Here is a 50,761-nt window from a genome sequence, read left to right as displayed (position 1 = left end):
GCAGCCCATCGCTCACGTCCAGGGCGCTGCTGGCAATGCCGCGCAGCGCCTGGCCCAGGGCCACGCGCGGGGTGGGCGCTTCCAGGCGCTGGCGGGCCTGGGCCAAGACGGGGGGCGGCAGCATGTGCTGGCGCTGCAGGGCATCCAGCGCCAAGCGGGCATCGCCCAGGGTGCCGCTGACCCAGATATCGTCGCCCACCTGGGCACCGCTGCGCAAAATGGCTTGGCCGCTGGGCACTTCCCCAAACACGGTGATGCAGATGGTGAGCGGGCCTTGCGTGGTGTCGCCGCCGATGAGTTCGCAGTCGTGGGCTTCGGCCAGGGCGAACAGCCCTTCGCTGAAGGCTTGGCACCAGGCCTCGTCGCTGTGCGGCAGGGCCAGGGCCAGGGTAAAGGCCAGGGGTTGGGCCCCGCAGGCGGCCAAGTCCGACAAATTGACGGCCAGCGCCTTGTGGCCCAGCAGGCGGGGGGCCACGTCGGGCAAAAAGTGGCGGCCTTGCACCAGCATGTCGCTGGAGACGGCCAGCTGCATGCCGGGGCGCGGGGCCAGCAGGGCGCAGTCGTCGCCCACGCCCAAGGGGCTGCGGTGGGCTGGGCGCTGAAAGAAGCGCTGAATGAGGTCAAATTCGCCCAAGGGTTGCTTCATAAAGGGGAGCTTTCAACGCTTTAAATATAAGCGTTAGAGGCCAAAATCATATAAAAAATCAGCCGTTTTGTCACGGTTGCATGGGCGGGACTTGGCGAAAGCGCAGCGCCGCTTGGCGCGAGACTTCGCCCAGCAGCGGCGTGTGCGCCTGGCATTCGCGCAGCCAGTGGGCATCGTTGTGGCGCTGCTCGACGCTGGTGCGCAGCAGGGAAAAATCGCTGTGCGCGTAGGGGGCGATGGTGTCCATGGTGCGCAAAATATGCTCGGCCAACGACAGGTGCGCCCCGTTGGCAGGATCGACGTACACCCCCTCCAGCCCAAAGCGGCAGGCCTGAAAGCGGTTGAAGGTGTAAACGAGGTAATCATCCTCGCAGGGCGTAAAGGGCTGGGTGTCTAAAAGCCACGCCCCCAGCGCCTGCACGTAGGCGGCCAGGGCGGCCGCGCGTTCGATGGAGAGTGGGGTGTCAAAGACGCGGATTTCGATGGTGCCAAATTCGGGCTTGGGGCGGATGTCCCAGTAAAAATCCTTCATGCCCTGCACCACGCCGGTGGCCGTCATTTTGTTGAAATACTGGCCAAACTCGGCCCAGGTCAGCACGCACGGGGCGCGGCCCGACAGGGGAAAGGCGAACACCGAGTTGAGCCGCGCCGAATCAAACGCTGTGTCCTGCCCCTGCACAAAGGGGCTGGAGGCCGACAGCGCAATGCAGTGCGGGATGTAGCGGCTCATGCGGTGCAGCATGAGCAAGGCGGCATCGGCATCGGGGCAGCCAATGTGGACGTGCTGGCCAAAAATGGTGAACTGCTTGGTCAGGTAACCGTACAGTTTGGAGAGCTGGTGAAACCGCTCTTTTTCATAAATGCGCCGCTCGTGCCACTGCTGAAAGGGGTGGGTGCCGCCCCCGGCAATGGCGATGTTGAGCTTGTCGGCGCAGGCCACCAGGGCATTGCGAATTTGCGTCAGCTGCGCCAGCGCATCGGCCCCGTCCTGGCAGATGCCGGTGGAGATTTCGATCATGCTGCGCGTCATCTCCGGCACCACGGTGCCGGGCAAATCGGGGTGGTGCTGGCGCATCAGGCGCAGCATGTCGGCCGCGTAGGGGGTCAGGTCGTAGTCGTGGGTGCTCAGCAGTTGCAGCTCCAGCTCCACGCCCAGGGTCAGCGGTTGTGAAGGGGCAAAGGCTTCAAGCGTCATGGCGCACTCCCAAGGTATCGCGGGCCTCGCCAGCGCGGCGCAGCGCCCAGGTGGCGGCCATGGCCCCGAGCAATTCCATTAAAAGAATAGTTGGTAGCGCAATGCCAGCAATGGTTTCACCGCCACTAATGGTTGTAAATGGCACCGTCATTGCGAGTGCTACTGCAGATAAAGGAGCCATGGTGCAGGCCGTCCACAGCGTTTGCCGCCAATGGGTGTGGCTGCCCCAGTGCCCCAGGCCAATGCCCACGGTTTTGGCCACCAGGCGCAAGCCCACCAAGGCCAGCACGGCCAACGGGATGCTGCCCGTCCACGGCGCATGGGCGGCCACGGCGGCCACCAGCACAAACACCACCATGCCCAGCAAAGCGCTGATGCTGCCCAGCGCCTGCGTCCACGGCAGCGGCTGGGGGCGGAAAAACTTCAGCACCATGCCCGCCAGCAGCGCCGCCAAGGGGGCCGAGCCGCCCAGGCCACTGGCGCTGGCCGCCGTCGCCGCAATCAGCGCCAGCAGCACAATGGCGGTGTTTTGGCTCAAGGGGCTCATCCAGCGCAGCACGGCATGAATCAGGGCAAACAACACGCCCGCCACCACGGCCGACACCAGCAGCACCTGCAGCACCGGGGTGATGTCGTGCCACAGCGACTCTTGCGGATTGGCAAAAATCTGCGCCTTGGCCGCACTGAGCACCAGGGCGTACAGGGTGGATAAGGTGGACAGGGTCAACGCCCGGTCGGTCACCGCCCCGGCGGCGCGGGTATCGGCAATCACGCGGCTGAGCAGCACCGGGGAGGCGGCCATGGCAATCAGGCCCAGCGGCCCGGCACTGCGGGCCTCCACCCCCACCGCCTGCAGGCCGTAAAACACGGCCGCGTAGGTCAGGCTGGCCTCCAGCACGCTTTGCACCAGCACCATGGGGTTGTGTACAAACCAGCGCACATTGATGCGCGCACCGCACTCAAACAGCACCACGGCAATGCCCAGCTCAAGCAGCAACAGCACCGGCCCGTGCAAGGGCCACAGCGCGGCCCCCAAACCAAAAAATCCGGCAATGCTGCCCACTGCGGCATAGCCCAGCACCCTGGGCAGGCCCAGCTGGCGCTGGCAGGCATAGCCCACCAGCGCGGCCAGCGCCAGCACCAACGACCACTGGATGGCGGGCAGGTGGCTGGCAGCAAGGGGTTCGGTCATGGCGCAAATCCTTTCGTTGTCGGCTCCGCCATGGGCTTCTGGGGCCTTAGGGCAAGAAGAAGCTGCTTGGCTTGGAGCGCAAGCGTTGGCGGATGGCGGCGTAAATGCGCGAGCGCTCTACGCCGTTAATGTTGTGGGCCCGCAAGGCCATGCGAAACGCCAGATAAAAACTGACGATCACGTTCAGCGCCCCATTCAGCGGCAGCAGGGCCAAGGCCCACCAAAACGCCGGCAGGGCAAGCACGCCCAGGCCAAACGTGGCGCTGGCCACCCCCAGCTGGCCCGACGAGAGGGTGACGTGGCGCACCTCCAGCCCCAGGCCAAAAAACGCCGCAATCGCCGGGGTCAGCCCCAGCATCATGCCCAAAGAGATATTGGCGGCAAAGCCCGAGATATTGGCCCGCCAAAAATCCCCCCAGCGCTTGGCACGGCCCTTGCCCAGCCAGCGGGTGAAACCGGGGTTATACCGTATCGCTGAATCCAGGCGGCGCAAAACAAACCAGTTTTCCACCCAGCCGGCGATCAAACTGCTGGCAAACAACAGCACCCCGGTGTAGGCGGCAAACAGGGCCGAAGGGCCCAAGACGTGCAAAGAATCCAGAGTCGATTGCGCATGGGCCGCATCCAGCGGGGTCGCGCCAAACATCTGCCACCACAGCAAGGACAAAACCAGCGCGGCCGGAAAGACCACCAGCACGTTGCCCAAAATGGCCGCCACCTGGGTGCGCACCAGGTTGGCAACCTCATCGACAAACGCCTCTAAGGTGTGGGCGGCATCCTCACTGGACTGCATGTCTTTGAGCTTGGCCGCCATGGCCGGGGCCGTCATCGCGGGCTGTTTGGTGGCCACCGTCCAGTGCAGCAGCTGAATCAGCACAAAGCTGATGGAGTAGTTCACCCCGGCCCAAAACCCGCCCCAAAAGGCCGAAAACGCCAGCGCCGCCAAGCCAAATTTCAGCAGCGTGGTGACCGACATCAACAGCCCGCCCCCGGCGGCACGGCGCACCATTTGCAGGTATTCGCTGCGGTTGTGGCTGATGTAGTGTTCGCCGGTTTCTGCGCTGCGCTCGGTCACCTTGGCCGCCAGCAGGGACGAGTTGGTGGCCAACAGGTGGCGCAGGCTGCGCCGGTCGCGCCCCACGCTGACAAAACCGGCCAGCAGCCGCGCCGCCTCTTGCTCTGGGTGCGCGCTGGTCAGGCAGGCCAGTAATTGGCGCACGCGCACGATGCGGGTGCGCACCTGGCGTACACGAAACACCAGCCCCACCGAAATCCCCTCTGCGGCAAAGTGTTGGTACACCGTGCCAATGGCCGCGCGGCAGGCATCCAGGCGTTCGCGCAGGCGCTGCTCAGCCTGCTCCAAGCGTTCGGGCGTGCGCACGCCGTGGACAAATTCGATCCGAAAACTCTCCACATCGTGAATCAGCGCGTGAAAGGGCTGCTCCTCGCGGGCCTCTTCGCTCATGCGCAAGCGCAGTTCGGGCGAAAAGCCATTGGCCAAAATTTGTCCGGCGCAGTAGGTAATCGCCCCCAACAGGGCGTGGCGCCAAAAGCCAATGCCCTGCTGGGCCTCCTCGGGCACCAGCAGCGCCGTCAAGCGCTGCAGCAGCGGCTCGGGCAAAGCGGTAAGCCAGCGGGCATCGAACTCGTGCGTCAGCGCAATCGAGAACAACTCAGCCGCGTCAATCGTCTCCGGGGTGCCCGGCAGCAATTTCAAGCGCAGGCGCTCGGTCAGCTCCGTCACCATCGCCGTGCGGGGCGCAAAACCAAAATCGGCCAGCAAGGTGGTGATGTCCACCGTGTCGCTAAAGCGCTGCCACCACAGTTGCAAACGCAGGCGCAAAGCCTCATCGGCTTCAAACGCCGCAACAAAAGATTCTGCCTTGGCCATCGCCACCTCAATCGAGGGCGCGGCCGAGCGCATCCAGTGCAGCACATGAATCAGCCACAGGTGACGTTCTGCCAACTCGGCATGGGGATCGAGTTCCGCCAGCAGGGCGGAGAGGTCGTAAGAAGAGCGCATAAGGCGCTAATGTAAATGAGGCATCAGCCCAAGCCTGCGACAATTGCGCCCTATGAGCCGCATGAATACTCCCTCCCCCACCGCCCCGACCTACCGCATTGCCCCATCCATTTTGTCCGCCGACTTTGCCCGCCTGGGCGATGAGGTGCGCAACGTGATTGCCGCCGGTGCCGACTGGATTCACTTTGACGTGATGGACAACCACTATGTGCCCAATCTGACCTTCGGCCCCATGGTCTGCCAGGCGCTCAAACCCCATGCCGTCACCCCCAGCGGCCAGCCCGTGCCCATTGACGTGCACCTGATGGTGCAACCCGTCGATGCGCTGGCCCAAGCCTTTGCCCAGGCCGGGGCCGACCTGATCAGCTTTCACCCCGATGCCAGCGCCCATGTGCACCGCAGCATCCAGGCCATCAAAGCGGCCGGCTGCCAGCCGGGCCTGGTCTTCAACCCCGCTTTGCCGCTGGATGTGCTCGATTGGGTGATTGAAGACATCGACCTGATTTTGCTGATGAGCGTGAACCCCGGCTTTGGCGGGCAAAGCTTTATTGATAGCACCTTGCGCAAGGTGGAAGCCGCTCGCAAGCGCATTGAAGCCTGCGGCAAAGACATTCGCCTCGAGGTCGATGGCGGCATCAAAGCCAGCAACATCCGCGCCGTGGCCGACGCTGGTGCCGACACCTTCGTAGCGGGCAGCGCCATCTTTGGCAAACCCGACTACCAGGCCGAGATCAACGCCATGCGGGCAGCACTGGCCCGATAAGCACCACCAGATCGGCTGAGTACCCTGGCGAGAAAATCCTGCCGCATGCCTTGCGGCGGGGCATTGCGAGAGTATTAAGGGCTACTTAGGAAACAAAAAACCCGCTTACTTAGGGAAGTAGCGGGTTTTGGGGCTTCTTGAATGCTCAAGAAACAGTGTTTTGGTGGCCTGGGACGGGATCGAACCGCCGACACGCGGATTTTCAATCCGCTGCTCTACCAACTGAGCTACCGGGCCAAACAAGTGCAGTGTGCTAACTTGTGTGAAGCCGTGATTATAGGCACACTTTTTTCTACTTTTTCGAAAAACGTAGAATTTTTTAATTTTTCCGACTGCGGCCCAAATCAACGCCCAATTGGCGCAATTTACGGTACAGGTGGGTGCGCTCTAAGCCGGTTTTTTCCGCCACCCGGGTCATGGAGCCGCCTTCGCGGGCCAGGTGAAACTCGAAATAGGCCCGCTCAAAGCCGTCGCGGGCTTCGCGCAAAGGGCGGTCAAGGTCAAAGCCCTGGTGGGCATGGGCCTCAGCGCTGGCCAGACTGACAGAAAAATCTTCCCCTACGCCTTTGAGCAACGCATGGGTGCCCGTCGTGTCGCCGGGCCGACTGGCGGCGGGGGTGCGACTGGCCAAGCCCTGCTCGACCGCTTTCAGCAGTTTTTGCAAGGTAATGGGTTTTTCCAAAAAGGAATGCGCCCCAATGCGGGTGGCTTCGACGGCGGTTTCGATGGTGGCATGGCCACTCATCATGATGACGGGCATGGAGAGCAAACCGGCCGTGCTCCACTCCTTGAGCAGCGAGACACCATCGGTGTCTGGCATCCAGATGTCCAGCAGCACCAAATCGTAGGCAGCAGAGGCCCGCGCGGTGCGGGCTTGGGTGGCGTTCTCGGCGAGGTCGACGTTGTGCCCCTCGTCGTTCAAGATTTCCTGCAACAAGTCTCGGATGCCGAGCTCATCATCTACTACCAGTATGTTTGCCATGTCTCTCAAAGTTGATTGCTGTACCCAGACTGCTGCCCTTGCACGGCTAGCTTCCACTCTCTGCAGGGGCAAATGATAGCGACACTTGTGCGCCTTTTACGACACCCCCTTCGAGGCGGTTGGACAAATCAACGCGGGCACCATGCTCATCGGCAATTTTTTTCACCACGGCCAGGCCCAATCCGGTGCCTTTGGGCTTGGTGGTGACATAGGGCTCAAAGGCCCGTTGCAAGAGCGCTTCGGGAAAGCCGCAGCCGCTGTCCGTCACGGTGATGCGCACCCGGCCGGTGGTGGCATTCCACTGGGTGCTGAGGCACACGGGCTGCACTGCCACGCCCTCGGCCTGGGCCCGCTGCAGACTGGCATCCTGGGCGTTTTGCACCAAATTGTGTAGCACCTGGCGCAGTTGGCCAGGGTCGGCGGCGATGCGGGGGCAGTGTGTGTCCAAGTCCATGTGCACCGGCACCAGCACGCCTTCTTCGGTGTAGAGCTGCAACACGTCTTGCACCAAAAGATTGACGTCCACCGGCTGCAAAACGGCCGGTGGCAGGCGGGCGTAGTCGCGAAACTCATTGACCAGGCGCAGCATGGCCGCCACCTGCTCGACGATGGTTTTTACAGACTTTTGCAATAACGCCTCTTCCGCAGGCGGGAGCTTGCCACTGAGTTTGAAGGCCAGGCGCTCGGCAGACAGCTGGATGGGGGTGAGTGGGTTCTTGATTTCATGGGCCACCCGCCGCGCCACTTCGGCCCAGGCTTTGGAGCGCTGGCCCGAGACGATTTCTGAAATATCGTCAAACACCACCAGCCGCTGATCGTGGGGCAATACGGCACCGCGCACGACCAGGGTGATTTTGTCCTGGGGCACTTCGCCGGCCGTTTCAGCTTCTGGGAGCTGGGGCAAAAATTCAAAGACATTTTGCCAGCGCGGCGTTACCACACCTGCGCTGCGTGCTTCAAAAAACTGAGCAAACTGAGCATCCACCATGGCGGCCAAGCTGCCCAGCGTGGGCAGGCTGGCCAAGGTTTGGCCACTCAGGGCGGCGACATCGCTGCGCAAAATATGGGCCGCGCCGGGATTGGCGATTACCACCCGCCATTGGGCATCGAGCACCAGCACCCCGGCGGTGAGGTTGTCCAAAATGGTTTGCAAATTGGTGCGGGCCGCCTGCACCTCTTGCACCCCTTGGTTTACGGCCGTGCGTGCTTCCAGCAATTGCTGGGTCATCAGGGCAAACGAGCGGGTCAGGCCGCCCACCTCGTCCCGGGTGAGTGAGACGGCCTTAGGGGTTAAATCGCCCCGGGCCACATCGCGCACGCCTTGGGCCAGGAGCAGCAGTGGCTGGGCCAAATGATTACCAAACAGCACCGCCAGCAGTACCGCCCCAAATACGGCCAAAAACAGACTCAACGTAAGGGTGCCGATGTACATGCGCCGCAGCCCCTGGCGGGCAATGGAGCGCTCTTGGTACTCGCGGTGCGCTTCTTGCACGGCCAGGGCATTGCTCACCAGCGTGGCGGGCAAGGCAATGGTGGCCTGCAAAAAGCGGTTGCCGGTGAGCAGCCCCAGCTGGGCATTGGGCACAGCGACCAACACGCGCACACGCACGGCGGACAAATCGACGGTGCCGCTGACCCCCAGGTCATCGTCCAGCCCCTCGATGCTGGTCAGGGGGCGCTGGCTACCACGCAGGCTGCGCAGCACTTGGGCGCTGGGGCGCTCGGGGCTCAAATCCAGCAAGGACTCGCCGGCGGAGGCCACGGCCACGCCGGCGCTGTTCCACAGCACCACATCGATGGCCCCGAGCTGATCGCGGATGCGCTCCAGCACCAACCCCGCCCCGGCATCGGACACCTCGCCCAGCTGGGTGCTGGCATTGCGGGTGTTGTTGGCCATGTCATTGGCCATGGCATCCAGGGTGACGCTGGCCAAATTCACCCCGGCGGTCAGCGCCCCTTCGACCTTGACATCAAACCAGCTTTCAATCGAGCGCGAGACAAATTGGTAGGACACCGTATAGATCAGCGCCCCCGGCAGCACGCCGACCAGGGCAAAAATCGTCGCCAGTTTGAGCAGCAAGCGGCTGCCAAACTTGCGCTGGTGCCAGCGCTGCAACAAGCGCCCGCCCATCCACAGCAACACCAACAACAGCAAGCCGGCGACCAGCACATTCAGGCCAAACAGCCAGACGTAGTAATCCTCGTACAGCTGGCGGTTGTTGGTGGCCACCGTCAGCAAAAACAGCAGCACCAGGCCCAGGGCCATCATCACCGCGGTGCCAACGCCCAAAATCCACCGGGCCGTTTTGCGCAGCCGCTGGGCGCGTTGTTGTTCGTGCTGGGCGCTGGGCTCGTCGTACACACTGGCTGGCATTACAACTGCTCCAGCATCAAGGGCTGCGTTTGCTGCACCAATAAATTCCAGTCCGAACGGCCAAAAGCGCCAATTTGCAAAGGCTTGGGCAGTTGCGACAAATCAATGCGAAAGCGCAGCTGCAGCAGCGCCGGCCCGTCGGCGGGCAGGCTATCGCGTGCGCCAATGCGCCAGCGCACCCAGTGCTGCAGGGCCTGCAAGGCATCGGCCAGATCGGTGTAGGAGTTGCCCAAGGCCGTGCCCAAGCCTAAGCCGTTGAACGGCTGACTGCCCGTGTGCAAACGCCAGCGGTGGGTGAGGGCCTGGTAACTTAAGCGGTAATAGCGCGTAGCCGTCAGCAGGCGTTGGTTGCTCCAATACCAGCGTTGGCGCAGCAGCTGCACCTCGGCCACAAAATGCACGGCCACGCCTTTGCGCAGGGCTTGCTCAACGGCGCTGGGCAATTGCCAGGGCACATCGGAGCTCAGAAACAGCTCCCCCTCTTCCTGCTGCAAGAGCACGCCGTTGTCCAGGCGCAAGGTGTGCGCTTGGGCCAGGGCCGGTGCCACCAGGGGCACGCCGCCCCAGGGGGCCGCCAACAGCCCAACACCGCCCAGCAGCAGGCGGCGGCGTTGCGCCTGAAAGCGGGCAGACTCAAGCAGTTTTAACGAGCAGGGCGTAGAAAAATCCATCATGGTTACCGGCCTGATTGTCAGCCACTGCGCCACGGCCGGGCAGCAAATACCCGGGTGAAGGCTGCCAATCGGCGCATTTGTGGCGTGCAACAAACGCCTCAATTTGGTCTACCCCCTCCTCCCGAAACACCGAGCAAGTGCAGTACAGCAGGCGGCCACCGGGTTTCACCAGCGGCCACAGCACTTCCAAGAGCTGCGTTTGGAGGGCGGCCAGCTGGGCGATATCGCTGGGCCGGCGCAGCCAGCGTACGTCCGGGTGGCGGCGCACGATGCCCGAGGCCGAGCACGGGGCATCGAGCAAGATGGCATCAAACTGCATACCGGGCGCGGGCAGCCATTGGCGGGGTTGGGTGGCATCGGCCACCACCACCTGGGCGGACAGCCCCAGCCGCGCCAAGGTGTCGTGAATGCGCTGGCTGCGCTGGCCATCGACCTCCAGCGCCAAAACCTGGGCCTGGGGCAGCAGATCGAGCAAGTGCGCCGTTTTTCCGCCCGGTGCGGCGCAGGCATCCAAAATGTGTGCGTTGGCGGGCACCACCGGGGCCGGGGCCGCACCCGGCTGCGGCGCAGCGCACAGCAGCAGCGGGGCGGCCCATTGCGCGGCCCCGTCTTGCACGGTGAACCAGCCTTCCTCAAAGCCGGGCAAGGCCTGCACGGCCACGGGCTGGGCCAGCTCCACCCCCTGCAGTCCAAAAGGCTGGGCCGCGATACCCGCCTGGGCGAGCGCGGCCAGGTACTGCGCCTGGCTTATTTTTTGTAGCTGCACCCGCAATGCCATTGGGGCATGTTGGTTGTTAGCATGCAAAATTTGTTGCCAATCTTGCGGGAACTGCTTTTGTAATTTATCAATCCACCAGCGTGGGTGGTTGAACAGGGCTTCCAAATCCGCATCGGTGGCCGCCACCAAGGCGGGTTGCTCACGCAAAAAGCGGCGCAGGCAGGCGTTGATAAAGCCAGCCTGGCGCTCCAACCCACAGGCCCGGGCCGCTTGCACGGTTTGATTGACCAGGGTGAAGGCGGTGTAGGGGGCTTGCGCCGCATCCCAGACCAAGGCCAGGGCGGTACACAGCAGCGCATCGACTTTGTCCGCCGGTTTTTTGGGGGCCAGCAGGGCCCGCAGCGCCTGCGCCCGCCCCAGGTTGCGCAGCACTTGAAACAGCAGCGCTTGCACGCCAGGGCGCAGGGGGGGCACGACGGCCTCCAGCACCGTGGTGGTTGATTGCCCCGCCCGCACCTGCTGCAAGCCCTGGGCAACGCACATCAATTGCTGGTGCAAGGCGGGATGTTTCACACTGGCCGAGTGCGCAGGACTGGCTGGCTTAGAGGAGGAAGAGGTCATACACAGGGCGCAGCGGGCGCTGTCAAAAATCAGGGAACCGCATTGTGAGCGGTAAAAAAATACCCCCAGCAAGTGGGCCCTGCTGGGGGTGGGGGCGATCAACTGCACGCAGCCGTTGAGGCCAAGCAGCAGGCGCAAGCGCCGTGCTTATGCCGCCACGGATTACGCCGCTTATTCAGCTGCGTCTTGCACATCGTCCGCCGAGGCGATGGCGGCCAACTCGGCCTCTTCGGCTTCGGCAATGGCGCGGCGCTCGGCCTCGTCCATTTGGTCCTTGGCTTTGCGGGCCTGGTGGTAAGCCAAGCCCGTACCGGCAGGAATCAGGCGACCGACGATGACGTTCTCTTTCAAGCCACGCAGCTCGTCGCGCTTGCCCATGATGGCGGCCTCGGTGAGCACGCGGGTGGTTTCCTGGAAGGAGGCGGCCGAGATGAAGCTGTCGGTGGACAGCGACGCCTTGGTAATACCCAGCAGGATGTTGGAGTAGGTCGCGGGGATCTTGCCTTCGCGCTGAATGGCCTCGTTGGTGTTGAGGATCTCCGAGCGCTCGACCTGCTCGCCCTGGATGTAGGTGGTCTCGCCCGGGTTCTCCACCACCACGCGGCGCAGCATCTGGCGCACGATCACTTCAATGTGCTTGTCGTTGATCTTCACACCCTGCAGGCGGTACACATCCTGCACTTCATCAACGATGTAGCGGGCCAGCTCTTCGATGCCCAGCAGGCGCAAGATGTCTTGCGGATCGGCCGGGCCGTCCACAATGTGCTCGCCCTTGTTCACCACCTGGCCTTCGTGCACCAGCACGTTTTTCTCTTTGGGGATCAGCTCTTCCCAGACGTGGCCATCGGGGTCGGTGATCTGCAGGCGCACTTTGCCTTTGGTCTCCTTACCGAACGACACCGTACCGGTTTGCTCAGCCAGCGTGCCTTTGTCCTTGGGCGTACGCGCCTCGAACAGCTCGGCCACGCGGGGCAGACCGCCGGTAATGTCGCGGGTTTTTTGCCCTTCGACCGGGATGCGGGCCAGCACTTCGCCGGGGCCCACTTCCTGGCCGTCGCGCACCTGGATCAGCGCACCGATCTGGAAGCCAATGGCCACCGGCAGCTCGGTGCCGGGGATTTTCACTTCCTGGCCATCGGCATCGATCAGGCGCACCAGCGGGCGCACCACCTTGGTCGAGCCACGGCGTTTGGGGTCGATCACCACCAGGGTCGAAAGACCGGTCACATCGTCCACCTGCTTGGCCACCGTGAGGCCTTCTTCGATGTTCTCGAACTTGGCCGTACCAGCGTACTCGGTGATGATGGGGCGGGTCAGCGGGTCCCAGTGCGCCAGGATGGCACCGGCCTTGATGGCTTCGTCGGGCTTGATGTTCAGCACCGCGCCATAGGGCACCTTGTGGCGCTCGCGCTCGCGGCCGTTGTCGGTAATGATGATTTCGCCAGAGCGCGAAATCACCACCAGCTCGCCCTTGTTGTTGGTCACATAGCGCATGGTGGCGTTGAAACCAATCGTGCCGTTGGACTTGGCTTCCACGCTGGAGGCCACCGCCGCACGCGAGGCCGCACCCCCAATGTGGAAGGTGCGCATGGTCAGCTGGGTGCCGGGCTCGCCGATCGACTGGGCGGCAATCACGCCCACGGCCTCGCCCAGGTTCACCAGACCGCCACGGCCCAGGTCACGGCCATAGCACTTGGCGCACAGCCCGTAACGGGTTTCGCAGGTCAATGCCGTGCGAACCTTGATTTCATCAACGCCGACTGCTTCCAATTCATCGAGTGTGAACTCGTTGAGCAAGGTGCCCGCCGGCAGCAGCAGGCTGTGGGTTTCCGGGTGCAGCAGGTCTTCGGCGGTGGTGCGGCCCAGCACGCGGTCGCGCAGGGATTCGATCACCTCGCCGCCCTCGACGATGGCGCGCATCACGGTGCCCTCGGAGGTGCCGCAATCGTTTTCGGTCACGACCAAGTCCTGCGTCACGTCCACCAGACGGCGCGTCAGGTAACCGGAGTTGGCGGTTTTCAGCGCCGTGTCGGCCAGACCTTTACGCGCACCGTGGGTGGAGATGAAGTACTGCAGCACGTTCAACCCCTCGCGGAAGTTGGCCGTAATGGGGGTCTCGATGATCGAGCCATCGGGCTTGGCCATCAGGCCACGCATACCGGCCAGCTGGCGAATCTGCGCAGCCGAACCGCGCGCGCCCGAGTCGGCCATCATGTAGATGGCGTTGAACGACTCCTGATCGACTTCGTTGCCGTGGCGGTCGATGACTTTTTCAACCTTGAGCTGGTCCATCATCACCTTGGACACGTCGTCACCGGCCTTGCCCCAGATGTCCACCACCTTGTTGTAGCGCTCACCCGAGGTCACCAGACCCGAGACGTACTGCTGCTCAATCTCTTTGACCTCGGACTCGGCGCGGGCCAGGATGTCGGCCTTTTGCGGCGGCACCAGCATGTCGTCAATCGCCACCGAGAAACCGGCGCGGGTCGCCAGACGGAAGCCGTTTTGCAGCAGCTTGTCGGCAAACACCACGGTGTCTTTCAGGCCGCACTGGCGGAAGCTGGCGTTGATCAGCTTGGAGATTTCTTTCTTCTTCAGCGCCTTGTTCAGGTTGCTAAAGGCCAAGCCCTTGGGCAGGATTTCCGACAGCAGGGCACGGCCCACGGTGGTTTCCACCAAGGCCGTGGTGGCGACAAATTCGCGGGTCACTTTGTCTTTGACCCACTCGGTCAAGCGCACGGAGATCTTGGTGTGCAGCTCCACCTGCGCGGCATCCAAAGCGCGTTGCACCTCGGCGATATCGGCAAACACCATGCCCTCGCCCTTGCCATTGATCTTGTCGCGGGTGGCGTGGTACAGGCCCAGCACCACGTCCTGCGACGGCACGATGGAGGGTTCGCCCGAAGCGGGGAACAGCACGTTGTTGGAGGCCAGCATCAAGGTGCGCGCTTCCATCTGCGCTTCCACCGACAGGGGCACGTGCACAGCCATCTGGTCACCGTCAAAGTCGGCGTTGAACGCCGCGCACACCAGCGGGTGCAGCTGGATGGCCTTGCCTTCGATCAGGATGGGCTCAAACGCCTGGATGCCCAAGCGGTGCAGCGTGGGCGCACGGTTGAGCATCACCGGGTGTTCTTTGATGACCTCTTCCAAAATGTCCCACACCACCGGCGTGCCGGTTTCCACTTCTTTCTTGGCCGCCTTGATGGTGGTGGCAATGCCGCGCTGCTCCAGCTGGGCAAAGATGAAGGGCTTGAACAGCTCCAGCGCCATCAGCTTGGGCAGACCGCACTGGTGCAGCTTCAGGTACGGGCCCACGGTAATCACCGAGCGGCCCGAGTAGTCCACGCGCTTGCCCAGCAAGTTCTGGCGGAAGCGACCGCCCTTGCCCTTGATCATGTCGGCCAGCGACTTCAGGGCGCGCTTGTTCGCGCCCGTCATGGCCTTGCCACGGCGGCCGTTGTCCAGCAGCGAATCAACCGCCTCTTGCAGCATGCGCTTTTCGTTGCGCGCAATGATTTCCGGGGCGTTCAGCTCCAGCAGGCGGCGCAAACGGCTGTTGCGGTTGATGACGCGGCGGTACAGGTCGTTCAAGTCGGAAGTGGCAAAGCGGCCACCGTCCAGCGGCACCAGCGGGCGCAGGTCCGGCGGCAGCACGGGCAGCACATCCAGCACCATCCACTGGGGCTTGATGCCCGATTTTTTGAAGGCTTCCAGCACCTTGAGGCGCTTGGCGTTTTTCTTGACCTTGGTTTCCGAGCCGGTCAGGTCGCCGCGCAGGCGCTCGATTTCGGCGTCCAGGTCGATGCTTTCCAGCAGCTCTTGAATGCCTTCGGCACCCATCTTGGCGACAAATTCGTCGTAGCCAAATTCTTCGCATTTCGCGTCGTAATCGTCCTCGGTCATGATGCTGAATTTCTTCAGCGGGGTCATGCCGGGGTCGGTGACCACGTAGGCTTCAAAGTACAGCACGCGCTCGATGTCGCGCAGCGTCATGTCCAGCACCAGGCCCAGGCGCGAGGGCAGCGATTTCAAAAACCAGATGTGGGCACAGGGCGCGGCCAGGTCAATGTGGCCCATGCGGTCGCGGCGCACCTTGGTTTGCGTGACTTCAACGCCGCACTTTTCGCAGATCACACCGCGGTGCTTAAGGCGCTTGTACTTGCCGCACAGGCATTCGTAGTCCTTGATCGGGCCAAAAATCTTGGCGCAGAACAGACCATCGCGCTCGGGCTTGAAGGTGCGGTAGTTGATGGTCTCGGGCTTTTTCACCTCACCAAAAGACCAGGAACGGATTTTCTCGGGCGAAGCCAGGCCGATCTTGATGGCATCGAAATGCTCATCGGGCGTGAATTGCTTGAACAGGTCGAGTAGCGATTTCATAGAACTCTTTCCCTCTTTCAAAAACTATAGTTGCTGCCGCTTTATTTATAACGATTTGCAGCAGATATCTACTGCAAATCGTTTGTTTATCAGCGGAAAACGCTCATTTATTTAAGAACACCTTAGGAGCGCTCAAGCTCAATGTCCAGGCCCAGGGAGCGAATCTCCTTGACCAGCACGTTGAACGACTCGGGCATCCCGGCTTCGATGGCGTGTTCGCCCTTGACGATGCTCTCGTACACCTTGGTACGGCCTTGCACGTCGTCGGACTTGACGGTGAGCATTTCCTGCAGCACGTAGGCCGCGCCATAGGCTTCCAGTGCCCACACCTCCATCTCACCGAAACGCTGGCCACCGAACTGGGCCTTACCGCCCAGGGGCTGCTGCGTGACCAGCGAGTACGGGCCGGTGGAGCGCGCGTGCATCTTGTCATCGACCAAGTGGTGCAGCTTCAGGTAGTGCATGTAGCCAATGGTGGTCGGGCGCTCAAACTGCTCGCCGGTGCGGCCATCAATCAGGTAGGCCTGGGTGCGGGTGTCGGTCAAGCCTTTGCGCTCTTTCAGATCGTCCGGATAGGCCAGCTTGAGCATGTCCTTGATCTCGGCTTCCGAAGCGCCGTCGAACACCGGCGAAGCAAAGGGCACGCCCTCTTTCAGGTTGTGCGCCATGGCCAGCACTTCGTCGTCGGTCAGATCGGCAAAGTCCTGGGCGCGGCCGCGGGCTTTGTAAATCTCTTCCAGGAAGGAGCGCACTTCCGTCGCTTTGGCTTCCTGCTGCAGCATGTCGCCAATGCGCTGGCCCAGGCCCTTGCCGGCCCAGCCCAGGTGAACCTCCAGCACCTGACCAATGTTCATCCGCGAAGGCACGCCCAGCGGGTTCAGCACGATATCGACAGGGGTGCCGTCGGCCATGTGTGGCATGTCTTCCACGGGCGTGATCTTGGAGACCACGCCCTTGTTACCGTGGCGGCCGGCCATCTTATCGCCGGGCTGCAGGTGGCGTTTCACGGCCAGATAGACCTTGACCATCTTCAGCACGCCCGCGGGCAGCTCGTCGCCTTGCGTCAATTTCTTGCGCTTTTCTTCAAACGCCAGGTCAAAGCTGTGGCGCGTTTGCTCCATGGCGTTCTTCATGGATTCGAGCTGGGCAGCCACCACCTCATCGGCCGGGCGAATGTCAAACCAGTGGAATTTCTCCACCCCGGCCAGGTATTCCGCCGTGATGACCGCGCCTTTGGCCAGCTTTTGCGGGCCGCCATTGGCTTTTTTGCCCACCAGCAGCTTCTCGATACGGTCAAACGCGTCGGCTTCCACGATGCGCAGCTGGTCGTTCAGGTCCAGACGGAAGCGCTTGAGCTCATCGTCAATGATCTGCTGGGCGCGCTTGTCGCGCTGGATGCCTTCGCGGGTGAAGACTTGCACGTCAATCACCGTGCCCGAGCTGCCTTGGTCCACGCGCAGGGACGTGTCTTTCACGTCCGAGGCCTTCTCACCGAAGATGGCGCGCAGCAGTTTTTCTTCGGGCGTGAGCGTGGTTTCGCCTTTGGGCGTGACCTTGCCGACCAGCACATCGCCGGGCTGCACTTCCGCGCCCACGTAGATGATGCCGGACTCGTCCAGGCGGTTGAGCTGGGTTTCGCTCAGGTTGGGAATATCCCGGGTGATTTCCTCGGAGCCCAGCTTGGTGTCCCGCGCCATGACCACCAGCTCTTCGATGTGGATCGAGGTGTAGCGGTCTTCGGCCACAACCTTCTCGGAGATCAAAATCGAGTCCTCGAAGTTGTAACCGTTCCAGGGCATGAAGGCGATCAGCATGTTCTGGCCGATGGCGATTTCGCCCAGGTCGGTCGAAGCGCCGTCGGCAATCACATCGCCCTTGGCCAGCACATCGCCTTTTTTAACGATGGGGCGCTGGTGGATGTTGGTGTTCTGGTTGGAACGCTGGTACTTGATCAGGTTGTAGATGTCCACACCCACTTCACCGGCCTGCGCCTCGGCATCGTGTACGCGCACCACAATGCGGGTGGCATCCACGTAGTCCACCACGCCGCCCCGGTTGGCCGTCACCACCGTGCCCGAGTCGATCGCGGCCACGCGCTCAATGCCGGTACCAACCATGGGTTTTTCCGGACGCAGCACCGGCACCGCCTGGCGCGACATGTTGGCACCCATCAAGGCGCGGTTGGCATCGTCGTGCTCCAGGAAGGGAATCAGCGAAGCGGCCACCGACACGATCTGCGCCGGCGACACGTCCATGTACTGCACGCGCTCGGGCGACAGCAGGGTGGATTCACCTTCTTCACGGGCCGACACCAAATCGCCCACCAGGCGGCCTTCGGCATCCAGCTCGGCGTTGGCCTGGGCGATGATGTACTTGCCTTCTTCAATCGCAGACAGGTAGTCGATCTCATTGGTCACCTTGCCATCGACCACGCGGCGGTAAGGGGTTTCAATAAAACCGTACTCGTTCAAACGCGCGTACAGCGACAGCGAGTTGATCAGGCCAATGTTCGGACCTTCCGGCGTTTCGATGGGGCAGACGCGGCCATAGTGGGTCACGTGCACGTCGCGCACCTCAAAGCCGGCACGCTCGCGCGTCAAACCGCCCGGGCCCAGGGCCGAGACACGGCGCTTGTGGGTGATTTCGGCCAGCGGGTTGGTCTGGTCCATGAACTGCGACAGCTGCGATGCGCCGAAGAACTCTTTCAGCGCCGCGGAAATCGGCTTGGAGTTGATCAGGTCGTGCGGCATCAGCGGCTCTTGCTCGGCCTGGCCCAGACGCTCTTTCACGGCTTTTTCAATGCGTGCCAAACCGGTGCGGTACTGGTTTTCAGCCAGCTCGCCCACACAACGCACGCGACGGTTGCCCAGGTGGTCGATGTCGTCCACTTGGCCTTTGCCGTTGCGCAAATCGACCAGGATTTTCACCACGGCCAGGATGTCTTCGTTGGACAGCACCATGGGGCCAGTGGATTCATCGCGGCCCACGCGGGCGTTGAACTTCATGCGGCCCACGCGCGATAGGTCGTAGGTGTCCGGGTTGTAGAACAGGCGCTGGAACAAGGCCTGCACCGCATCCTCGGTGGGTGGCTCGCCGGGGCGCATCATGCGGTAGATGGCCACGCGGGCCGCCATTTCGTCCACGGTTTCATCCGTGCGCAGGGTTTGCGAGATGTAAGCGCCCTGGTCCAACTCATTGGTGTGAATGCACTGCACGTCCACGATGTGGGCAGAGCGCATTTTTTTCAGCAGGGTTTCGGTTAGCTCTTCGTTGGCCTTGGCCAGGATTTCGCCGGTATCGGCATCGACCACGTTTTTGGCCAGCACACGGCCCAGCAGGAAGTCTTCCGGCACGCTGATGAACTTGGTGCCCGACTGCTCCAGCTCGCGCGTGTGGCGGGCGGTAATGCGCTTGTCCTTGGCAACGATGACTTTGCCGGCCTTGTCGGCGATGTCGAAACGGGCCACTTCGCCTTTCAGGCGATCGGCGACAAACTCCATCTGCGCGCCCGAATCCATCAGGCGGAAGTTGTCATTCACGAAGAAGTGCGCCAGGATTTGCTCGGGGGTCATGCCAATGGCTTTGAGCAAAATCGACACCGGCATCTTGCGGCGACGGTCCACGCGGAAGTACAGCAGGTCTTTGGGGTCGAACTCAAAGTCCAGCCAAGAACCACGGTAAGGAATGATGCGGGCGCTGAACAGCAGCTTGCCCGAGCTGTGGGTTTTGCCCTTGTCGTGCTCGAAGAACACGCCAGGCGAACGGTGCAGCTGCGAGACGATCACGCGCTCGGTGCCGTTCACAATGAAAGAGCCTTTGTCGGTCATCAGGGGCACTTCGCCCATGTAGACTTCTTGCTCCTTGACCTCTTTGACCACCTTGTTCTGGTTGGTCGAAGACTCACGGTCATAAATGATGAGCTGCACTTTGGCACGCACGGCCGACGAAAAAGTCAGTCCACGCGTTTGGCACTCGCGCACGTCGAAAGCAGGTTTGGCAAGGTTGTACTCGACAAATTTCATCTCGACAAAACCATTGTGCGAGACGATCGGGAAGGCGGCGTTGAAGGCGGCTTGCAGGCCTTCGTCAGCACGTTTTTTAGGCGCTACGTCCTTTTGCAAGAATGCGGTGTATGCATCTTTTTGCATTTGTAGCAGATAGGGCACTGCGAGCACGCTATCGCGGCTGCCGAAGCTTTTGCGAATCCGCTTGCGTTCGGTGTAAGAATAGGCCATGAGATCTCCGGGCAAAGACATGAGTCCTGTGGGGCAAGGGCTGGGCGACACGGCCCGGCAAATGAAAACCATGAAAGTCTTATTTACCGGCTTGGCGGTTGGCCACTACCAACCAATGGCGGACGGCGATGCATTGCACATCGCCCGAACCAAGGCATCTTCTGTTGTCGGAATGGTCAGAAGACACAAGAAAAATCAGCCACCTGATTTTTCTGATGTGTTCTAACACCTACGCCTGCGCTGGCTGCACAGGCACCAAAGGCTGGAGGCCCTTGCGGACTCTCCAGCCTCAGGAAAGCGGACTCAATTACTTGAGTTCAGCCTTGGCACCAGCTTCGACCAGCTTCTTCACAGCAGCTTCAGCGTCGGCTTTGGCAACTGCTTCTTTCACAGTCTTGGGAGCGCCATCGACCAGGTCTTTGGCTTCTTTCAGGCCCAGACCGGTGATTTCGCGCACAGCTTTAATCACGGACACTTTGTTGGCGCCGGCTTCTTGCAGCACGACGTCAAACTCGGTCTTCTCTTCAGCGGCAGCAGCACCGGCGCCAGCGCCAGCAGCAGCAGGAGCGGCCATAGCAGCAGCGCTCACGCCAAATTTTTCTTCAATTGCTTTGACCAGCTCGTTCAGTTCCAGGACGGTCATGCTGTCCAGAGCGGTCAAGAATGCGTCTTTATCGAATGCCATTTTGATTTCCTAACAATATTGTTGGTGTAAGTTGCACTGCGCTTGGTTAAGCAGCAGCCGTTTCGCCTTCGCCCTTTTTGGCCGCCAAAGCGCCCAGCACCACTGCGGTACGGGAGATGGGGGACATGAGCAGGCCGCACAATTGCGCCAGCAGCACGTCTTTGGAGGGGATGCTTGCCAGCTCTTTAACGCCATTGACGTCCAGGGCTTTACCTGCAAACGCACCACCGCGAATCACCAGCTTGTCGTTGGTTTTTGCGAAGTCCGCCACTACTTTGGCAGCGGCAATTGCGTCTTCAGAGAAGCCATAGACCAGCGGGCCGGTCATCTGGTCAGCCACGATCTCAAACTGGCTGCCAGCCACAGCACGGCGGGCCAGGGTGTTTTTCAACACGCTCAGGCTCACACCCTTGCTGCGGGCATCAGCGCGCAGTTTGGTCATATCGGCGACCGCGATGCCGCGGTATTCCGCGATCACAAGCGTTTGAGCTTTAGCGGCGAGGCTGGTCACTTCATTGATGACCGCTTCTTTCTCACTGCGATTCAGACTCAAGGTCTACTCCTTCGTATGCGTATTTCTGATTGCTCATCCACACGCGCTCTTGGGTTTGCAGCGACCAACTGTTTCGGAAGTTTTAAAAATTCCATCTGCAGCGGGTTCGCCATCTACGCTGGCGTCAAACATTAAGTGCCAATTCACTTGGCACACCAGCGGTCTTGGATGGCCTACTGCTTTTGCTTGCACAAAAGCAGTAGCCCACCACACTCGACTCTCTTTTTTAGAGAACCGAGGATTCTAGCAAATTACGCTGCGATGGTTTGTGCATCAACACGAACACCCAGGCCCATGGTCGAGGACAGGGCCACCTTGCGCAGGTACAAACCTTTGCTGGTTGCAGGTTTTGCTTTGTTCAGGGCATCAATCAGGGCGGCCAAGTTGCCTTGCAGCTTGGCATCGTCGAACGAACGACGGCCAATGGTGCTGTGCACGATACCGGCCTTGTCCACACGGAACTGCACTTGACCAGCTTTGGCATTTTTCACAGCCGTAGCCACATCAGGCGTCACTGTACCCACTTTGGGGTTGGGCATCAGACCGCGAGGACCCAGGATTTGACCCAGAGTACCGACAACGCGCATGGCATCCGGCGCAGCGATTACCACATCAAAAGGCATGTCACCGGCTTTCACCATGGCAGCCAATTCATCCATGCCAACAATGTCAGCGCCTGCGGCCTTGGCTTCATCAGCCTTGGCACCTTGGGCAAACACTGCGACACGGGTGGTCTTGCCCGTACCGTGGGGCAGCACCACAGCACCGCGCACCACTTGGTCCGATTTACGCGAATCGACACCCAGCTGCACAGCCACGTCGATGGACTCATCAAACTTAGCAGTGGCAGCCTCTTTCACCAAAGCCACGGCTTCAGCGAAGGGATACAGACGGGTTGCGTCCACTTTACCCTGCAGGGCTTTTTGCTTTTTGGTCAATTTGGCCATATCACACACCCTCCACAATCACGCCCATCGAGCGAGCCGAACCAGCCAAAGTACGCACAGCTGCGTCCACATCGGCAGCAGTCATGTCTTTTTGCTTGGTTTTGGCAATTTCTTCCAGCTGCTCACGGGTAATCTTGCCAACCTTGACTTTCAGGGGATTGGCCGAACCTTTGTCCAGCTTGGCTGCTTTTTTGATCAGCACTGCGGCTGGAGGCGACTTGATAACAAAAGTGAAACTTTTGTCTGCAAATGCCGTGATCACCACAGGCAAAGGCAAACCAGGTTCAACACCTTGGGTCTGTGCGTTAAACGCCTTGCAGAATTCCATGATGTTCAAACCACGTTGGCCCAATGCAGGACCAATTGGAGGGGATGGATTGGCTTTACCAGCTGGTACTTGCAGCTTGATGAAGCCGACGATTTTCTTCGCCATAGAAAGCTCCTTGCGGGTTAACGCTTGGCACACACTGCTTGTGTGATACCAAGCTCCCCGGGGTGATTAAGGCTTTTATTTCAGCACGCAAGCCTGTGGTACGTGCGCCCCTACTGACAAGCAATAGAAAGGCAAAAACTTAAAGTTTAGGTTTTCTCAACCTGCGAGAATTCCAATTCAACCGGTGTTGAGCGGCCAAAGATCGCCACAGAAACACGCAGGCGACTTTTCTCGTAATTGACTTCTTCAACCGAACCGTTGAAATCTGTGAACGGGCCTTCTTTCACGCGAACCAACTCACCGACCATGAATTCAATTTTGTGGCGCGGCTTGTCATTGCCCTCTTGCACTTGATCGACGATTTTTTGGATTTCCGCTTCGGAAATCGGGGCAGGACGGTTTTTGGCACCACCGACAAACCCTGTGACCTTGCTAGTGTGTTTCACCAAGTGCCAAGTGTCATCTTCCATCACCATTTCAACAAACACATAGCCAGGAAACAGACGACGCTCAGTGGTTTTGCGCTTACCGTTGCGCATTTCAACCACCTCTTCGGTAGGCACCAAGATGCGTCCAAACTTATTCTGCATCCCAGCCCGGTTGATGCGCTCGGTGATATTGCGCTCTACCGCCTTCTCCATCCCGGAATAAGCGTGAACGATATACCAGCGCAAATCTGGATTGGTTGTTGGGGCGAGAGTCTCCGGCGTTCCCACCAGGCCTGCCACTTGCATTGCATCCGTCATTAACCCCTCCAGCCCAGAACCAGGTCGTATAGGACCCATGCCAGCGTTTGATCCGTCAGCCACAAAAACAAAGCCATGACGACCGCAAACGCAAAAACGTACAGGGTCATTTGCACGCTTTCTTTGCGTGTGGGCCAGACAACTTTCTTGACTTCCTTCACGGAGTCTTTAGAAAAGCCGACCAGCTGCCGCCCAGACTCAGAAACCAAAAAGACTACCACAGCAGCCGCGATTCCAAGCAACAGAACGCCCCACTGCACCAAAGCACCTTGCTTGGACAGCGCGTAGAACCCAGCAATGGCAGCAATCACCAAACCAACGGCAACCGCCAGTTTTGCCTTGTCGGCACCGGTACTCACTGTTTCAACTTGCGATGTAGCCATATTCAACTTTGATACTGCCTTCCAGCAGTCTACAGACACCAAAGCCCGCCGGTGTGGGCGGGCTTAGAGCAAAACCACTTAAGTGGTGGCAGGGGCAGTAGGAATCGAACCTACAACCTTCGGTTTTGGAGACCGACGCTCTGCCAATTGAGCTATACCCCTAAAACCCTAAAATTTAGGCAATAACCTTGGCAACCACGCCAGCGCCCACGGTACGACCACCTTCGCGGATAGCAAAGCGCAGGCCTTCTTCCATGGCGATGGGGGCGATCAGCTTGACGGTGATCGACACGTTGTCGCCAGGCATCACCATTTCTTTGTCAGCAGGCAACTCGATCGAGCCGGTCACGTCCGTGGTACGGAAGTAGAACTGGGGACGGTAGTTGTTGAAGAAAGGCGTGTGACGGCCACCTTCGTCTTTGGACAGAACGTACACCTCAGCGGTGAAGTGGGTGTGCGGCTTGATGGAGCCGGGCTTGCACAGCACTTGGCCGCGTTCCACGTCTTCACGCTTGGTGCCGCGCAGCAGCAGACCCACGTTGTCACCGGCTTGGCCTTGGTCCAGCAGTTTGCGGAACATTTCTACGCCCGTGCAGGTGGTTTTCTGGGTGTCTTTGATACCGACGATTTCGATTTCTTCGCCGACTTTGATGATGCCGCGCTCGATACGACCGGTCACCACGGTGCCACGGCCAGAGATGGAGAACACGTCTTCCACAGGCATCAGGAATGCGCCGTCCACAGCACGCTCAGGCGTGGGGATGTAGCTGTCCAGGGCTTCAGCCAGTTTGATCACAGCCGCTTCACCGATGGGCGATTGGTCGCCTTCCAGGGCCAGCTTGGCCGAGCCACGGATGATGGGGGTGTCGTCGCCAGGGAATTCGTATTTGTCCAACAGCTCGCGCACTTCCATTTCGACCAGCTCCAGGAGCTCTTCGTCATCGACCATGTCGCACTTGTTCAGGAACACGATGATGTAAGGCACACCCACTTGGCGGGCCAGCAGGATGTGCTCACGGGTTTGGGGCATGGGGCCGTCAGCGGCCGAGCACACCAAAATAGCGCCATCCATCTGGGCAGCGCCGGTGATCATGTTTTTCACATAGTCAGCGTGGCCGGGGCAATCGACGTGGGCGTAGTGGCGTGTGGCCGTTTCGTATTCCACGTGCGAGGTGTTGATGGTGATACCACGGGCTTTTTCTTCAGGCGCGTTGTCGATTTGCGAGTAGTCTTTGGCTTCACCACCGAAGGCCTTGGACAGCACCGTTGCCAAAGCAGCGGTCAGCGTGGTTTTACCGTGGTCCACGTGGCCGATGGTGCCCACGTTTACGTGGGGCTTCGACCGTTCAAATTTCTCTTTTGCCATTTTTTCGACTCCGAAAAAAATTAAATGCCAACCTCAAAAATGCAGGCAACACCAGCACCGTACTTGGTGCCCATGGGCAGGATCGAACTGCCGACCTCTCCCTTACCAAGGGAGTGCTCTACCACTGAGCCACATGGGCAAGACGCTTTACAGCGCACTCACTCTGGAGCGGGAGACGGGAATCGAACCCGCGTCATCAGCTTGGAAGGCTGGGGTTCTACCATTGAACTACTCCCGCATAACAAACGCCACAAAGTGGCGCTTGTTAAATATATGGTGGAGGAGGCTGGATTCGAACCAGCGTAGGCGTAAGCCAACAGATTTACAGTCTGCCCCCTTTAGCCACTCGGGCACTCCTCCGGGAAAGTCTTCGATTGTAGCAGATTTTTTTATGATTTTTTTACTTGGCGCGGCTGGCGGGGATCGAACCCACGACCCTTGGCTTCGGAGGCCAATACTCTATCCACTGAGCTACAGCCGCTTTAGCGCCGCTGCGCAAAATAAGCAAAAAAATCTGCAAGCTGCAATTGTAGCGTGATTTTTAGAATTTTTTCAGCTTTAGCATCATTTTTCAGCCGACAAACCCAAGCTTTGCAAATAAAACCGTGCAAGTTGCTGAGTTTCCTCGCACAGCGAGCCTTGCCCGCCACGCAGCAGCCACGCATGCAAGAGCCCGTCAAACAGCGCTTGCAACCCCTTGGCAGCCAGTCCCACAGGCAGCGGCAGCGGCTGGGCACAGGCTTGCTGGGCGGCCAGCAAATCTTGCTCCAGCAGTGCAATGCAGCGATCGACACCCCGTACCCAGCGCTGCTGCACGGCCGCCAAGTCACCGACATGTTCGACTTTGAACATGGCCAGCTCAAACACCCGGCGCACGCGGGCATCTTCGGAAACCACCTGTGCAATCAAGGCAAAGCGCTCCAGGATTCTGGTGATGGGCGCTGTCTTTGCTGCAGCACCATCCAGGAGCAGCCCTTGCTCGATGGGCAGTGTGACGCGCTGGAGCATGGCATCGAAAAGATCTAGTTTGTCTTTAAAGTGCCAATACACCGCCCCACGGGTCAAGCCCGCGCACTGCGCCACATCCGCCAGCGAGGCACCCGACACGCCGCGCTCATAAAACACCTGCTCGGCCGCATCCAGCAGCCGCCCCCGGGTTATCTCTGCATCTTCTTTAGTTTTGCGCGCCATTACACTCGTGTCCTCTCTTTATAAATACCCCTTGGTGTGCAGGGTTAGTACAAAATTTTACTAAAATACCTATTTTATACATTCATGGATATATGTAATTAATCCCTGGGAATTCAATTGCAAAATTGAGGCTCCGTCTTTTCTGCTCGCCCCAACAACAATTCATCATGCGTACTCACCCCCGCCTTTCATCCTCTTGGGCTTTGCGCCCACTGCTGCCCCTGGCCGTGGTCAGCGCCCTGACACTGGCCGCTTGTGGAGAGCACAATGCCGCCCCGCAAAAGCCCGCCGGGGGGGCTGCCCCCCAGGTGCCGGTTGGCGTGGTGACGGCCACGCCGGCAGAGGTGGGGCTGCTGACCGAATTGCCGGGCCGCGTTGAGGCCTCACGGGTCGCCGAAATTCGCGCCCGCAGTGCGGGCATTTTGCAAAAGCGCTTGTTCACTGAAGGCTCGGACGTGAAGGCCAATCAGGTCTTATTTGAAATAGATGCAGCACCTTACGCAGCTGCGGTGCAGAGTGCACAAGCTAATCTTGCTCAAGCACAAGCGAATGCTGCGCAAGCAGCTATACAGTTTGAGCGTTTCCAGGCCTTGATTGATACCAATGCGATCAGCAAGCAAGACTTTGACAACGCCAAAGCCAGCCATTTACAGGCCCAGGCCCAGGTCAAAGCCGCGCAGGCCAGTGTGCGCACGGCGCAAATCAACTTGGGTTACACCAAGGTGACGGCCCCGATTGCCGGCCGCATTGGCCGGGCATTGGTCACGGAAGGGGCGTTGGTCGGGCAAGGGGAAGCCACCGCCTTGGCAGTGGTGCAGCAAATCGATCCGCTGTTTGTCAATTTCACCCAATCGGCCAGCGATGCTTTTGCGCTGCGCAAAGCCATCCAGGCCGGTCAGCTGCAAAACCCCGGAAAACAGGCTGGTGCCGTGCATATCGTGCTGGACGATGGCAGCCTGTATGAGCACACGGGCCAATTGCTCTTTGCGGACCTGAGTGTGGATGCCAGCACCGGGCAGGTCACGCTGCGTGCTGAGGTGCCCAATCCGAACGGTTTGTTGCTGCCCGGCCAGTATGTGCGCATTCGACTGGAGCAGGCCCAGGTGGCCAATGCGATTGCGCTGCCCCAACAGGCCGTCACACGCACCGAACAAGGCGATATGGTGACGGTGGTCAGCCCCGAGGGCGCAACCTCACCACGCAAAGTGCAGGTGCGCCACGCCGATGGCAATCGCTGGCTGGTGGAGGACGGTTTGGCAGCGGGTGAGCAGGTGATGGTCGATGGCTTCCAAAAGCTGCAAATGCTGCCACCGGGCACCCCCGTCAAAGCCGTGCCCTGGCAAGCGCCTGGGGCCGCTGCGGCGCCATCTACTGCTGCTGCAGCGCAATAAGTCGAGGGCAACATGGCACGATTTTTTATTGACCGCCCCATTTTTGCCTGGGTGCTGGCACTGTTCATCAGCGTTTTGGGCTTGGTGGCCATCCAGCAACTTCCGATTGCCCAATACCCGCCTGTGGCCCCGCCCAGCGTGGTGATTAGCGCCGCCTATCCGGGGGCCTCGGCCCAGACGCTGGAGGACAGCGTGCTGGCGGTGATTGAGCGCGAGATGAACGGCTCGCCCGGCATGATTTACATGGAGTCGGTCGCCCAGGCCAATGGCACCGGTTCGGTGACGATCAGTTTTCAGCCCGGCACCGATCCCGACCTGGCGCAGGTGGATGTACAAAACCGCCTGTCCCGCGCTACGCCACGCCTGCCCTCGGTGGTGACCCAGCAGGGGGTGCGGGTGGACCAAGCGCGCTCCAACTTTTTGCTCTTTACCATTTTGTCCTCGTCCAACCCGGACATCGACACGGCCGCCTTGAGTGACTACGCCGCGCGCAATATTCAGCCTGAGCTGCAGCGTATTCCGGGCATTGGGCAGGTGCAGCTGTTTGGCTCCGAGCGGGCCATGCGCATCTGGATCGATCCCGTCAAGCTAACCGGCTTTGCCCTGACCCCCGCCGATGTCAATGCCGCCATCCGCGCCCAAAACGCCCAGGTGGCCAGCGGTGCCATTGGCGATTTGCCCAACCTCACCGGGCAAGGCATTACCGCTACCGTGGTGGTCAATGGCCAGCTCAGCACGGTGGAGCAATTTGGCAACATCACCCTGCGGGCCAACCCCGATGGTTCGACGGTGCGCCTCAAAGACGTGGCCCGCATCGAGCTGGGCAGCCAGGCCTATGCCACCTCGGCCCGGCTGAACGGCACAGCCGGGGTGGGCATGGGTGTGCAGCTCACACCCGATGGCAACGCCTTGCAGGCGGCCAAAGATATCCACGCCAAGCTCGAAGAGTTGAAAAAATTCTTTCCTGAAGGCGTTGAAGCCACCATCCCCTACGACAGCTCCACCTTTGTGGACATCTCCATCACCCAGGTGGTAAAGACCTTGATCGAAGCCATCGTGCTGGTCTTCCTGGTGATGTACCTGTTCCTGCAAAACTGGCGCTACACCGTCATCCCCACCCTGGTGGTGCCGATTGCCCTGCTGGGTACCTTTGCCGTGCTGCTGGCTCTGGGCTTTTCCATCAACGTGCTGACCATGTTCGGCATGGTGCTGGTGATTGGCATTGTGGTGGATGATGCGATTGTGGTGGTCGAGAACGTCGAGCGCATCATGAGCGAAGAGGGTTTGCCGCCGCTGGAGGCCTCGCGTAAGGCGATGCGCCAAATCTCGGGGGCCATCATTGGCGTGACCGTGGTGCTGGTGTCGGTGTTTGTGCCGCTGGCGTTTTTCTCGGGCGCTACGGGCAATATTTACCGCCAGTTCTCGGCGGTCATGGTCGCCTCGATCTCGTTCTCGGCGTTTATGGCGCTGACCCTCACGCCCGCGCTGTGCGCCACCTTGCTCAAGCCGGTTGAAGCGGGCCACCACCACGAAAAGAAAGGCTTTTTCGGCTGGTTCAACCGCAGCTTCAACCGCACTTCCAAACGCTACCAAGGCCTGGTGGCCCGCACCCTGCGCGGTGCCGGGCGCACACTGATCATTTACGGGGCCATTGCCGCGGCGGCCGCCGTGATTTACCAGCGCCTGCCCACCTCTTTTCTGCCCTCCGAAGACCAGGGCTACATCATTGTGAACGTGCAACTGCCTCCCGGTGCCACCCAAGAGCGCACCTTGGCCGTGATGGAGCAAATCGAAGGCTTTGCGCTTAAGCAAGAGGAAGTGGCCAACATGGTCAGCGTGCTGGGCTTTAGCTTCTCAGGCCAAGGGCAGAACATGGGCCTGGCCTTTGTGCCCCTGAAACACTGGGACGAGCGCACAGGCGCTGCGCATTCTGCCGATGCCCTGGCCGGTCGCATCATGGGGGCCATGGCCGGGGTGCGCGATGCTTTTATCTTCGCCCTGAACCCGCCGCCCATCCCTGAGCTGGGCAACGCCACCGGCTTTACCTTCCGCCTGCAAGACCGCAATGGCGCAGGCCACGATGCCTTGGTCAATGCCCGCAACCAGCTGCTGGGCATGGCCATGCAAAGCAAGGTGCTGGCCCAGGTGCGCCCCGATGGTCTGGAGGATGCACCGCAGCTGCAAATCGACATTGACCGCGACAAAGCCAATGCGCTGGGCGTGGGCTTTGATGCCATCAATAGCGCCCTGTCCACCGCCCTGGGCTCCAGCTATGTGAACGACTTCCCCAACCAAGGGCGCATGCAGCGCGTGGTCGTGCAAGCCGAAGCCACCGGCCGCATGCAAGGCGATGACCTGCTGGCCATGCATGTGCGCAACGCCCAAGGCCAGGCCCTGCCGCTGTCCACCTTTGCCAGCACGCGCTGGATCAAAGGGGCCCAGCAAACCGTGCGCTACAACGGCTACCCGGCCATGCGCATTGCCGGCGGTGCCGCCCCGGGCTTTAGCACCGGCGATGCCATGGCCGAAATGGAGCGCCTGGCGGCGCAACTGCCCCCCGGCTTTGGCTACGAGTGGACCGGCCAGTCGCGCGAAGAAAAACTCGCCGGCTCCCAGGCCCTGGTGCTCTACGGCTTTGCCGTGCTGGCGGTCTTTTTGTGCCTGGCAGCGTTGTATGAAAGCTGGTCGATTCCCCTGGCGGTGATCTTGGTCGTGCCCCTGGGCGTGCTGGGTGTGCTGCTGGCGATTTTGCTGCGCGGCTATACCAACGACGTGTACTTCCAGGTGGGCTTGATCACGGTCATTGGCCTGTCAGCGAAAAACGCTATTTTGATTATCGAATTTGCCAAGGACTTGCAAGCCCAGGGCAAAAGCGTTGCCGCAGCGGCGCTGCAGGCGGCCCAGCTGCGCTTTCGCCCTATCGTCATGACCTCGATGGCCTTTGGCCTGGGCGTAGTGCCCCTGGTACTGGCCAGCGGCGCGGGCGCAGCCAGCCAGCGGGCCATTGGCACCGGGGTGCTGGGTGGGGTGATCACTGGCACCGTCTTGGCCGTGATTTTTGTGCCGGTCTTCTTTGTTGTCGTGCGCACCGTGTTCAAAGGCAGCGCCCGCCAGCAAGAAATGAACCGCCGCCATGCTTTAGAAGCCGGAATTGGACCGCAAACCGATGACTAACCATTTTGTACTCACCACCCTCGCCGCTGCCAGCACGCTGCTGGCCGGCTGCTCGCTCATCCCCGCGTACGAACGCCCAGCCGCCCCGGTGGCACCGCACTACGCTGGTGCGGCTGATGCCGCTGCGGCCAAGCCAAGCGAGTCGGCCACGGCTGTGGCACTGCAGTGGAGCCGCTACTTCACCGATGCCCAGTTGCAAGAACTCATCGGCATCGCCTTGGCCAACAACCGCGACCTGCGCGTGGCCGCCTTGAATCTGGACAAAGCGCAGGCGCAATTCCAGATTCAGCGCTCAGCCTTGGCCCCGCAGCTGGCCGCCCAGGGCAGCGCCACCCGGGGCAATAACCAAAACACGGGCGAATTGGGCAATACTTTTATAGCTGGAGTCACAGTGCCAGCTTGGGAATTAGACTTTTTTGGCCGAATTCGCAGCTTAAAGAGTGCGGCACTAGCTCAGTATTTTGCAACTGACGAAGCACGCCAAGCCTACGAACTGGCCCTGGTGGCCAGCGTGGCCCAAGGTTGGCTGACGCTGCTGGCCGATGAGGAGCTGCTGGAGCTGTCCAGCCGCACCCTGGCCACGCGCCAAGAATCCATGCGCCTGACCCAGCTGCGCTTTGACACCGGCATCAGCTCTGAGCTGGACCTGCGCCAGGCCCAATCCCTGGTCGAGGCGGCCCGCGTCACCACCGCCCAGCAAAAGCGCCAACGCGCCGAGCACGAAAACGCCCTGGTGCTGCTGCTGGGCCAAGAGCTGCCCGCCAGCGCACGCAGCGCACTGCAAACCACACGGCTGGCCACGATCGCGCCCATGGCCGACATTCCGGCGGGCCTGCCCTCCGACCTGCTCACCCACCGCCCCGACATTCGCCAAGCCGAGCAGCAACTGCTCTCGGCCAATGCCAATATCGGCGCAGCCCGGGCGGCGTTCTTCCCCAGCATTTCGCTCACCGGCCAATACGGCAGCGTCAGCCCCGAACTGTCTGACCTGTTTAAATCGGGCACCTGGGGCTTTAACGCCGGGGCCAGCATCAACCTGCCCATCTTTACCGCCGGGCGCAACTTGGCCAATTTGCGCGTTGCCAAAGCAGACCGCGAAATTGCCGTGGCGCAGTACGAAAAAGCCATTCAAGTGGGCTTCAAAGAAGTCTCCGACGCCCTGGCCGGACGCAGCACCCTGGGCGAACAAGCCCAGGCACAAGCAGCCCAAACCGCTGCCGAACGCCGCCGCTTTGAACTGGCCGACCTGCGCTACCGCAACGGCGTGGCCAGCTACCTCGACTTGCTCGATGCCCAGCGCGCGCTGTTCGCCCTGGAGCAAGCCGACGTGCAAACCCGCTTGCTGCAGCAGATCAACCAAATTCAGCTCTATAAAGCCTTGGGCGGCGGCTGGAACACCCCCTCCACCGCCCACCCCAGCCGCAACCATCCACCACAAGGCTAAGCAACGTCGGGGCGATGTGCGTGCAGCACACCAAGCCCTTGCCGTGCATGGGGGTCACGGCACGACTTGAGCCACAGCAACAAAACCCCTATGGATATAATGCCTTCTTTGTTTTTCAGCCCTTCCCCATCACCGGGATCACCCACTTGCGCCCGCTGACGCCACCCGCTTGGGTGATGGGGTGATACCTTTTTCCCCGTCTTGAGAACGCCATGAACGCGCCCCAAAAAAACGCCGGTTCTTCCTCTTCGAAAACTTTTTTTCTGCTGGCCATCATTGCCGGCTTGGGCCTGAGTGCGGCCTTGGTCAATATTGGAGCCCCTTCGGGCAGCGTCCCCAGCACGACCAGTGACCTGGCCAAAGCCCAGCGCTTGCAAAAAGTGGGCTCGGTGACGCTAAAAACGGTACAAAAAGACCGCCCCCTGGCCACCGGGGAAGAGGTTTACAAAGCCCAATGCGCAGCCTGCCACGCTGCGGGCATCTCCGGTGCCCCGATCTTTGGCAATGCCGATGCCTGGGGCCCGCGCCTGGGCCAAGGGTTTGAAGCGCTGGTGCAATCGGTGCTGCATGGCAAAGGGGCCATGAGTGCGCAAAGCGGCGGGCAATTTACCGACTTTGAAATCTCCCGCGCCGTGGCCTATGTCGCCAATGCGGGCGGTGGCAAGTTTGTTGATCCGCAAGCCCCGGCTGCAGAAGAAAAATAAAAGTACGCTCAAGGCACAACGAAAAACAGGCTGGGGCATACCCAGCCTGTTTTTTTACGCCCGGCGACTCACTCTGCGCCCACAGGGGCTTGCAGCTGCGGGCTGCGCACAAAGCCAAACTGTTGCGGCAAACCGGCCCAGGCCACGGTTTGCGGGGCGGGCCAACGCCCCTGCTCCAGCAACTCAGCGGCCAGCCACATATCCTGGGTATGCACCAGGCCCAGACCCGCGGCACTGACCGCGTAGAGCAAGCCGTTTTCATCGACCAGGCACTGCTGGGGCTGCGCACAGGCACCCGTAGGGCTGTGTACCTGGCCATCGGCCTGCACCCGCCACACCAGCGGGGTGTTTTCTAACTCGACAAACACCCGCTGCGGGCCATTTTGAAAAAACCAGCACCCTTGCGCATCGGCTGCGTAGTTGCGCTCAATAAAGCCAATCAGCTGGGTGTGCTCCAAGCGGGAGCCTTTGCTGTGCGCAAAATCGCCGGCGGCTTGCGCCGCCAAATCACGCAGCCACCACTGGCCGCGCTGGTCCAGCCCCAGCCAGCCATAGCAGTGCGGCACATTGGGCCACTTGCGCATGGCTTGTTCTACGATGGCATCCATTACCGACTCCTATAAAAATAGCTCTTTGCGCTGATTTATTAAGTGTTTTAGCTGCTTTTATCACTCAAGCCCAGCATCAGCAAGCGGCACATGCTCTTTTTTTAGGTATAAAAAAACCACCCGAAGGTGGTTTTCTTGCTGGTTCCATGGTGCGCTTAGCGCTGGCCACGGAAGCGGCGCACTGCGGCCAGCTGGGCCGCCAGCACCGACAGTTCCGACTGGGCACGGGCCAAGTCCATGTCGTTTTTGGCATTTTTCAATGCTTCTTCAGCCGCAGCCTGGGCTTCTTTGGCTTTTTGCTCGTCCAGGTCTTTGCCGCGAATGGCGGTGTCCGACAGGACGGTGACGCAATTGGGCTGCACTTCCAGAATGCCACCGGCCACGAAGACGAACTCTTCGCTGCCATCGGCCTTCTCGATACGCACCGAGCCGGGCTTGATACGGGTGATCAGCGGGGTGTGCTTAGGCAAAATGCCCAACTCGCCAGACTCGCCGGGCAAGGCCACAAAACGTGCGGCACCCGAGAAGATGGACTCTTCGGCACTGACCACATCAACGTGGATGGTGTTCATCGTGGGCTCTCCTTAGAAAAAGCGAAACAAGGGGGAACAGCAAGGGCAGCGGAATAAAAATGTTTTCATTCCGCTACCAAGCTGCTTAGGCCGCCAGTTTCTTGGCCTTCTCAAAGGCTTCGTCGATGGTACCGACCATGTAGAACGCCTGCTCGGGCAGGTGGTCGCACTCGCCAGCCACAATCATCTTGAAGCCGCGAATGGTTTCTGCCAAGGGCACGTACTTGCCAGGGGCACCGGTAAACACTTCGGCCACGTGGAAAGGCTGCGACAGGAAACGCTGGATCTTACGGGCGCGGGCCACCGTCAGCTTGTCTTCCGGTGCCAGTTCGTCCATGCCCAGAATGGCGATGATGTCGCGCAGCTCTTTGTAGCGCTGCAGCGTGCCCTGCACGGAGCGGGCCACGCTGTAGTGCTCTTCGCCCACCACTTGGGGGTCGAGCTGGCGGCTGGTCGAGTCCAGCGGATCCACAGCGGGGTAGATACCCAGGGCGGCGATGTCACGCGACAGCACCACGGTGGAGTCCAAGTGGGCAAAGGTCGTGGCAGGCGAAGGGTCGGTCAAGTCGTCGGCCGGCACGTACACGGCCTGGATCGACGTGATCGAACCCACCTTGGTCGAGGTAATGCGCTCTTGCAGCTTGCCCATTTCTTCGGCCAGCGTAGGCTGGTAGCCCACCGCCGAAGGCATACGGCCCAGCAAAGCGGACACTTCGGTACCGGCCAGGGTGTAACGGTAGATGTTGTCCACAAAGAACAACACGTCACGGCCTTCATCACGGAAGGCTTCAGCCATGGTCAGACCGGTCAGGGCCACGCGCAAACGGTTGCCTGGCGGCTCGTTCATCTGGCCATACACCATGGCCACTTTGGATTCACCCAAGTTGGCCTGGTTGACCACACCGGCATCGCTCATCTCGTGGTAGAAGTCGTTGCCCTCACGAGTACGCTCACCCACGCCAGCAAACACGGACAGACCCGAGTGCGCCTTGGCGATGTTGTTGATCAACTCCATCATGTTCACGGTCTTGCCCACACCGGCACCACCGAACAGGCCCACCTTGCCGCCCTTGGCGAAGGGGCAGACCAAGTCAATCACCTTGATACCAGTTTCCAGCAGCTCTTGCGAGGGCGACAGTTCGTCGTACGCAGGCGCTTTGCGGTGGATCGAGGCGGTCAGCGCCTGATCGACGGGGCCACGCTCGTCGATGGGGTTGCCCAGCACGTCCATGATGCGGCCCAGGGTGGACTTACCCACAGGCACGGTAATGGGGTTACCGGTATTGGTGACCATCAGGCCACGCTTCAAACCGTCCGAAGAACCCAGGGCAATGGTACGCACCACGCCGTCGCCCAGCTGTTGCTGCACTTCCAGGGTCAGGGCCGAGCCCTCGAGTTTCAAGGCGTCGTACACCTTGGGCATCTGGTTGCGCGGGAACTCTACGTCCACCACAGCGCCGATACACTGAACAATCTTGCCCTGAACGCCTGCGTTCACTTGGGTGTTCTCTTGAGCCATTTCGTTTGCTCCAATTTCTTTACTGTTAAAGCGGTTACACAGCGGCAGCGCCGGCGACGATTTCCGACAACTCGGTGGTAATCGCGGCTTGGCGCGTCTTGTTGTAGACGAGCTTTAACTCATTGATGACGTTGCCCGCGTTGTCCGTTGCCGCTTTCATGGCCACCATGCGTGCCGATTGCTCGCTGGCCATGTTTTCGGCAACCGCTTGGTAGACCAGGGATTCGACATAGCGCACCAGCAGATCGTCAATGACAGTCTGCGCGTCCGGTTCGTAGATGTACTCCCACGATGCGCCCGTTTTATTGGCCTGCATTTGTTCGTTGGACAGGGGCAGCAGCTGCTCGACCACCGACTCTTGCTTCATGGTGTTGATGAACTTGGTGTAGCACAGGTACACCGCATTCAACTTGCCTTCTGCGTACTGATCGAGCAGTGATTTCACTGGCCCAATCAGTTTGTCTAAGTGGGGCTGATCGCCCAAACCGGTGACTTGCGCGACCACTTTCACGCCCGAGCGGTTCAAAAACCCCAGGCCTTTGTTGCCAATGGCCACAGCTTCGACCGCAACGCCTGCACCTTGCAAATCACGCACCTTGTTGATGACGACGCGCAGCACGTTGGTATTCAAACCACCGCACAGGCCTTTGTCCGTGGTAACCACGATGACACCGGCCTTTTTCGCGTCGCCGTTCACTTGCATGAACGGGTGCGTGTATTCAGGATTGGCTTCGCCCAGGTGGGCGGCAATGTTGCGGACCTTTTCGCTGTAGGGGCGAGCCGCCAGCATCCGCTCCTGCGCTTTGCGCATTTTGGATGCAGCCACCATTTCCATGGCTTTGGTGATCTTCTTGGTGTTTTCCACCGATTTGATCTGGCTGCGAATTTCCTTACCTACTGCCATAAGGCCTCCTCGTCCGGATTAAGCGAACGACTTCTTGAACGCAGCAATGGCAGCGGTCAATTCGGCTTCGTCCTTGCCTTCTTTGTCGAAGGCGCGGTTGGCGTTCAGGCGGTCAAGCAAAGCGGCGTGGCTGGTTTTCAGGAACTGGTGCAAACCAGCTTCGAAGGCCAACACCTGCTTGACATCCACATCGTCCATATAGCCCTTGTTCACTGCGAACAGGGTTACGCCCATGACGGCGGTGGACAGGGGCGAGTACTGGGCTTGCTTGAGCAATTCAGTCACGCGGGCACCACGATCGAGCTGCTTGCGCGTGGCATCGTCCAGGTCCGAGGCAAACTGGGCAAAAGCCGCCAATTCACGGTACTGGGCCAAGTCGGTACGGATACCGCCAGACAGGCCTTTGATCAGCTTGGTCTGAGCGGCACCACCCACGCGGGACACCGAGATACCGGCGTTGATAGCGGGACGGATACCGGCGTTGAACAGGCTGGTTTCCAAGAAAATCTGGCCGTCGGTAATCGAAATCACGTTGGTCGGTACGAAAGCCGAAACGTCACCCGCTTGGGTTTCGATAATGGGCAAGGCGGTCAGCGAGCCGGTTTTGCCTTTGACTTCGCCGTTGGTGAAAGCTTCGACGTAGTCGGCATTCACGCGGGCAGCGCGCTCCAGCAGGCGGCTGTGGAGATAGAACACGTCGCCAGGGAAGGCTTCACGGCCTGGTGGGCGGCGCAGCAGCAGCGACACTTGGCGGTAAGCCACCGCTTGTTTGGAGAGGTCGTCGTACACGATCAGGGCGTCTTCACCGCGATCGCGGAAGTATTCGCCCATGGTGCAGCCCGAGTAGGCCGACACGTACTGCATGGCAGCCGAGTCCGAAGCCGTAGCCGCCACCACGATGGTGTAGTCCATGGCACCGGCTTGTTCCAGCGCACGCACCACGTTCTTGATCGACGAAGCTTTTTGACCAATGGCCACGTACACGCAGGTCACGCCTTGGCCTTTTTGGTTGATGATGGCATCAATGGCCACGGCCGTTTTACCGGTCTGGCGGTCACCAATGATCAACTCACGCTGACCACGGCCAATCGGCACCATCGAGTCAATCGACTTGATACCGGTTTGCAGCGGCTGGTCCACCGACTGGCGAGCGATCACGCCAGGGGCGACTTTTTCGATAACGTCGGTCATCTTGGCGTTGATCGGGCCTTTGCCGTCAATCGGCTGACCCAGAGCGTTCACCACGCGGCCAATCAGCTCAGGGCCGACGGGCACTTCCAAGATGCGGCCGGTGCATTTAACAACATCACCTTCGGAGATGTGCTCGTAAGCGCCCAAAATCACGGCACCCACGGAATCACGCTCCAAGTTCAACGCCAGCCCAAACGAGGGTTGGCCATTGGCATCAGCCGGGAATTCGAGCATCTCGCCCTGCATCACATCAGACAAGCCGTGCACGCGCACGATACCGTCGGTCACCGACACCACAGTGCCTTGATTACGGATATCGCTGCCAGCTTCCAGCCCCTCGATGCGGCTCTTAATCAGTTCAGAAATTTCTGCGGGATTGAGTTGCATGACTCTTTCCTTCTTCCTTTAAGTTAGCCCAGTCCTTACACACGATGCATTTGCATTACGCGGTAAGGGCCGCTTTCATTTGTTCCAAACGAGCTTTGACGGAGGTGTCTAGCACCTCATCGCCTACGACAACGCGCACGCCACCGATCAAGCTCTCATCGACCTTGACCGACAGATTCAGCTTGCGTGCAAAGCGCTTTTCCAGCACACCGGCCAAGTCGGCCAGCGCTGCTTCATCCATCGGGAAGGCGCTGTACACGACGGCATCCGAAGTGCCGCTGCGTTGATTGACAAGCCCACGAAACTGCACTGCCATTTCGGGCAAGGCATCGAGGCGGCCATTTTCTAGTACGACACGCAAGAAATTGCGTGCCGCATCGGGCAATGCCGAGCGGGCGACACCCGTGATGACACCCAGCACTTGCTCTGGAGTCACTTTAGGGTTGTCGGCCAGCTGGCGCAATTGCGGATCGGCGGCAATCGCCGCCAATTCGTCCACCCAAGCGACAGTACCTTTCAGGTCTGCGCTTTGCGCGCAGGCTTTGAACAAGGCTTCCGCGTAAGGGCGGGCAATGGTGGCGAGTTCTGCCATGGTTGCTCTTCCTTACAGCTCTGTCTTCAGGCGGCTGAGCAAATCAGCATGGGCGCCAGCATTGACTTCCTTGCGCAGGATTTGCTCGGCACCTTTTACGGCCAGTGCGGCCACTTGCTCACGCAGGGCTTCACGGGCGGCAATGGCTTGCTGCTCAGCTTCGGCGCGGGCAGCGGCAACAATTTTGTTGCCTTCCTCTGTCGCACGTGCTTTGGCTTCTTCAACGATGGCCTGGGCGCGACGATCGGCGTCCGCAAGGCGCGAAGCTGTTTCGTTGCGTGCCTGGCCCAATTCCTGCTCTACGCGCTGGTTGGCAGCACGCAGTTCGGATTTGGCTTTGTCAGCAGCAGCGAGGCCATCGGCGATTTTCTGGGCTCGCTCATCCAGTGCTTTCGCGATCGGGGGCCACACGAATGTCATCGTGAACCACACCAAGATCAGGAAAACAATGGCCTGAACGAACAGGGTCGCGTTAATACTCACGGCAACACCTTTCTATTCTTCGGCGTTGATGGGAGCTTAGGCCAGGACGAAGGGGTTGGCAAAAGCGAACAGCAGGGCGATAGCGACACCAATCAGGAAAGCAGCGTCGATCAGACCGGCCAAAATAAACATTTTGGTTTGCAGCTCGTTGATCAGTTCAGGCTGGCGAGCAGAAGCCTCCAGGAACTTGCCGCCCATCAGAGCGATACCGATCGAAGCGCCAATCGCGCCCAAACCAACGATCAGACCACAGGCCAGAGCAACGAGACCGAGAATGTTTTCCATGATGACTCCTAGAGATGAAAGAAAGGTTGAAAAGTTAAAGGGAAAGCGAAGGTTTAGTGAGCTTCATGCGCTTGGCCGAGGTAAATCAGCGTCAGCATCATGAAAATGAAGGCTTGCAGGGTGATGATCAAAATATGGAAAATCGCCCAAATCGTGCCTGCAATGATGTGCCCCACGGGGAGCAACACGCCAGAGAGCGACATCGCCGCCGCGCCACCCATCAGGGCAATCAGACAGAACACCAACTCACCAGCGTACATGTTGCCAAACAGTCGCATCCCGTGCGATACCGTTTTAGCAACGTATTCAATGATCTGCATGGCAAAGTTCACCACGCCTAAGATAACGGCAAATACAGGGTTTTTGCTGGTGCCAAAGGGGGCGGTAACCAGCTCATGCGCCCAGCCGCCCATGCCTTTGATCTTGACGCTGTACACAAAGCACAGAATCAGCACTGCCGAGGACAGACCCAGCGTGGTCGAAAGATCGGCCGTGGGCACGACACGCAAGTAGGCATGGGAGTCACCCAGGGCCGTCTGCCACAGCACGGGCAGCAGATCGACGGGCAACATGTCCATGGCGTTCATCGCAAAAATCCAGACAAACACGGTCAGTGCCAGCGGTGCAATGAATTTACGGCTTTGGGCATTGTGGATGTTGGCTTTGGCTTGGTTATCCACCATCTCCACCAGCATTTCTACAGCGGCTTGGAAACGCCCGGGTACGCCAGAGGTGGCCTTGCGGGCACCGAGCCACAGCAGGAACACTGCCAGGGCACCCGTCAGGATACCAACCACAATGGAGTCAATGTTTACCACCGAAAAATCGATGATGCTCTTCTGCTTGATGTTTTGCAGATGTTGCAAGTGGTGAACAATGTATTCACTTGCGGTGGGGGCGTGTGCATCAGCAGCCATCGTACAACTCTTCCCTCAAATATCAGTGGTTTTAGGAGCACTGGCCCGCCCTGTGAACAAGGCCAGCCAATAAGTTTTCATTACCAAGACCAAACCGGCCAGCAGCGCCAACCAGTTCAGATCGCTTACCAAGCGCGGAGCCGCTGCCAACATGGCAATGCACAGCACCAGCTTCACCAATTCCCAGCCAAAAAGCCGCGCAATAGCTGCACCGGCATGAGTGGCTTGGCGCCCGAGGGCCCGGGCAAAAACCACTGTCGGGAGCAAAATTGCCAACCCGCCGTAGCCTGCCGAGCGCCCTGCCGCTGCACCTGCAATCAGCCAAGCAACCAAAGCAACCAGCAACGTTACCACGCACTGGCTAGCAATCAAACGACCCACCGATAATTGGGGGTTACGCTGACGCCACGCTTGCGCCTCTTGCGCATTTAAGGGCTTGAATTGTGACTGTTGAGCCTCAAATTCCGAATCCTGAGTCCATTGATCCATGGTGTTGAACTGTCCTCAGTGCAGTTGGAACTTTTTACAAAATCCTCTGATTATACGTAGAAACCCCGGCAGGTTGGGGCCATTATTGGCCGCTGGTACGTGTTTCTACCCAATACTCACCCCGTTGGGGGGCTGTTCAACGCCAGGCCAGCCATGCTGCCAAGCACGGCACTGGCCAGGCCCCCTGTTTTGATTCAAAGAATTTCTTATGCCTGCTACAGAGACTGCTGCCCATCTGCGCAAGGACTCGTTGATCGAGTACCCCAGCCTTTTCCCCATCAAAGTCATGGGGTTGCATACCGAGGATTTGGTCCACACTGTGCACCAAATTGCAAAACAGTTTGACCCTTTTTACGATGAAAAAACCGTCGAATTGCGCCCCAGCAGCGGTGGGAAATATTTGGGTGTAACCATTACCGTCACGGCCACCAGCCGCGAACAATTGGACAACTTGTACCTCGCCCTCACGGGCCACCCCAGCGTCAAAGTGGTGCTCTGATGCAAGCCAGCGCTCCTGCCGCCCTGGACATTCGCTTTCTTGGCCGGGTGGATTACGCCTGCGCCGTCGCTGCCATGCAAAGCATGACGGCAGCGCGTGGGCCGCACACGCCCGATGCGCTGTGGCTGTGCGAGCACCCACCCACCTTTACCCAAGGGCTGGCCGGCAAGGCCGAGCATGTGCTGACTGCAGGCAGCATTCCCGTGGTGGCCACCAACCGGGGCGGGCAGGTGACGTACCACGGCCCTGGGCAGGTGGTGGCCTACCCTTTGCTTGATTTTCAACGCCGGGGGTACTTTGTGAAAGAGTATGTCCACCGCCTCGAAGAGGCCACGATCCGCACCCTGGCGCACTTTGGCATTACGGGCCACCGCGTGGCCGGTGCCCCCGGCATTTATGTGCGCCTGGACGATCCAGCCAGCCATGCCGCGTTGCCCCAACGCCCCCAGCGGCGCTTACCGGGCAGCGCCGCGCCGCAGCCTGATTTCACCGGCCTGGGCAAGATCGCGGCACTGGGCATCAAGGTCAGCCGCCACTGCAGCTACCACGGTTTGGCACTGAACGTGGCGATGGATTTGGAGCCTTTCCAGCGCATCCATCCCTGCGGTTATTTGGATTTGACCACGGTCGATATGCGCCGCTGTGGCGTGGCAACAGATTGGGCAGACGTGGCGGTGGTACTGGCCCAGCAGCTGCAAGCTTTATTAAATTAATAGCTGCTTGCGCTTTATTTGCATTGATTAACTACTGTTTTAATCAAAATTTGCGATAAATAAAGCGCAACCAGCTATCAATAAAAAACCCCTGCACCGCTTAAGGTGCAGGGGTTTTTGATGGAAGAAGGCGTTCTTGGCGCGTTGTTAAACCACGGCCCCTGCGTTGGGGTCGTTGGGATCGTGGCTTTCTTTCTTGGTTTTGACCAAATCCTCGCGCTTGACACCCAGCCACATGACCAGGGCCGAGCCGACAAAGATGGACGAGTAAATCCCAAACACGATGCCAATCGTCAGCGCCAGCGCAAAGTAGTGCAGGCTGGGGCCACCGAAGAAGAGCATGGCCAGCACCACCGCCTCGGTCGAGGCGTGGGTGATGATGGTGCGGCTCATGGTGGAGGTGATGGCGTGGTCGATCACGTCCGGGGTGCTGATGTTGCGCGTCTTGCGGAATTTTTCGCGGATGCGGTCGAACACCACCACCGATTCGTTCACCGAGTAGCCCAGCACGGCCAGCACACCGGCCAGCACGGACAGCGAAAACTCCCACTGGAAGAAGGCAAAAAAGCCCAGGATGATGACCACGTCGTGAAAGTTGGCGAACGCAGCGGACACGCCAAACTTCCATTCAAAGCGAAACGCCAGGTAGATGATGATGCCCAGCATCACCACGCCCAGCGCCAGCAGGCCGTTGGTCATGAGCTCCTCGCCCACCTGCGGGCCGACGAATTCGGTGCGGCGCAGCTCCACCCCGGCATCCTGGGCACGCAGTGCGGTGAGGACTTGCTCGCTTTGCTGGGCGGAGGTGACCCCTTTTTGCACCGGCAGGCGGATCATCACATCGCGGGCGGTGCCAAAGTTTTGCACCACCACGTCGCGGTAGCCCAGGCTGCCCACGGTGTCGCGCACCTTGGGCAGGTCGGCCGCCTGGGTGTAGGACACCTCCATGACGGTGCCGCCGGTGAACTCCACCGACAGGTGCAGTCCGCGCGTCACCAGGAAGAACACGGCCAGGACGAAGGTCAGGATCGAAATCACGTTGAAAATCAACGCGTATTTCATGAAGGGAATGTCTTTGCGGATGCGGAAAAACTCCATCTCATCCTCCTTTAGGGTTGGTCGGTCTTTGCCGGGGACTGCAGCGGCGAGGTGGCTATCGAGGCCAGCGATGCGCCGGTGGGGGCGGTATCCGCCTCCGGCTCTGGCTTCCAGACTTGGCCGATGGACAGGCTCTTGAGCTTTTTCTTGCCGCCGTACCACAGGTTCACCAGGCCGCGCGAGAAGAACACCGCCGAGAACATGCTGGTGGCAATGCCGATGCTGTGCACCACGGCAAAGCCGCGCACCACGCCCGAGCCAAAGGCCAGCAGGGCCAGACCGACGATCAGCGTCGTCAAGTTGGAGTCCAGGATGGTGGCCCAAGCGCGGTCGTAACCGGCGTGGATGGCTTGCTGGGGCGACATACCCGCACGCAGCTCTTCGCGAATGCGCTCGTTGATGAGCACGTTGGAGTCAATGGCCACGCCAATGGCCAGCGCCATGGCGGCAATGCCGGGCAGGGTCAAGGTGGCTTGCAGCATGGACAGCACCGCCATCAAGAGCAACACGTTTACGCCCAAAGCGATGGTGGAGAACACGCCAAACAGCGCGTAGTACGCGCACATGAAGACGGCAATGGCCACCATGCCCCAGACCACAGAGTCAATGCCGCGCTGGATGTTATCGGCGCCCAGGCTGGGGCCGATGGTGTATTCCTCAATGATGTCCATGGGTGCGGCCAGCGAACCTGCACGCAGCAGCAGCGCGGTGTCGCTGGCTTCTTGCGCCGTCATGCGGCCCGAGATTTGCACCCGGCCGCCGCCGATTTCGCTGCGGATGACCGGGGCGGTGACCACTTCGCCCTTGCCTTTTTCAAACAAGATGATGGCCATGCGCTTGCCAATGCTCTCGCGCGTGATGTCTTTGAAAACGCGCGCGCCTTTGGCATCGAGCACCAGGTTCACGGTGGGCTCTTGCGTTTGGCTGTCAAAACCGGGCTGGGCATCGGTCAGGTTCTCACCGGTCAGGATGACCTGCTTGTACACGATCACGGCCTGGCCGTTGCGGTCCAGGTAGCGCTCGGCACCAAAGGGCACCGGCGCGGTGCCCAGTTCAGCGGCGCGGCCTTCGGAGGATTCATCCACCATGCGCAGCTCCAGCGTGGCGGTGCGGCCCAAGATGTCTTTGGCCTTGGCGGTGTCCTGCACGCCGGGCAATTGCACCACGATGCGATCCAGGCCTTGTTGCTGGATCACCGGCTCGGCCACGCCCAGCTCGTTGATGCGGTTGTGCAGGGTAGTGATGTTTTGCTTGAGCGCCTGCTCCTGCACTTTGCGCAGGGCTTCGGGCTTGATGCTGGCGCGGATGCGCTGCTCGCTGCCACTGCCCAGCACCTGGGCTTGCAGGTCGGGCAGTTGGTCGGTGATCAGGTTGCGGGTGGCGGTGATGTCGGCCTCGTTGCGCAAACGGATTTCTACGGTTTGCCCATCCCGGGTGATGCCGCCATGGCGGATGCCCTTGTCCCGCAGCATGGTGCGCAAGTCACCCGCCAGAGATTCTGTCTTTTTGGTCAGCGCAGCGTCCATGTCCACCTGCAGCATGAAGTGCACGCCACCGCGCAGGTCCAGCCCCAGGTACATGGGTTGGGCCCCCAGGGCCGAGAGCCAGGCGGGGGTGCGCGGCACCAGGTTCAGCGCCACGATAAACATCGGGTCGGTGGGGTCGGTGATGAGCGCTTTTTCAATGGCATCTTTGGCCTTGAGCTGCTCGTCGGGCGTGGCGAACCGGGCGCGAACCGAGTTGCCTTCCAGCCCCAGGGTGTCGGGCGTTACGCCGGCCGCTTGCAAGGCCGCTTCCACCTGTTTCAAGGTGGTCAGATCAACTTTGAGGGTGGCTTTGGCCGAGGACACCTGCACGGCAGGGGCCTCGCCAAAAAAATTGGGCAGGGTGAAGATCACCCCAATCAGCAACGCTATCCCTAAGATAGCGTACTTCCAGAATGGATAACGATTCATAACGGCGCGAGGGTCAAGGCCTGCAGTGCGCTGCAGAACAGCGCCCCTGCAGCCGGGATTATTTCAAAGAGCCTTTGGGCAAGACTTGCGTCACGGCTTGGCGCTGCACTTGCACTTTCACGCCGCTGGCAATTTCGATAAACAGGTGCTGCTCGTCCAGATCGGCCACACGGCCCAGCAAGCCACCGGCGGTGACCACTTCATCCCCTTTGGCCAGCGCCTCCACCATGGCACGGTGCTCTTTTTGGCGTTTCATTTGTGGCCGAATCATGATGAAGTACAGGGCCACAAACATCAGCGCCAGCGGCAAAAACTGGCCCAGCTGGCTCATGATGTCGCCACCGGCAGCGGGGGCAGTTTGGGCAAAAGCAGAAGAAATAAACACAAAAGACTCCACAAAAAAAGAGGGGGGGTAACGGGCAAGACAGTGCCCTCAGCGGGCCAGCCCAAGGCTTTGCTACAAACCCTTCATTGTAGGGCCAGGCCTTTGGCGGCCAAAAAAATCAACGCTATCTAACGATAGCCCGTCATGCCAAACGCACAAAAACCAACAAGGGTTTGTACTAGGTTTTTTACGGAATGGCGCAGCACATTGAAAAATCTGGCCTGAAAGCTATTTTTCTCTGCAGGCAAGGCCAACACGGTGGCACCGATCCCCCTACACTTGCGCCCGCAATTTGTAAGGAGACGATAAGTATGCGCATTTTGATTGCCGAAGATGACCAAGTCCTGGCGGATGGCTTGCTGCGCAGCTTGCGAACCTCTGGCGCCGTGGTGGATCACGTGGCCAACGGCGCCGAGGCCGATACCGCCTTGGTCACGCACAACCATTTTGACCTGCTGATTTTGGATTTGGGCTTGCCGCGCATCCATGGGCTGGAGGTGTTGCGCCGCCTGCGCAGCCGTGGCGACAGCCTGCCGGTGCTGATTTTGACGGCCGCCGATGCCGTGGAAGAGCGCGTCAAAGGCCTCGACCTGGGGGCCGATGACTACATGGCCAAGCCCTTTAGCCTGCAAGAGCTGGAGGCGCGGGTGCGCGCCCTGGCCCGCCGGGGCATGGGCAACTCCACCAGCACCATCAAGCATGGCCCGCTGACCTACGACCAAGCAGGCCGCGTGGCCACCATTGACGGCAAGATGGTCGAGCTGTCCGCCCGCGAGCTGGGCCTGCTGGAGGTGCTGCTGCAGCGCGCAGGCCGCTTGGTCAGCAAAGAGCAATTGGTCGAGCGCCTGTGCGAGTGGGGCGAAGAGGTGAGCAACAACGCCATCGAGGTCTATATCCACCGCCTGCGCAAAAAGATTGAAAAAGGCCCCATCCGTATCGCCACGGTGCGGGGCCTGGGGTATTGCCTGGAAAAAATTCCGGGGTGATCAGTGGTGGTGCCCGTGGCCGCCATGCACGTGGCGGTGGGCGATTTCTTCGGCTGTGGCCGCACGCACCTCGGTCACGCTGGCGGTAAAGCGCAGGGCTTTGCCCGCCAAGGGGTGGTTGCCGTCCAGCAGTACCACGGGGCCTTTGATTTTCACGACGTTGTACACCTGCGGCTCGCCTTGGTCGTTGCTGCCGCGCAGCTGGCCGCCGACTTTCACGCCGGGGGGAAAGTCGCCTTTGGGGATGGTGCGCTTGAGGCTGTTGTCAATGGCACCAAAGGCATCTTCAACGGCCAGGTCCACGGTCACGCTGTCGCCCACGGTTTTTTCGGCCAGGGCCGCTTCCACTTTCGGAAAAATATTTTCATACCCGCCGTGCAGGTAGGCCATATGGCCTTTGTCCAGCAGTTTCAAGGCGCTGCCATTGGGCAGCAATTCATGCACGGTGTAGCGCAGGGTAACGGCGGTGTCTTGGGTAATTGGCATGGGATGGTGGGTGAAAACAAAACAAGGCGGCCATTGTCGCTGATGCCAGCGCTGGGCCACTGGGCCAAGGCCAGGGGTTAGGCCGCTGCTGGGGGGCACTCATCCTCGGTTTTTCCGGGGCGACGGGCAAAGCGCCGGGGCGTAGGGCCGTGTACGGGGGCGCTTTCTGGCCAGGGCCAGCCACCGAACTGGGTGCGGCGGTAGTCGCTGATGGCTTGGTGGATTTCGGCCTCGGTGTTCATCACAAAGGGGCCGTAGCGGGCCACGGGCTCGTCAATCGGCACGCCTTGCAGCAGCAGCAAGGCGGCGGTTTGCTGGCCAGTGTTGTGCAGTTGCACGGCGTGCTGGCTGTCTAATTGAAGAGCTGTTTGCGCTTGCTCTGCTTTGTTTTCAACACTTAAACCATCACCTTCATACCAATAAAGTACGCGTACAGCTTCTTTATTGGTAGCAGCAGGCAGCTGCCACTGCGCCCCAGGGGCCAGTTCGATGATCCACACGGCCACATCGCTGCCGGCTTGGGCGGCCCACGAGGCCGGTGGTGGCGGCAAGGGTGCTTCAGCCCCCGGCAAGGGGCCCGCGACCACGGTGACGGTGGTGGTGTGGCCGGCTGCGTCGTGGTGGTGCAGGCGGGGGATGGTCTCGTTCCAGTACATGGTGAAGTGGGCGGGGTCCATCTTGTGGCTGGCGGGCAGGTTCAGCCAGATTTGGAAGAGCTGCAGCGGGTTGGGCCGGTCGGTGTGCAGCAGAGGAAACATCTCTGTGTGCTGCACGCCGCTGCCCGCCGTCATCCACTGCACGTCGCCTTCGCCAAAGCGGGCCATGGCCCCGAGCGAGTCGGCGTGGTCGAGCATGCCCTGGCGCACCAGGGTGATGGTTTCAAACCCCCGGTGCGGGTGCACAGGGAAGCCCGGCACGGTGTGGCCGTGGTACATGTTCCAGCCGTCTTGGCCGCTGAAGTCATGGCCCAGATTGCGCCCGGCAAGCAAGGCCGCATCGGGGCCATACGCGCCATTGCCCTTTGGGTAGGCATCCAGATGGTGGGCACAGAATAAAAAGGGGTTCATGCACGGCCATTGGCTGCCCAGGGGCAGGCGGCGCAGGATGGGGGAGGAGGAGGAGGAGGAGGAGGAGGACGACATCAGCAAACCTTTCAAACCAGCACCAGCCCCAAAACACTGAGAACGTGTTCATGGTCTCGAATGAAGGTGTGGGGGATGCGGTTCGGGATGGGTTGCGAGGCGCAAACCACAGCAATAGCTTGGCTATTGCGAGGATTTGCAACGACGCAGACCGCCCGAAGCCGCACCCGCACACCCATGAGGAGATCGTGAACACGTTCTGAGGGCCGCGCGTGGTGAATAGTTGCAGCTTCAGCGCGGTTTTACTAGGGCCGCAATGCACAACACACTGTTGCCAGAAAAGCGCCGTGGGGTGCGTTAGGAGCTTACTGAATGCAAAGCGATGCGCAGACCATCGGCGTGCACCGTGATGTCGCCCACCGCCAGATGCAAGCGGCTCAGTTGCTGTTGCTGCTCAGCGCTCAAGGTGTACAGCGGCCAGTCTTGCAGCACGTGCTCGACCACATACGGGCCGTAGGCGCTGAACATTTGCGCCAACGCTTCGGGGGCTCCATCCAAGCGCATTTGCTGCACTTGCACCTGCTGGGCCTGTACGCTGGCGGTGGCCGCATCGAAGACCAGGGTGCAGCGCAGGCTGACCGCTCCGGTGTACACCTTGCCCAGCGCGGGGCCGGACAGCGCCGCTTGCAGCAGGGCCTCGATTTGCTGGGTTGGGGGGTGCAGGGTCAGCACCGGCTGGGCCAGACTCAATTGCAACAACCCCGCCAAGGGCAAGTCATGCGGAAAACGCCGCTGCAGGGCCGCCTCGATGGTTTCAGTGCCAATGAGCCACTGCGTGGGTACCGCCGGGCTGCAGGCGGCAAGCAAGGCCCCCAACGGCAGCACAGCAAGGAAAGAACGGCGTTGCATGACAACTCTTTTGTAAAAGGCAATGTGAAGCGATGGCAGAGTGCGCCGGGGCTTGCGGCCGGGGTTGGACCTGCAGGCCCTCCAAGATGTCGGCCAGTGTGTTTATTTCAAGGGGCTTTTGACCGATTAAGCCTGAAAAAATCGCGCTCACCCGCGCAAACAGCCTAATGCTGGCATCATCGCGGGCTTTGGTTTTTTCTTTGCAGCCTTGGCTGCCCGCCCATGACTGATACCACCGCTGCTGCTGCCTCGCCCGAGGCCTCGACCTTGCCCCCCGCCAACACGGCCGCCGTAAAGCGGGGCCCGCACCCCGTTTTGCTGCAATTGGCGCAGCTGTACCCGGCACTGTTTGGGGCCACCGTGCAGCCGCTCAAACGCGGCATTTTTCAAGACCTGCTGGCCGCCCATGGCGAGACGCTGGACAAAGCCGGGCTGAAAGTGGCCATGGCCATCCACACCCGCTCCACCCGCTACCTGCAGGCCGTGGCCAGCGGGGCGCAGCGCCATGATTTGCAAGGCAATGCGGTCGAACCCATGGCCCCCGAGCATGTTCTGCACGCCGTGCTGGAAGTGTTCAAACGCCGCAAACCCCGCCCCGGCGAGACGGTCGAAGAGCAGCAACAGCGCCTGCAACGGCGCATTGCCCAGCTCTTTATGGACAGTGGCCTGACGCGCGAAGCCTTTTTAGAGCGGGCCAACACCAAAGAGCCCAAGGCGCTGGAGACCATCACCGCCGCGCTGGACTACGCCGCCGAGCAAGATGCCCGCGCCGAAGCCGTGCAGCGCTCCTTTGCGGCCAGCGGCGCGGCCACCCCGGCCGCCTTTGCCCAGATGTACGGCATGCACCCCAAAGCCGTTGAGCGCCAACTGGCCCGCGCCGCGCAGCTGCAAAACCTGCAGTCTTAGAACGTGTTCACGCTCTGCGCGCGAAGGGGTGCGGGATGCGGATCGGGATGGGCTGCAAGGCGCAAACCACAGACATAGCCGTAGCTATGGCGAGGATTTGCAACGCCGCAGACCGCCCGAGGCCGCGACTGCACACCCGCGAGGAGAGCGTGAACACGTTCTGAAGCCACCCCCAACGCCACAACACCGCCCTGGGCGGTGTATGGTTTGCGCAGTTTGACTTTGCCCACTGCTGCGCTATGACTTCCACGCTTCTTGGCACCCTGCACACCGTTTTGCGGGGCCGCGCCCGCCCCTATGCCCGATTCGATGGCCGCCCCGGTGGCATGAGCGGCATCGACAAGCACCCTGTCACCGGCCCCATCACCCTCACCGCCCAGGGGCTGGAGGGCGATGAGCAGGGCGACCGCAGCGTACACGGCGGGCCGGACAAGGCCATCCACCACTACGCTTGGGAGCATTACGCCACCTGGCAAGCCGAACTGGGCGACCTGCCAGTGCTGCGCCAGCCGGGGGCGTTTGGCGAAAACTTTTCCACCACCGGCATGACCGAGGCCAGCCTGTGCTGGGGCGACCGTGTGCGTGTGGGCAGCTGCCTGCTGGAGCTGGCCCAAACCCGCCAGCCCTGCTGGAAGCTCAACACCCGCTTTGGCCACGCCCACATGGCCCGGCACGTGCAAACCACCGGGCGCACCGGCTGGTACTGGCGCGTGCTTGAAGGCGGGCAGGTGCAGGCGGGCGATGCGCTGTATTTGCTCGAACGCCCCCACCCCGATTGGCCACTCACCCGCGTGCTGCAAGTGCTCTACCACCAGTGCTTGGACAGCACCAGCCTGCACGCCCTGGCGCAATTGAACCTCCCCCCGTCCTGGCAGCGCCTGGTGCAGGGACGGCTGCAGCGCCTGCAGGTCGAGGACTGGGACAAGCGCCTAGAGGGTGCGCACGATGCATGAGGCCCACCCCCCAATGACC

Annotated in this window: 45 protein-coding genes and 6 tRNA genes; 11 read left to right on the top strand and 40 right to left on the bottom strand. The window is 60.5% G+C overall.

The genetic code is table 11. The annotated features are described in order from the left end of the window. From thiL to J1777_RS10745, 4 genes are all read right to left on the bottom strand, one after another. A partial coding sequence (gene thiL / locus J1777_RS10760; RefSeq protein ID WP_207575697.1) for a thiamine-phosphate kinase occupies window positions 1–634 on the bottom strand: 634 nt, incomplete at its 3' end. Between the two features lie 82 nt (window positions 635–716). After that, window positions 717–1,841, bottom strand: coding sequence for a YbdK family carboxylate-amine ligase (locus tag J1777_RS10755; protein ID WP_207575694.1), 1,125 nt, complete (start codon window positions 1,839–1,841; stop codon window positions 717–719). After that, window positions 1,831–3,033, bottom strand: a complete 1,203-nt coding sequence (locus J1777_RS10750; RefSeq protein WP_207575693.1) for a cation:proton antiporter — start codon at window positions 3,031–3,033, stop codon at window positions 1,831–1,833. Before J1777_RS10750 ends, J1777_RS10755 begins: the two co-directional genes overlap by 11 nt. A gap of 46 nt (window positions 3,034–3,079) precedes the next feature. Then, complete coding sequence (locus tag J1777_RS10745) at window positions 3,080–5,056, bottom strand: site-specific recombinase (RefSeq protein WP_207575692.1); 1,977 nt, start codon at window positions 5,054–5,056, stop codon at window positions 3,080–3,082. A 61-nt stretch (window positions 5,057–5,117) separates the two neighbouring features. Here J1777_RS10745 and rpe point away from each other — a divergent pair, with 61 nt between their 5' ends. Continuing rightward, on the top strand, window positions 5,118–5,819 hold the full coding sequence (rpe, locus tag J1777_RS10740) for a ribulose-phosphate 3-epimerase (RefSeq protein WP_207575691.1): 702 nt from the start codon (window positions 5,118–5,120) through the stop codon (window positions 5,817–5,819). Window positions 5,820–5,980: 161 nt separating this feature from the next. Here rpe and J1777_RS10735 read toward each other — a convergent pair. The 7 genes from J1777_RS10735 to rpoB all read right to left on the bottom strand — a co-directional run bounded on the left by J1777_RS10735 (window position 5,981) and on the right by rpoB (window position 19,806). Continuing rightward, a tRNA-Phe gene (locus J1777_RS10735) sits at window positions 5,981–6,056 on the bottom strand. Between the two features lie 82 nt (window positions 6,057–6,138). Next, window positions 6,139–6,801 carry a response regulator gene (locus J1777_RS10730; protein ID WP_207575690.1) on the bottom strand — a complete coding sequence of 221 codons (663 nt, stop codon included), beginning with the start codon at window positions 6,799–6,801 and terminating at the stop codon, window positions 6,139–6,141. Window positions 6,802–6,847: 46 nt separating this feature from the next. Beyond that, complete coding sequence (locus J1777_RS10725; RefSeq protein WP_207575689.1) at window positions 6,848–9,175, bottom strand: sensor histidine kinase; 2,328 nt, start codon at window positions 9,173–9,175, stop codon at window positions 6,848–6,850. Continuing rightward, a complete protein-coding gene (locus tag J1777_RS10720; RefSeq protein WP_242700497.1) occupies window positions 9,175–9,849 on the bottom strand; it encodes a DUF4390 domain-containing protein in 675 nt (224 codons plus the stop codon). The genes J1777_RS10725 and J1777_RS10720 overlap by 1 nt, the downstream gene beginning before the upstream one ends. After that, entirely contained in the window at window positions 9,809–11,188 is a 1,380-nt protein-coding gene (gene rsmB, locus J1777_RS10715) for a 16S rRNA (cytosine(967)-C(5))-methyltransferase RsmB (RefSeq protein WP_207575688.1), read from the bottom strand. Before rsmB ends, J1777_RS10720 begins: the two co-directional genes overlap by 41 nt. A 171-nt stretch (window positions 11,189–11,359) precedes the next feature. Beyond that, window positions 11,360–15,571, bottom strand: a complete 4,212-nt coding sequence (gene rpoC / locus J1777_RS10710) for a DNA-directed RNA polymerase subunit beta' (protein ID WP_207575687.1) — start codon at window positions 15,569–15,571, stop codon at window positions 11,360–11,362. Window positions 15,572–15,693: 122 nt separating this feature from the next. Next, the gene (rpoB, locus tag J1777_RS10705; protein WP_207575686.1) at window positions 15,694–19,806 is read right to left on the bottom strand and encodes a DNA-directed RNA polymerase subunit beta; all 4,113 of its coding nucleotides are present in this window, start codon (window positions 19,804–19,806) and stop codon (window positions 15,694–15,696) included. Here rpoB and J1777_RS10700 point away from each other — a divergent pair. After that, window positions 19,805–20,032 (top strand): hypothetical protein, encoded by a 228-nt coding sequence (locus J1777_RS10700; RefSeq protein ID WP_207575685.1) that lies wholly within the window; start codon window positions 19,805–19,807, stop codon window positions 20,030–20,032. The genes rpoB and J1777_RS10700 overlap by 2 nt on opposite strands. An 81-nt stretch (window positions 20,033–20,113) precedes the next feature. Here J1777_RS10700 and rplL read toward each other — a convergent pair whose 3' ends face one another. From rplL to J1777_RS10635, 13 genes are all read right to left on the bottom strand, one after another. Continuing rightward, window positions 20,114–20,491, bottom strand: a complete 378-nt coding sequence (gene rplL / locus J1777_RS10695) for a 50S ribosomal protein L7/L12 (RefSeq protein ID WP_207575684.1) — start codon at window positions 20,489–20,491, stop codon at window positions 20,114–20,116. Window positions 20,492–20,537: 46 nt separating this feature from the next. Continuing rightward, the gene (rplJ, locus tag J1777_RS10690; RefSeq protein WP_207575683.1) at window positions 20,538–21,044 is read right to left on the bottom strand and encodes a 50S ribosomal protein L10; all 507 of its coding nucleotides are present in this window, start codon (window positions 21,042–21,044) and stop codon (window positions 20,538–20,540) included. A gap of 251 nt (window positions 21,045–21,295) precedes the next feature. Continuing rightward, window positions 21,296–21,991, bottom strand: coding sequence for a 50S ribosomal protein L1 (rplA, locus tag J1777_RS10685; RefSeq protein ID WP_207575682.1), 696 nt, complete (start codon window positions 21,989–21,991; stop codon window positions 21,296–21,298). Between the two features lies 1 nt (window position 21,992). After that, window positions 21,993–22,424, bottom strand: coding sequence for a 50S ribosomal protein L11 (rplK, locus tag J1777_RS10680; protein WP_207575681.1), 432 nt, complete (start codon window positions 22,422–22,424; stop codon window positions 21,993–21,995). A 146-nt stretch (window positions 22,425–22,570) separates the two neighbouring features. Then, on the bottom strand, window positions 22,571–23,158 hold the full coding sequence (gene nusG, locus J1777_RS10675; protein WP_207575695.1) for a transcription termination/antitermination protein NusG: 588 nt from the start codon (window positions 23,156–23,158) through the stop codon (window positions 22,571–22,573). 11 nt (window positions 23,159–23,169) lie between these two features. Next, entirely contained in the window at window positions 23,170–23,553 is a 384-nt protein-coding gene (gene secE / locus J1777_RS10670; RefSeq protein ID WP_207575680.1) for a preprotein translocase subunit SecE, read from the bottom strand. Window positions 23,554–23,639: 86 nt separating this feature from the next. After that, window positions 23,640–23,715, bottom strand: a tRNA-Trp gene (locus tag J1777_RS10665). A gap of 13 nt (window positions 23,716–23,728) precedes the next feature. Next, complete coding sequence (gene tuf, locus J1777_RS10660) at window positions 23,729–24,919, bottom strand: elongation factor Tu (RefSeq protein ID WP_207574330.1); 1,191 nt, start codon at window positions 24,917–24,919, stop codon at window positions 23,729–23,731. A gap of 64 nt (window positions 24,920–24,983) precedes the next feature. After that, window positions 24,984–25,058 (bottom strand) — tRNA-Thr (locus J1777_RS10655). A gap of 25 nt (window positions 25,059–25,083) precedes the next feature. After that, window positions 25,084–25,157: transfer RNA gene (locus tag J1777_RS10650), tRNA-Gly, on the bottom strand. 36 nt (window positions 25,158–25,193) lie between these two features. Then, window positions 25,194–25,279, bottom strand: a tRNA-Tyr gene (locus J1777_RS10645). Window positions 25,280–25,324: 45 nt separating this feature from the next. Next, a tRNA-Arg gene (locus J1777_RS10640) sits at window positions 25,325–25,400 on the bottom strand. 83 nt (window positions 25,401–25,483) lie between these two features. Then, complete coding sequence (locus tag J1777_RS10635) at window positions 25,484–26,110, bottom strand: TetR family transcriptional regulator (protein ID WP_207575679.1); 627 nt, start codon at window positions 26,108–26,110, stop codon at window positions 25,484–25,486. Between the two features lie 167 nt (window positions 26,111–26,277). Between J1777_RS10635 and J1777_RS10630 the strand changes: the two genes are divergently transcribed. From J1777_RS10630 to J1777_RS10615, 4 genes are all read left to right on the top strand, one after another. Beyond that, complete coding sequence (locus J1777_RS10630) at window positions 26,278–27,501, top strand: efflux RND transporter periplasmic adaptor subunit (protein ID WP_207575678.1); 1,224 nt, start codon at window positions 26,278–26,280, stop codon at window positions 27,499–27,501. 12 nt (window positions 27,502–27,513) lie between these two features. Beyond that, entirely contained in the window at window positions 27,514–30,675 is a 3,162-nt protein-coding gene (locus J1777_RS10625) for an efflux RND transporter permease subunit (RefSeq protein WP_207575677.1), read from the top strand. After that, a complete protein-coding gene (locus J1777_RS10620; protein WP_207575676.1) occupies window positions 30,668–32,119 on the top strand; it encodes an efflux transporter outer membrane subunit in 1,452 nt (483 codons plus the stop codon). The genes J1777_RS10625 and J1777_RS10620 overlap by 8 nt, the downstream gene beginning before the upstream one ends. A 212-nt stretch (window positions 32,120–32,331) precedes the next feature. After that, window positions 32,332–32,823, top strand: coding sequence for a c-type cytochrome (locus J1777_RS10615; RefSeq protein WP_207575675.1), 492 nt, complete (start codon window positions 32,332–32,334; stop codon window positions 32,821–32,823). Window positions 32,824–32,891: 68 nt separating this feature from the next. Here J1777_RS10615 and J1777_RS10610 read toward each other — a convergent pair whose 3' ends face one another. The 10 genes from J1777_RS10610 to J1777_RS10565 all read right to left on the bottom strand — a co-directional run bounded on the left by J1777_RS10610 (window position 32,892) and on the right by J1777_RS10565 (window position 40,770). Further along, window positions 32,892–33,431 carry a DUF2946 family protein gene (locus J1777_RS10610; protein WP_207575674.1) on the bottom strand — a complete coding sequence of 180 codons (540 nt, stop codon included), beginning with the start codon at window positions 33,429–33,431 and terminating at the stop codon, window positions 32,892–32,894. 155 nt (window positions 33,432–33,586) lie between these two features. After that, on the bottom strand, window positions 33,587–34,003 hold the full coding sequence (locus J1777_RS10605) for a F0F1 ATP synthase subunit epsilon (protein ID WP_207575673.1): 417 nt from the start codon (window positions 34,001–34,003) through the stop codon (window positions 33,587–33,589). Window positions 34,004–34,088: 85 nt separating this feature from the next. Beyond that, window positions 34,089–35,522: a F0F1 ATP synthase subunit beta gene (gene atpD / locus J1777_RS10600; RefSeq protein ID WP_207575672.1), complete on the bottom strand. Its 1,434-nt coding sequence runs from the start codon at window positions 35,520–35,522 to the stop codon at window positions 34,089–34,091. Between the two features lie 34 nt (window positions 35,523–35,556). Further along, complete coding sequence (gene atpG / locus J1777_RS10595; protein WP_207575671.1) at window positions 35,557–36,426, bottom strand: F0F1 ATP synthase subunit gamma; 870 nt, start codon at window positions 36,424–36,426, stop codon at window positions 35,557–35,559. 18 nt (window positions 36,427–36,444) lie between these two features. Further along, window positions 36,445–38,004 (bottom strand): F0F1 ATP synthase subunit alpha, encoded by a 1,560-nt coding sequence (gene atpA / locus J1777_RS10590; RefSeq protein ID WP_207575670.1) that lies wholly within the window; start codon window positions 38,002–38,004, stop codon window positions 36,445–36,447. 55 nt (window positions 38,005–38,059) lie between these two features. After that, window positions 38,060–38,596 carry a F0F1 ATP synthase subunit delta gene (locus tag J1777_RS10585; protein WP_207575669.1) on the bottom strand — a complete coding sequence of 179 codons (537 nt, stop codon included), beginning with the start codon at window positions 38,594–38,596 and terminating at the stop codon, window positions 38,060–38,062. A gap of 12 nt (window positions 38,597–38,608) precedes the next feature. Then, window positions 38,609–39,079: a F0F1 ATP synthase subunit B gene (locus J1777_RS10580; RefSeq protein WP_207575668.1), complete on the bottom strand. Its 471-nt coding sequence runs from the start codon at window positions 39,077–39,079 to the stop codon at window positions 38,609–38,611. 36 nt (window positions 39,080–39,115) lie between these two features. Beyond that, window positions 39,116–39,364 carry a F0F1 ATP synthase subunit C gene (atpE, locus tag J1777_RS10575; RefSeq protein ID WP_091458130.1) on the bottom strand — a complete coding sequence of 83 codons (249 nt, stop codon included), beginning with the start codon at window positions 39,362–39,364 and terminating at the stop codon, window positions 39,116–39,118. 53 nt (window positions 39,365–39,417) lie between these two features. Beyond that, window positions 39,418–40,281, bottom strand: coding sequence for a F0F1 ATP synthase subunit A (atpB, locus tag J1777_RS10570; RefSeq protein WP_207575667.1), 864 nt, complete (start codon window positions 40,279–40,281; stop codon window positions 39,418–39,420). Between the two features lie 15 nt (window positions 40,282–40,296). Then, complete coding sequence (locus J1777_RS10565) at window positions 40,297–40,770, bottom strand: ATP synthase subunit I (RefSeq protein ID WP_207575666.1); 474 nt, start codon at window positions 40,768–40,770, stop codon at window positions 40,297–40,299. Between the two features lie 208 nt (window positions 40,771–40,978). Here J1777_RS10565 and J1777_RS10560 point away from each other — a divergent pair, with 208 nt between their 5' ends. Together J1777_RS10560 and lipB are read left to right on the top strand one after the other, a co-directional pair. Then, window positions 40,979–41,269 carry a YbeD family protein gene (locus tag J1777_RS10560; protein ID WP_207575665.1) on the top strand — a complete coding sequence of 97 codons (291 nt, stop codon included), beginning with the start codon at window positions 40,979–40,981 and terminating at the stop codon, window positions 41,267–41,269. After that, window positions 41,269–41,982, top strand: coding sequence for a lipoyl(octanoyl) transferase LipB (gene lipB, locus J1777_RS10555; protein WP_207575664.1), 714 nt, complete (start codon window positions 41,269–41,271; stop codon window positions 41,980–41,982). The genes J1777_RS10560 and lipB overlap by 1 nt, the downstream gene beginning before the upstream one ends. Window positions 41,983–42,129: 147 nt before the next feature. Here the strand turns inward: lipB and secF are convergent, their stop codons facing one another. The 3 genes from secF to yajC are packed head-to-tail and all read right to left on the bottom strand — an operon-like array spanning window position 42,130 to window position 45,420. After that, window positions 42,130–43,080, bottom strand: coding sequence for a protein translocase subunit SecF (secF, locus tag J1777_RS10550; protein WP_207575663.1), 951 nt, complete (start codon window positions 43,078–43,080; stop codon window positions 42,130–42,132). 11 nt (window positions 43,081–43,091) lie between these two features. Next, the gene (secD, locus tag J1777_RS10545; RefSeq protein ID WP_207575662.1) at window positions 43,092–45,035 is read right to left on the bottom strand and encodes a protein translocase subunit SecD; all 1,944 of its coding nucleotides are present in this window, start codon (window positions 45,033–45,035) and stop codon (window positions 43,092–43,094) included. Between the two features lie 58 nt (window positions 45,036–45,093). Next, window positions 45,094–45,420, bottom strand: a complete 327-nt coding sequence (gene yajC, locus J1777_RS10540; protein WP_207575661.1) for a preprotein translocase subunit YajC — start codon at window positions 45,418–45,420, stop codon at window positions 45,094–45,096. Window positions 45,421–45,731: 311 nt separating this feature from the next. On the opposite strand from yajC, the gene J1777_RS10535 reads away from it, so the two are divergent. Then, window positions 45,732–46,406, top strand: coding sequence for a response regulator (locus J1777_RS10535; protein ID WP_207575660.1), 675 nt, complete (start codon window positions 45,732–45,734; stop codon window positions 46,404–46,406). On the opposite strand, the gene J1777_RS10530 is transcribed toward J1777_RS10535, so the two are convergent. The 3 genes from J1777_RS10530 to J1777_RS10520 all read right to left on the bottom strand — a co-directional run bounded on the left by J1777_RS10530 (window position 46,407) and on the right by J1777_RS10520 (window position 48,883). Continuing rightward, window positions 46,407–46,892: an FKBP-type peptidyl-prolyl cis-trans isomerase gene (locus tag J1777_RS10530; protein WP_207575659.1), complete on the bottom strand. Its 486-nt coding sequence runs from the start codon at window positions 46,890–46,892 to the stop codon at window positions 46,407–46,409. Window positions 46,893–46,969: 77 nt separating this feature from the next. Further along, on the bottom strand, window positions 46,970–48,034 hold the full coding sequence (locus tag J1777_RS10525) for a pirin family protein (RefSeq protein WP_207575658.1): 1,065 nt from the start codon (window positions 48,032–48,034) through the stop codon (window positions 46,970–46,972). 297 nt (window positions 48,035–48,331) lie between these two features. Next, window positions 48,332–48,883, bottom strand: a complete 552-nt coding sequence (locus J1777_RS10520) for a DUF1439 domain-containing protein (RefSeq protein WP_207575657.1) — start codon at window positions 48,881–48,883, stop codon at window positions 48,332–48,334. A gap of 222 nt (window positions 48,884–49,105) precedes the next feature. Between J1777_RS10520 and J1777_RS10515 the strand changes: the two genes are divergently transcribed. Further along, on the top strand, window positions 49,106–49,789 hold the full coding sequence (locus J1777_RS10515) for a ProQ/FINO family protein (RefSeq protein WP_207575656.1): 684 nt from the start codon (window positions 49,106–49,108) through the stop codon (window positions 49,787–49,789). Window positions 49,790–50,028: 239 nt separating this feature from the next. After that, complete coding sequence (locus J1777_RS10510; RefSeq protein WP_207575655.1) at window positions 50,029–50,742, top strand: MOSC domain-containing protein; 714 nt, start codon at window positions 50,029–50,031, stop codon at window positions 50,740–50,742. Window positions 50,743–50,761 lie beyond the last annotated feature (19 nt).

Origin of the sequence: Comamonas denitrificans (assembly GCF_017368815.1) — a bacterium.
GTDB classification, from domain to species: Bacteria; Pseudomonadota; Gammaproteobacteria; order Burkholderiales; family Burkholderiaceae_C; genus Comamonas; species Comamonas denitrificans.
Note: the sequence above shows the minus strand (reverse complement) of the source record. Positions and strands in the feature narration are given on the sequence as shown.

What these genes read in the sequence shown, in the direction of transcription:
- J1777_RS10700 (WP_207575685.1), top strand. Translation starts at nt 19,805, where the DNA reads ATGAGATCTCCGGGCAAAGACATGAGTCCTGTGGGGCAAGGGCTGGGC.
- J1777_RS10530 (WP_207575659.1), bottom strand. Translation starts at nt 46,892, where the DNA reads ATGCCAATTACCCAAGACACCGCCGTTACCCTGCGCTACACCGTGCAT.
- rplL (WP_207575684.1), bottom strand. Translation starts at nt 20,491, where the DNA reads ATGGCATTCGATAAAGACGCATTCTTGACCGCTCTGGACAGCATGACC.
- J1777_RS10755 (WP_207575694.1), bottom strand. Translation starts at nt 1,841, where the DNA reads ATGACGCTTGAAGCCTTTGCCCCTTCACAACCGCTGACCCTGGGCGTG.
- J1777_RS10510 (WP_207575655.1), top strand. Translation starts at nt 50,029, where the DNA reads ATGACTTCCACGCTTCTTGGCACCCTGCACACCGTTTTGCGGGGCCGC.
- J1777_RS10720 (WP_242700497.1), bottom strand. Translation starts at nt 9,849, where the DNA reads ATGATGGATTTTTCTACGCCCTGCTCGTTAAAACTGCTTGAGTCTGCC.
- rplK (WP_207575681.1), bottom strand. Translation starts at nt 22,424, where the DNA reads ATGGCGAAGAAAATCGTCGGCTTCATCAAGCTGCAAGTACCAGCTGGT.
- J1777_RS10565 (WP_207575666.1), bottom strand. Translation starts at nt 40,770, where the DNA reads ATGGATCAATGGACTCAGGATTCGGAATTTGAGGCTCAACAGTCACAA.
- rplA (WP_207575682.1), bottom strand. Translation starts at nt 21,991, where the DNA reads ATGGCCAAATTGACCAAAAAGCAAAAAGCCCTGCAGGGTAAAGTGGAC.
- tuf (WP_207574330.1), bottom strand. Translation starts at nt 24,919, where the DNA reads ATGGCAAAAGAGAAATTTGAACGGTCGAAGCCCCACGTAAACGTGGGC.
- J1777_RS10630 (WP_207575678.1), top strand. Translation starts at nt 26,278, where the DNA reads ATGCGTACTCACCCCCGCCTTTCATCCTCTTGGGCTTTGCGCCCACTG.
- atpG (WP_207575671.1), bottom strand. Translation starts at nt 36,426, where the DNA reads ATGGCAGTAGGTAAGGAAATTCGCAGCCAGATCAAATCGGTGGAAAAC.
- J1777_RS10560 (WP_207575665.1), top strand. Translation starts at nt 40,979, where the DNA reads ATGCCTGCTACAGAGACTGCTGCCCATCTGCGCAAGGACTCGTTGATC.
- nusG (WP_207575695.1), bottom strand. Translation starts at nt 23,158, where the DNA reads ATGCAAGTGGCAGGCCTGGTGGGAACGCCGGAGACTCTCGCCCCAACA.
- J1777_RS10520 (WP_207575657.1), bottom strand. Translation starts at nt 48,883, where the DNA reads ATGCAACGCCGTTCTTTCCTTGCTGTGCTGCCGTTGGGGGCCTTGCTT.
- J1777_RS10750 (WP_207575693.1), bottom strand. Translation starts at nt 3,033, where the DNA reads ATGACCGAACCCCTTGCTGCCAGCCACCTGCCCGCCATCCAGTGGTCG.
- secF (WP_207575663.1), bottom strand. Translation starts at nt 43,080, where the DNA reads ATGGAGTTTTTCCGCATCCGCAAAGACATTCCCTTCATGAAATACGCG.
- J1777_RS10515 (WP_207575656.1), top strand. Translation starts at nt 49,106, where the DNA reads ATGACTGATACCACCGCTGCTGCTGCCTCGCCCGAGGCCTCGACCTTG.
- atpE (WP_091458130.1), bottom strand. Translation starts at nt 39,364, where the DNA reads ATGGAAAACATTCTCGGTCTCGTTGCTCTGGCCTGTGGTCTGATCGTT.
- J1777_RS10525 (WP_207575658.1), bottom strand. Translation starts at nt 48,034, where the DNA reads ATGTCGTCCTCCTCCTCCTCCTCCTCCTCCTCCCCCATCCTGCGCCGC.
- rpe (WP_207575691.1), top strand. Translation starts at nt 5,118, where the DNA reads ATGAATACTCCCTCCCCCACCGCCCCGACCTACCGCATTGCCCCATCC.
- J1777_RS10625 (WP_207575677.1), top strand. Translation starts at nt 27,514, where the DNA reads ATGGCACGATTTTTTATTGACCGCCCCATTTTTGCCTGGGTGCTGGCA.
- J1777_RS10745 (WP_207575692.1), bottom strand. Translation starts at nt 5,056, where the DNA reads ATGCGCTCTTCTTACGACCTCTCCGCCCTGCTGGCGGAACTCGATCCC.
- rpoC (WP_207575687.1), bottom strand. Translation starts at nt 15,571, where the DNA reads ATGAAATCGCTACTCGACCTGTTCAAGCAATTCACGCCCGATGAGCAT.
- atpB (WP_207575667.1), bottom strand. Translation starts at nt 40,281, where the DNA reads ATGGCTGCTGATGCACACGCCCCCACCGCAAGTGAATACATTGTTCAC.
- J1777_RS10635 (WP_207575679.1), bottom strand. Translation starts at nt 26,110, where the DNA reads ATGGCGCGCAAAACTAAAGAAGATGCAGAGATAACCCGGGGGCGGCTG.
- secE (WP_207575680.1), bottom strand. Translation starts at nt 23,553, where the DNA reads ATGGCTACATCGCAAGTTGAAACAGTGAGTACCGGTGCCGACAAGGCA.
- J1777_RS10620 (WP_207575676.1), top strand. Translation starts at nt 30,668, where the DNA reads ATGACTAACCATTTTGTACTCACCACCCTCGCCGCTGCCAGCACGCTG.
- rsmB (WP_207575688.1), bottom strand. Translation starts at nt 11,188, where the DNA reads ATGACCTCTTCCTCCTCTAAGCCAGCCAGTCCTGCGCACTCGGCCAGT.
- J1777_RS10725 (WP_207575689.1), bottom strand. Translation starts at nt 9,175, where the DNA reads ATGCCAGCCAGTGTGTACGACGAGCCCAGCGCCCAGCACGAACAACAA.
- atpD (WP_207575672.1), bottom strand. Translation starts at nt 35,522, where the DNA reads ATGGCTCAAGAGAACACCCAAGTGAACGCAGGCGTTCAGGGCAAGATT.
- J1777_RS10615 (WP_207575675.1), top strand. Translation starts at nt 32,332, where the DNA reads ATGAACGCGCCCCAAAAAAACGCCGGTTCTTCCTCTTCGAAAACTTTT.
- lipB (WP_207575664.1), top strand. Translation starts at nt 41,269, where the DNA reads ATGCAAGCCAGCGCTCCTGCCGCCCTGGACATTCGCTTTCTTGGCCGG.
- J1777_RS10605 (WP_207575673.1), bottom strand. Translation starts at nt 34,003, where the DNA reads ATGAACACCATCCACGTTGATGTGGTCAGTGCCGAAGAGTCCATCTTC.
- J1777_RS10610 (WP_207575674.1), bottom strand. Translation starts at nt 33,431, where the DNA reads ATGGATGCCATCGTAGAACAAGCCATGCGCAAGTGGCCCAATGTGCCG.
- J1777_RS10535 (WP_207575660.1), top strand. Translation starts at nt 45,732, where the DNA reads ATGCGCATTTTGATTGCCGAAGATGACCAAGTCCTGGCGGATGGCTTG.
- secD (WP_207575662.1), bottom strand. Translation starts at nt 45,035, where the DNA reads ATGAATCGTTATCCATTCTGGAAGTACGCTATCTTAGGGATAGCGTTG.
- J1777_RS10585 (WP_207575669.1), bottom strand. Translation starts at nt 38,596, where the DNA reads ATGGCAGAACTCGCCACCATTGCCCGCCCTTACGCGGAAGCCTTGTTC.
- atpA (WP_207575670.1), bottom strand. Translation starts at nt 38,004, where the DNA reads ATGCAACTCAATCCCGCAGAAATTTCTGAACTGATTAAGAGCCGCATC.
- J1777_RS10730 (WP_207575690.1), bottom strand. Translation starts at nt 6,801, where the DNA reads ATGGCAAACATACTGGTAGTAGATGATGAGCTCGGCATCCGAGACTTG.
- rpoB (WP_207575686.1), bottom strand. Translation starts at nt 19,806, where the DNA reads ATGGCCTATTCTTACACCGAACGCAAGCGGATTCGCAAAAGCTTCGGC.